Genomic DNA, 57,671 nt, shown 5'->3' with positions numbered 1-57,671 from the left:
GCGCAGCATTTTCGACCGCGGGTTCTTTGGGTTGAATTCGCTGACAATGCGAGCCCACAGCAGACGAGCGGCGCGCAGTTTCGCGATTTCCATGTAGAAGTTCATGCCGATGCCCCAGAAGAAGGACAGGCGGCCCGCGAACTTATCGATATCCAGACCGGCAGCCAGTGCGGTACGGATGTACTCTTTACCGTCAGCCAAGGTGTAGGCCAACTCCAGCGCCGCATCGGCACCGGCTTCCTGAATATGGTAGCCAGAGATGGAGATGGTGTTGAACTTCGGCATGTGATCCGACGCATAGGCAATGATGTCGCCGATGATTTTCATCGACGGCTGCGGCGGATAAATGTAGGTGTTGCGCACCATAAACTCTTTCAGAATGTCATTCTGAATGGTGCCGGACAGTTGCTCCTGCGAAACGCCCTGCTCTTCCGCCGCTACGATATAACCCGCCAGTACCGGCAGTACCGCGCCGTTCATGGTCATAGAGACAGAGACTTTATCCAGCGGAATACCGTCGAACAGCACTTTCATGTCTTCAACGGAATCAATCGCCACACCGGCTTTACCCACATCACCGGTTACCCGCGGATGATCCGAGTCATAGCCGCGGTGAGTTGCCAGATCGAAGGCCACGGATACACCCTGACCACCAGCGGCCAGCGCCTTGCGGTAAAAGGCGTTGGATTCTTCCGCCGTAGAGAAACCCGCGTACTGGCGAATCGTCCAAGGACGACCGGCGTACATGGTCGGCTGCGGGCCGCGAATAAAAGGCTCCATGCCGGGCATGGTGTCGGTGTACTCGAGGTTCTCGATGTCTTTCTTGCTGTACAGCGGATTGACGTCGATGCCTTCCGGGGTGTGCCACACCAGATCATCCAGGCTCTTGCCGCCCTTGCTCATCTGCTTGTTGGCCATCTCTTCCCACGCGTCGCGAGACGCCTCGGGTGCTTTGTAGTCTTTGTCTGCCATGTGCTGTTACCTGTCAGTGTGCTGCTTGCGTCAGTGATCGTCGCCGGGCTGGTTAATTTCTACCAGCACGCCGTCGCAGCTTTTCGGGTGAATAAAGATCACCTTGGAGTTGTGGGCACCGGGGCTCGGCTCATCAGAAAGAAACTGATAACCCTTGGCTTTCAGGCGGGCAACATCTTCTTCGATGTTGTCGCTGCGAAAGCAGATGTGGTGCAGGCCACCCGGCTTTTTCTCCAGGTATTTGGCGATCGGGCCTTCACCGTTCAGGGGGTGAACCAGCTCGATGCTGGTGGGCGGTACCGGAAAGAAGGCAGTGGATGTCTTCGCATCCTGAACGTCTTCAGTCCCTTCAAAATTCAGCTGAAAATCTTCCTTGAAACGCGCAATGGCCTTTTCCAGTTCGGGAACGGCAATGGCGATATGGTCAAGTGCGGTAATCATAGGGTCACCCTGTGTACAACAGTCGTTTGAGGTGTAAATCCGGCGGGCACCTGAACACAGGCGCCCGCCTTAGATCAGCCGATGGCGTTCAGAAAATCAGCGGTTTTCGCCTGACGGCGTTTGGCGATATCTTCCGGCGTTTCAATAACGATTTTCTCGTCCGGCGTCACCTTGAACAGCGGCTGACCTTTCTTGATGATCACACCGTCACCGTCGATCAGGCACTTGTCGATGGTGCCGGAGAATGGCGCCACGACCTTGTTGAACATCTTCATAACTTCAACAATGTAGAGCACGTCGCCCGCCTCGAAGTGATCGCCCTCGTTCACGAATACATCCATGCCCGGCGCTTCGCGCGGGTAGAACATACCGCCGCTGGCGGCGAGGATTTCGTCGGACTTGGCGGCCGGCGGCGGCACCAGTACCTTGGCCATGCGATCCTGCAGTTCTTTCTCGGTCAGACGATCCGGGATGGTGATGCTCAGGTCCGCATTGACTTTCAGGTCGTGGAACTTGGTCTTGCGCGCCACATAACTCAGCACAGACAAGAGTTCGGTGCCCGCCTGATAGCCCGCGTGCGCCTGTTGAACTTCGGCCCACTGCTTCTTGGTGATGCCTTTCGGCGCCTTGTCGGAAGCCAGCGCTTTCTGGATTTCCGCGAAGTCTTCGGTGCCCAGTTTTTCCTTCAGGCTGGCGTAGAAGCTCAATGCAGCCTGCAGCACTTCATTGTCGTGATCCCAGATCATGTAACGGGCCGGTTTACCGGGCTCGTAATCCATGTTCAGGAAGTGATACAGCTCAGCCAGCAGTTCAATCGGGTTAACTGACCACTCCACCGATTTCTTGCTGATCTTGACCACGTCTTTGTGTGTGCTCAACCAACCAGACAGGTAGTGCGGCTCACTGAAAAGACGCTCCAGCGGGCGTGTAATCAGCAGTTGCTTCATATCCAGCGCCGTAGCCCAGGCCTTGGCGGTTTTGGCATCGGCGTCGGCAAGGTACTTCTGCTTGATCTGACCATAAGCAAAGTCCAGATCGATCTGAGACGTCGCTTCTTTCAGCTCACCCACCGCAGTCAGGTAAGGCACGATAAAGCGCGTGCTGGGACGGGCATTGATGCCGTTGCCTAGGAACCAGTAAACCAGACCGTAATGGAACTGCAGGTTGGTCGCCAGATCCTTGCCGCGCAATTCAGTGCGACGCAGGATTTCAGCCAACTTGGTGTAGCTGTCCAGACGGTTCTGACCGGTGGTCAGCAGCAGCGCAATGTTGGAGTCGTAGGCGCCAGCCAGGTGGTACTTCATGAACACATCCGTATCCGGGTTGTGCATGGAGATACCCTGATCGTCGCGAATCTCACCTTCCAGCGCGTCGGACCAGTATTCAATAATGCCGCCGGCGTGAGGCTGCAAAGCCTGGTTGGTGGCGTTCATACGAGCTTCGACAGATGCCGGCTCGCGTACCAGTCGCTCAGGCTTGGGCAGACGCTTGCCGTGACGGGCGATCAGCGCCATAACCTCAACCAGACTTTCCGCGATAAAGTAATCGTTCGGGTTGTCGGGGTTGGTGAACTTCAGCTTGTAGCACAGCTCGGTAACGCGGTGTTCAACCTGAATCCGGGTGTTCATTTCCATGAAGTAGTGAGCTTCACCGTCGACGATACACTCGAAGGTTCCGACAGAATCCAGCTTCACCGCTTCGCCGAAAATTGCACCCTCTTCTTCCATCTTGTTCAGGATTTCGAGGTCTTTCTTCAGCTGAGTGACTTCGGCACGGCGACCCGCAGCGCTGGCTTCTTCAATTGCCGCTTCCAGCTCTTCGACAGTGACAGAGACTTCCAGCAGTTTCTGCTCGTGCATCTGCAGGGAGCAGTCACGACCACCCATGGTCATGCACCATTCGCCGTTACCCACCACCTGAATTTCCTGGTGACGAGTGGTATCGATGTTCATTTCGATCAGGACGTTTTTGTTGTCGCCCACACCGTTGGTTTTCAGCTCGATCAGACATTCCAGGACCAGCGAAGGTACTTTCGCCGCAGCCTGCTCAACGCGCTCTTCCAGGGTCTTGCCCTTGTAAGAGTTGGCTGATTGCAGGATACGCTGACCTTTACCACCGCCACCGGCGATAGCTTTCAGACGGAAGCGGTTGTTGGGCTTTTCAGCCAGCATGCGCTTGGCTTCAACTTTCAGCGCTTCGCCGATGTCTTTGGCATCAATGATGTCGATACCCGCATCGTAGGAAGCGTGCAGCAGGGCCAGAGCCTTGTCTTCGTCATCGGCACACTTGCTGAAATCCACTTTCAGCTTGTGATCCTTGGCGCATTTTTCCAGACCGTCTTTGCCGTATTTGGCAAACAAAGCCAGGCTGGTCGCGTTATTCACACCGGGAGTTACCGATACGCCAGTGGCCAGTGCGGTGCGCTTGGCCTGATCCTTCATGCCCGCCGCTTTCTGGGTGTAGGAGCAAGGGCCGATAAAGTTGAGCCCGGCCTCTTCCATGGCTTCAACCATTTCCGCGTCTTCCGACATAAAGCCGTAGCCCGCAAAGATGGAGTTGTAGCCGTTGTCTTTGGCGATGCGGACAATCTGCTGAATGCGCTTGGTCCGCTCTTCCTTGTTGGCACCCGTGTAGTCAGGTACACGGTGAACGCGGTCCGGGTCGGTCAGCTTGCGCAGTTCCGGCGCCAGTGCGTTGGTGTAGGTAATGGAGTCTTTTTCCGACAGCAGAATGCCGTAACCGTTGATACCCATTTCATCAAACACATCCATGGCTTCCTTACGGATCGGACCACGGCAGATGATAAGTGGCTTCAGGTCTTCGCAGGAAAAGCTGCGCACCCACTCAGACGAGGAGTTGGACAGCTTGCGATCCGCGTGAATCCACGGGTTGTTCAGATAGTAGTTGTTGCTTTGCACGAGTGTGTTCCCCTTGTAATCCGGTTTGTCTTAACAGCGACGTCAGTGGAATTCGCGTTGCGGTCCGCCCATGGCTTCGGGCTTGTAGCTCGCCATATGCAGCTGCAGCTGCTCGGCGATGACCTGTCGCAGATCCGACGGCATGACAATCTGTGAAATGGAGCCGAGGCTCAGGGCCTCGTTGGGGTTCATCAGCTCGCGCTCGTAGCGCTGAGCCAGCTGGGCTTCTTCGGCTTTCTGCCAGGCAGCCACTTCGGCCTTGGCATCTTTCTCTGAGAGACCCTGTTTCATGGCCTTGGCCACGCGATCTTTCAATGTACCGCGAATGGCGCGCAGCTCATCCTTGTACACGTACTCAACACCGGCCGGGCCCATAACCGCAAGGCGGGTGGTCGGCAGCGCGCAGACAAAGTCAGCGCCCGTTGGGTAGTTGTTAAAGGAGGCGTAGGCACCGCCAAAGGCGTTACGGATAATAATCAGGAAGCGCGGGGTGCGCAGATCGACGATGGAGTCGAGCATGGCGCGACCGGCCTGCACAATACCGCCCTCTTCCTGCTCGCGGCCCGGCAGAAAGCCGGTGGTGTCTTCCATAAACATCACAGGGATGTTGTAGACGTTACAGAAGCGGATAAAGCGGGCGTTTTTGTAAGCCGCTGCAATATCAATCTGACCGGAGGCCACCGCCGAGTTGTTCGCCACAAAGCCAACCACGTTGCCGCCTATACGGCCGAAGGCAGTAATAGTGTTGCGGGCACGCTCGGGTTGCACTTCGAAATAGTCACCGTGATCACACAGCTGCTGGATGATAATGCTGATATCAAACGGCGTGTTGAAACCGGTGGGGCTGTTGAAGGATTTTTTCAACAGCAGGTCGATGTCCCAAGTTTTACGGCTGATCGGGTCAGAGGTCGGCTGGAACGGCGCCTGCGAGGCATTGTTGTTCGGCAGGTAGTTCAGCAGCTGCTTGACCTTGTTCAGGGCCGCCACTTCGTCGGGGACCACAAAGTCGGTCACGCCAGACTGGGAGTGAACCGAGGGGCCGCCCAGCTCGTCAGCGGTAACGTCTTCACCCAGAACCGACTTAACAACACCGGGGCCGGTCAGACCGAAGAAGGTATCGTTGGGCTGAACCACAAAAGAGCCCTGACGCGGCAGGTAGGCACCGCCACCGGCGTTATAGCCGAACATGCACATAATTGACGGTACAACACCGTTAATACGACGCAGCGCAGTAAAGGCTTCGGCGTAGCCGTCCAGACCACCCACACCGGCGGGGATATAGGCACCGGCCGAGTCGTTCATGCCGACCAGCGGAATACCCAGCTTGCCAGCCAGCTCAAACAGGCGAGCCAGTTTGCTGCCGTTAGTGGCGTCCATGGAGCCGGCGCGCACGGTGAAATCGTGACCGTAGATCGCCACATCGCGACCGTTAACCTTAATGATGCCGGTAACCAGCGAGGCACCGTCGAGGTTTTTACCCCAGTTCTGATACAGGATCTTGGGCTCGGAATCCGGGTCTTTCAGCACCTGAATGCGTTCCCAAACGGTCATGCGCTTTTTCTGGTGCTGTTTCTGGACGCTTTTTACGCCAGCGGCCTTATAAGGGAGCTGTAACAACTCGTGACCCATCATCAGGGTCGTTTCGTAAAGGCCGGGGTCGTAATCGAGCTGGCCGGGGACGGTGAATTCCACGTCCTTGGACTGCTCAAACGGGTTTGTCAGTGTCGGGGCGATCTGCGATTTTTTTGTCATGCTTCCTGTCTCAGCAACTAAAGTTGAGGCGTGTTTAAGCAACTGACGATGACGGCGGGTTGGATTCAGATAAGCAGAGCTCACTTATCTGCCGCTGTATTGGTGCGCAGCGGCCCACTCTTTTGAATCGAAAGTTGACAAAGAACACTTTGCATTCAAGGGCTTAAGCCCGTGTTCTTCGGCTTCAGGCGGGCGACAACATTAATTGCATAGGGGGTCAGTGTCAATGTACAAAGCGGACACTAAATGTTGTCTAATACGTTAATCCCGCTGGATTTCAACAACTTGCGCTCGATACAATATCGCCCCGCAACTCAACAGAGCTGTCCCTTTTCACTATGGCGCCATTCACGGTCCGCGAACTGACCTATCAGTCCGACAGCAGCCAGCTCTTTGAGCGCGTGCGCGACCTGCCCTGCCCGGTCTTTCTCGACAGCGCCTGGCCGTACTCGGAACGCGGCCGCTATGACATTATCAGTGCAGCCCCGATAGGAACGCTTTTTCTATCAAAAACAGACACTAGTAGCAATTTCAAAGAATCTTTCGAGAAGATTTCAACGCTCTTGAAAGGGCTAAACCCGGCAACGCTCACTATTGACCTGCCCTTTTCCGCCGGCCTGATCACCAGCCTCGGCTATGACGGAGGCCGCTATCTGGCCAACGTCGGCAACCAGCAGAGCAGTTATCGGCTACCCGATTTCTACGCCGGGCTCTACAGTTGGGCTTTTGTAGTCGATCACCATAAAAAACGTCGCTGGCTGGTTAGCCACCCTGACACGCCAAGCGAATTATTGCAGGACATCGAAGCGCGCCTAGCAGAGGACGAGAAGGCTCGCTCCACCACGCCTTTTAGACTGAAATCTGAATTTGAAACCAATTTAAATTCAATTGATTACAATACACTTTTCAAGCATGTTAAAAGCTATATTCGGGCGGGTGACAGCTATCAAATCAACCTAGCCCGCCGTTTTCAGGCCACTTGCGAAGGGGACGCCTGGCAGGCCTATCACCAGCTGAGGATGGTCGCGGCTGCGCCCTGGTCTGCATTTCTGGAACTGCCCGAGAGCCAAATCCTGTGCCTGTCACCGGAACGCTTTATTCAGGTTCAGAATGGGCAGGTCAGTACCGCCCCCATCAAAGGCACCGCGCCCCGCTCGCCCATCCCGGATAAAGATCGGGCTCTCGCTGAGCAGCTCGCCCACAGCGAAAAAGATCGTGCCGAGAATTTGATGATTGTCGACCTGCTGCGCAACGATCTGGGACGCTGCTGTGAACCGGGCAGTATTCGAGTGGACAAACTGTTCGAACTACAGAGCTTTCAGACGGTTCACCACCTCGTCAGCACCATTAGCGGCAAATTAAAAGCAGGTAAAACCGCACTGGATTTGCTCGCGGCCAGTTTCCCCGGCGGCTCGATTACCGGTGCGCCCAAGCGTCGTGCCATGGAAATTATCCATGAGCTGGAACCCCACGATCGCTCAATCTACTGCGGATCTATCGCCTATCTGGATATTAACGGCTCGATGGATAGCAATATCGCGATTCGCACCCTGCTTTGCGAGGCGGGCAAGATCTATTGCTGGTCGGGCGGCGGGATTGTGGAGGACTCCGAAGCGGAAGCGGAGTTTGAAGAGACCTGGAACAAAGTCGGGGCCCTGCTTGAGAGTTTGCGGGTGATGGGTTGAGCCCCATCACCCTGCTCGACCACTTACAGCGACAGTTCGCGGTTTGAGGCTTTCAGAAACTCTTTCTTGAGATCTTCATAGGTGTGCACCGCCGGGTATTGCGGGAACTCGGCAATTACATTGTCCGGCGCATGAAACAGAATGCCCGCATCGGCTTCGGCCAGCATGGTCGTGTCATTGTAGGAATCACCGGCGGCAATGGTGCGGTAGTACATGCTCTTGAAACCGACAATGGCCTGACGCTTGGGATTGGCCTGACGCAGCTTGTAGTCGGTAATGCGTCCGCTGTCGGCATCCACTTCCAAATTGTGGCAAAGCAGCGTCGGGTAACCCAGCTGGGCCATCAGCGGCTTGGCAAACTGATAGAAGGTATCGGACAGAATCACCACCTGAAAACGCTCACGCAGCCAGTTGGTAAACTCGGCAGCGCCTTCCAGCGGTTTCATGGTGGAGATCACTTCCTGAATCTCGTTCAGACCCAGCTTGTGCTCGTCCAGCAGGCGCAGGCGCTGTTTCATCAGCACATCGTAGTCGGGAATATCGCGGGTGGTGGCCTTAAGCTCTTCAATGCCGGTGCGCTCGGCAAAGTCGATCCAGATTTCCGGTACCAGTACCCCTTCAAGATCAAGACAGGCTATTTCCACGTCGATAGTCCCCTAGCTGAAAAGGCCTGCACTCTACCCAGTTCGCCGGGTGAAAGCAACGCAGAAGCGGGACTCAGCGCCCGCGCTAGTAGACGGGTAGCTCGATATGGGAAAACAGCTCTTCGATTTCTGACTTGCTATGGCGGCGATAGGCTTCGTCCACCAGATCGCGGGTCAGATGCGGCGCGAACAGCTCGATAAACTCATACATAAAGCCGCGCAAGAAGGTGCCGCGCCGAAAACCGATCTTGGTGACTGAGGCATCGAACAAATGGCTGACGTCCAGCGGCACCAAATCACTATCCAGCTCCGGGTCGTAAGCCATCTTGGCGACAATTCCGATCCCCAGCCCCAAACGGACGTAGGTTTTGATGACATCCGCATCCGCCGCTGTGAATACCACCTTGGGCGACAGACCTTCTTCAATAAACGCCTCATCCAGCTTCGAGCGACCGGTAAACCCGAATACATAGGTCACGATCGGAAACTCCGCCACATCACTCAGCTTGAGACGGGATATCTGGGTCAGCGGGTGATTTCGCGGCACCAGCACCGTACGGTTCCAGCGATAACACGGCATCATAATCAGGTCACTGAACAGCTCCAGCGCCTCCGTGGCTATCGCAAAATCCACAGTACCGTCAGCCGCCAGCTCGGAAATTTGCAGCGGTGTGCCCTGATGCATATGCAGGGACACATCGGGATAGCTGGCCATAAACTCGCGAATCACTGGCGGCAGCGCATAGCGCGCTTGGGTATGGGTGGTGGCAATCGACAGCGCCCCTTTGCGCTCGTCGCTGAATTCCTGCGCAACCTGCTTGATGCCTTCAACCTTGCGCAGCACCTCGCCCGCTGTCTTGATGATGGCTTCACCCGCCGGAGTGATATGGGTCAGGTGCTTACCGCTGCGGGCAAAAATTTCGACGCCCAGCTCGTCTTCGAGCAGGCGAATCTGCTTGCTGATACCGGGTTGAGAGGTATAGAGACTCTGCGCTGTCGCAGAGACGTTTAAATCGTGGTGGGCAACTTCCCAGATATAGCGCAATTGCTGGAGTTTCATAGGGTCTCGATATAGATGACGTCTCGATTATTCTGAACTCACAACCTGATGGCAGTTTAGTACAGGTATAACACGCTTGCCGCTTATAACCTTAGAAAAGTTTTTATCGCTCCGGCTTATTACCGAAAGAAAGCTCAATCATTGGCGACACCGTGGGGAACATGGCCTGTCGCCACGTGCTGGCTGGCTGACTGGCAATGCGAGGCCTGATCGTCGAAAAAGACGTCGGCCCCATAGGCCTGCAGAAAGTCGCCCTTGTCCAGTCCGCCGAGAAACAGGGATTCATCAATGCGGATATTCCAGTCCCTCAGCGTCAGAATCACGCGCTGGTGGGCTGGCGCGGATCGGGCAGTAACTAGGGCGGTACGAATCGGCGCCTGATCTGGTGGAAAGCTGCTCTGCAAGCGGTTCAATGCAGCGAGAAAAGGCTTAAAGGGTCCACCGGAAAGCGGGGTTTTCGCCGCAGCGCGCTCACTGGCAGCAAAAGCCTCCAGCCCCCGCTCCTTGAAAATACGCTCAGCCTCATCGGAAAACAGCACCGCATCGCCGTCAAAGGCAAAGCGTAGCTGATCCGATTCCTCCACTGCCCGCTTGCTCCGCGGCAGCAAAGTCGCAGCAGCCACCCCATTATTCAGTGCGTGACGCACATCATCCGCGTGGGTCGACAAAAACAGGTGGCAACCAAAGGCAGCGATATAGCGATAAGGGCTGTCGCCACCGCAGAAGGCTGCACGGGATATTTTCAGACCGTAGTGCTCGATGGAGTTAAAGACCCGCAATCCGGTATCCGCCGAATTGCGCGATAGCAGAATCACTTCAACGCGTTCTTCGCCAAGCCGCTCATTGATCTTCAATAATTTCTGAACCAGGGGGTAGGCCTCACCGGGCTCGAGAATCTGCTCTTCGTGATCAATCTGGTATTGCTGATAGGCCTGAAGACCGGACTCCTCAAAAACCCGATGACTCTCATCCAGGTCGAACAGTGCTCTGGACGAAATAGAAATAACCAGCTTTTCTTCAAAACCCTTTGGCATGATCGACCGCCCAAATAGTGGTATTTTTTCCCGTTAAAACGCTAGCATAGCTATTTTATCTCCCACTTTAAATGAATCTCGACGGTGGTGCTTGCAGTCCCCTGTCGCGCAGGGTAATTTGCCGAGGCAGTTATAGCGCGGATGCACAGCTTCATGGACTACACGGCTTGGGCCGACATTGATCTTTCTGCCCTGTCTCACAACCTCTCTCAAGTGCGTCGATGCGCCCCCCATTCCCGCGTAGTGACCATGATCAAGGCTAATGCTTACGGTCATGGGCTAGCTGAGGTCGCCCGGCATTTAGACGGCCTCGCAGACAAACTCGGCATCGCCCGGTTTAGCGAGGCTCAACACCTTCGACAACAGGGTATAGCAACGCCTTTATTGCTGATGGGCACTCTGCTCTCTGCCGAAGCCCTGCGCTATTGCGCCGGGAATCAGATTGCCGTCGCCGTACACACGCTTGATCAGGCGCGCTTGATCGCTGGGCTCGATACGCCTATGGAGCTCTGGCTTAAAATCGATACGGGAATGAACCGGCTCGGCCTATCACCTGAGGAAGCTCTAGAGGCCTACCACCTGCTCGCGCATCCGGATCAAGGGCACCAACTTCTGCTGATGACCCATTTTAGCAGTGCCGATGAACACACTCCCGCCACTGCCAGCCAGATTCACAGCTTTGACCATGTCGCTCAGCAAGTGGCTGACCTTCCCGCCAGCCTCGCGAATTCTGCAGCGATCATCACCCAGCCGAAAAGCCACCGCGACTGGGTACGCCCCGGCATTATGCTCTATGGCTCCAATCCAACAGACCAGCCTATCGACCTGAAGCCCGTGATGACGCTTAAGGCCAAAATTCTCGCCATCAAAGAGGTAGGAGCTGGCAATAGTGTGGGCTACAACCGGAGCTGGACTGCGAAAGAGAACAGTACGATAGCCGCACTGGGCATCGGCTATGGTGACGGATACCCACGACAGCTACCAAATGGCACGCCGGTGCTGGTCAATGGGCAGCGTTTTCCCATTGTCGGGCGCATTTCCATGGACATCTGCAGCATTGACATTTCAAGCGCTACATTACAAATTGCGGTAGGTGATCACGCAACACTTTGGGGAGAAGGGCTATCGGCTGACGAGATTGCTAGCAGAGCCGGCACCATAAGCTATCATCTATTTACCGGCGTCACGCCTCGCGTACCCCGGCATTATCGCTGACAAACAACCGGATCATTATGGATCTCAAGCAGTTCTTCCCGCATTACCAGCCGATCGTCGATATCTATACCGGGCAGATTGGTGGTTATGAAGCGCTGGCACGCTGTAAAACCAAAGACGGAAGCATCATCAGCGCATGGCCGTTCTTCAACGATGAAGGCATCAATGCCGACGACAAACTCACCGTAGACCGTCATATTCGTGCCACCGCACTGGCGACCTTCGCAACGCGAACCGGCGGTGAGTTTATCAGCGTGAATATCTCACCCTCCTTTATGAAACCCGGACGCACCGACCTCGGTGAAAACACGCTGGCCTTACTGGATCGCCTCGAGTTGCCGCCCTACAAGGTGGTGACAGAAATCATGGAGTCGCCGGGGAAACGGAAGTCAGTGCATGTACTGGCGAAGCGCTTTCGCGAAGCGGGCTTGCAGGTGGCAATAGACGACTTTGGTGCAGGCTACTCGCACATGGAGCGATTGTTTGACCTGCGCCCCGATTATCTGAAAATCGATATGAATCTGTTCCGCCTCGCATCCAAAGGCGGTGTGCGTGCGGACTATCTCCAAGCCTTGCGCTACGTAACCGAACGCAACAACATCAAAGTTGTTTGCGAAGGCGTCGAAACCGAAGACGAGTTTATGTTCGCCGTCGATTGCGGCGCCCGTTACATTCAGGGTTTTCTCTTTTCCGGAGCCGAGCCGAATATTCTGCCTGCTGATAAGTTCACGGACGACGTCAGCGCGCTGCGCCAGCGCTATCTGGCGCAGAAGTCAGAAAGCCGCAAGCGCGCGGCCTTGCATCAGGCGGAAGTTAACGATGCGATTCTGGCGCTCAAAGAACTGATCTTGGCGGAAGACCTTAGCAAAGTTGAAGTCAATCGATTGCGCAGCTTGGGGATATTGCGATTCTTCGTCTGCCGCGCCAATGGTGAACAGGTGTCATCGAACTACAACGTGCTGGATCGCTTGACTATCGACCGGGCATTTTGTGGTTTTAACTGGAGCACCCGACCCTATTTCCCAGAATTGATTGCCCGTCGTGACGCAGGCACACCGGACGACTACATTATCCACTCATCGACTTACAAGGATCAGGAACGGCAGGAATTGTGCCGCACCTATGGCATCAATCTGAGCGCCAACCACCTGTTACTCGTCGACGTCAGTGAGAGCGACCTCGTATCCTACGTTAAGTAACGGTAGAACCGAGCTCAGCGCGCTGCCCGGTATTCCCGGGTCAGCCTGAACACCACCGGGCTCAATAGCAGCAGCGCCACCAGATTCGGCAATGCCATCATGGCATTCAAGGTATCGGCCACCAGCCAGATCATTTCCAGATTCGCCAGCGCACCGAATGGCACCGCACTCACCCACAATATGCGAAACGGCAGTTCGGCTTTCACCCCAAACAGGTAAACCACGCAGCGTTCGCAGTAGTAGCTCCAGCCAAGAATGGTGGTAAAGGCGAAAAGCACCAGACCAATCGACACCACATATTCACCGCCCGGCAGTAATTGATCAAAAGCCATTGCCGACAGCGCGGCGCCATTTTCGCCGCTCGTCCACGCGCCGCTCAGCAAGATAACAAAACCTGTGATACTGCAAACGATCAAGGTATCGATAAAGGTACCGAGCATGGCAATCATGCCCTGCCCTACGGCACTGTCCGTTTTGGCAGCCGCATGAGCGATAGGCGCACTGCCCAGCCCCGCTTCGTTACTGAAAATACCCCGGGCCACACCAAAGCGAATCGCAGCCCAAACCGCTGCGCCGGCAAATCCACCGGTGGCCGCCGTGCCCGTAAACGCCGATTCAAATACCAGAGCGATTACTCCCGGCAGCTCGCCCAATGAAGAAATAACGATGATCAGTCCAGCCAACAGATACAGGGCCGCCATCAAAGGCACCAATACACCGGCAACCTCAGCAATACGCTTTACGCCACCCAGTACAACCGCCGCAACGGCTATAAACAGACAGATGCCCGTTATCCGCGCGTCGATGCCAAAACTGCTGTCCAGTGCGTCGGCTACCGAGTTGGCCTGCACGCCATTGCCGATGCCGAAACCCGCCACCGCACCAAACAGGGCAAATGCAACCGCCAGCCAGCGCCAGTTTTCAGACAGGCCGTTTTTGATGTAGTACATCGGCCCGCCACTGAAATTGCCATTGGCATCACGTTCGCGGTAATGCACAGCGCAAACCGCCTCTGCATATTTTGTCGCCATGCCAACCAGCGCGGTGCACCACATCCAGAACAAGGCACCCGGCCCACCCAAAGCGATAGCGGTTGCAACGCCCGCAATATTCCCGGTGCCGATGGTGGCTGACAGTGAAGTCATCAAGGCCTGAAAAGACGAGATATTGCCGTCGCTATCCGTATCTTTTTTGTCGAATAGCATACGAAAACCGCGACCAATGTTGCGCAGCGGCATAAAGCGGAGCCCCAGCATCAGGTACAGGCCGGTGCCCAATATCAGCGCCAGCATGGGCACACCCCACACCCAGCCGTTAATTGTGGCTACCAAGCCTTCCAGTGTCTGCAGCATGAGGTTTCCTGTTGTTATGGATTATTGATTTTCAGCGCTGGCGCGAGCTGGTCACGCTGGGGGAATAAGCCGAAGGTGCCGCCGGTATGAACAAATACAATGTGTTTGCCCTGCAAACGGCCGGCACGGTGCTCTGCAATCATGCCGTGAAAGGCCTTGCCCGTGTAGACAGGGTCCAATACCAGGCCTTCCATGCGCGCGAGCAGGCTGATGGTTTCGAAGATCGCTGCGTCTGCGATGGCATAACCCGCGCCAACATAGCCGTCGATCACGCGGGTATTGAGGCGAGCGGGATCAAAGTCCGGCTGGTAGCGCTGGCTCCAATCACTCACATCCTGATTTACCTTGTTCAGGAACCAGGCCTCATCATCGCAAACATTGACGCCCCAAACCTGAGACTTCAAACCGAGCAAATGAGCGCCCAGCGTTAGGCCTGCCTGGGTGCCACCGGAACCCGTGGCACAGACAATGTGCTCGGGCGCAATGCCAAGCCGCTCAAAATCATTCTGCAATTCCCGTGCGGCTAGCAGATAGCCCCACACACCAATGCCGTCTGACGCGCCGGTTGGAATAATAAAAGCGGGATGACCGGAATCGCTGCTGCGCTGTCTGGCAGATTCCAGCAGGGAGTCGAGATTTTGCTGGTAGTGACGGGCCGGGTGAAATTCGATACTGGCACCGGCCAACTGATCCAGTAACAGATTACCGTCGGCAACCTCGGGTTCAGTGCCGCGCAATACCAGATGGCAGCGCAGACCCAGCTGCGCGCACAGAAGCGCCGTGGCACGGCAGTGGTTAGATTGCACCCCGCCACAGGTAATGATGGTATCGCAACCCTCTTCCATAGCCTGCGCCAGCGTGAATTCGAGCTTGCGAACCTTATTGCCGCTGAGCACGCTGCCAGTCAGGTCGTCGCGCTTGACCCAGATTCGCGTGCCGCCCCCCAACCACTCGCTCAGGCGATTAAGAGGCTGGAGGGGCGTTGGCAGTTGAGCCAGGGCAAGCCTGGGTGGCAGCGGCGGCAACGACACGATCAGATCGCTTTAATCGTGCCCTTGGGGAGAACGGCGCTGATCATAACGCGCTGAAACTTGAGCTCCATATTGTCGGCCACTTGCAAGACAACGTAGCTGTCATCGAGGCGCACGACTTTGCCCAAAATACCGCCGCTGGTGACCACCTCATCGCCCTTACCCAAAGCAGCGACCATTTCCGCGTGTTCTTTCTGACGTTTGCGCTGAGGACGGATAGCCAGGAAATAAAACAGCACAAACAGCAGCACCAAAAAGCCCAACTGAAACATTTCGCCACCGGGAGGTGGCGGTGAACCGGCGCTTTGCGCATGGGCCTGGGAGATAAAAAAACTCATCGCTAATCCTTAAAAATCAATAGGTTGTTGATCACTCTTTAGGAGCCATCTGATTGTAATTCAAACGAGTCCGTCATTGTAATCCATATTGAGCGGAAAGCGAGACTAGCCGGCACTGACCCCGCCATCCAGCGGCAGCGCCACCCCGTTGAGATGCCTGGCATCATTCGACGCCAGAAACAGCACCGAATTAGCCACATCTTCGGCTTCTGCCATTTCGGTCAGCGGCATATAGCGCGCCATCAAATTGAAATCCACGTCTTCCGGCGCGGAAAAGTTTTTCACCAGATCCGTCTGCACGCCACCCGGACAGATGGCATTGCAGCGCACACCTTGCTTGGCATATTCCAGTGCGATGGATTTGGTCAGCATCACCACGGCGCTTTTCGTGGCGCAATAGGCGGTAGTATAGGCCTGCCCCATCAAGCCCGCGATCGAGGCCATATTGATGATGTTGCCCTTTTGCTCAATCAGGTGAGGCATCGCCGCACGCGACAGGTAGACCACACTGGATATATTCACGCCGACAATCTTGTCCCACTGCTCGTCAGTAAGTTCGTGGAAGTGATGGGTCATGGCAATTCCTGCGATATTGCAGAGCACGTCCAGTTGCCCAAACGCTTCGACCGCCTCTGCTACCGCCGCCCGACAATCCGCTGATGAAGTAACATCCAGCAAGCGGGTTGCCACCTTGCCCGGCAAGTCTTTGCCAACAGCTTCCAGCCCCTGACCATTGATATCACAGAGAAACAGGTTTGCGCCCTCTGCCGCAAAGGACTGCGCAGCTGCCCGACCAATGCCTGAAGCCGCACCGGTAATGAATACTGTTTTGCCGGAAAATCGTCCCATGGAAAACCCTCTCTTATATAAAGTCGCACCCTAGCACGCGGCGAGCACCGCACCATCCGCTATTTGGATCAGATGCTCTAGTTACAGAATTGATTGATCGCTGCCAGCACCTTGTCATCCCCCGGCAGATCACCAGAATCCCGCTGGGCGTAGCGATAGAGAACCTTGAGGTCCGATGATAGTAGAACGACACCCCCCAGCTGCCTGACGTCCTTTCCGGGGCGGCGCACATCGCTCATCCGCCGCACAGCCTTAAGTGGATGACGCAACATTGGGCCGAGCGTTACCTGCCACCAGGAACCTCGCGGCAGTGATAACTCCCGATATAGCGACGCATCGGGGTTGGCATACACCGGAAAGCTGAGCTCCAGTTCCTGCTCCAGCGAGAGCGCATCCCCCCCTTCTCCCTGGCAAATACCAACAACCTTGCAACGGCCAGCCGGGATCTCGTTCAGCATGCCCTCGGTCACGACCAAATGCTCTCTACAAAGGGGGCAGCCACTGTGCCGCAGCAACACCAATAGTGTCGGTTCTCCTCCTGTGGCTTCCCGAAGCGCTGTTTTGACATCACCCCGAAACAGGGCAATACCGTCTAAACTCATAAAGCTATTCCTCTTGGTAAGCCACTAAAGTGGGCATAACTCTCAACAATCAGTAGCATGCCTCAACAAACTCAGCGCCAGTGCTAAAATTAAAGTAATAAAAACGCGGTTCTCATTAAAAAGACAAAAAACCGCATTCTGACGCCTCTAACAGGGACCTTGTATGAATCGCAGTATCTGTTGTCGCTTGATCGCACTCGCTATGTTGATCTTTGACCCATTTGCTATAGCGGATCATGAAGACAATCTGATCAGCGTCCATGATGACAACATTACGCTGGTCAATGACCTCATAGTGATTGGCGGTCAATCCGGAAATGGCCGCTGCGGGCAGGCGGACTGCCCCAGCATTGCATCACTGAGTTCGGTTGGCAAAGGCACCAGCAAAGCCGTTGGCGCGCTCGGAGGACGCATCGATCAGGCGCGCGGCTCGAGCAACAAACAATTTTCTATCATTTCACGCTTACCTAAAAAAGGTGGTTCTGCAGGTGCCGATTCAGGCGATTTCAGCCCTTGGTCGCCCTTTCTGGTGGCTGACACCAGCGATACCGACCACCGCCAGACGGAGCGAACGCAAGCCTATAATCAAGATACCCATATCGGAATGCTCGGCATGGATTTTCGCGCAAGACGAAACCTGATCATTGGAGCAACCGTCAACCACATGCGATCGGAAACGGTTATTGCCGAACAAGGTGGAAGCGCCGATAGCGATACCAATATTTTGGGTATCCACACATCAAGTTACTGGGGCAACACCTTCGTCGACGGTTTAATTACCCATGGTGAAATCGATATAGATTTGGTTCGAAACTCGAGCACAGGCAGTTATGCCACTGAAACAGAGGGCAAATTCCACTCAGCGGAAGTCACAGTAGGTCATTTTTTTGGCAGTGAGCAAGTCACGCTCACGCCATCTCTCAGGGCATTCCATATACGAGGTGAACTGGACGATTTCGAGGAGACCGCGCTGATCGGCGGTGGCGGTGCATTGGCTTATAACACCCAGCATTTCGAGTCCTTAAACCTGCGCGCTGCCCTGCAATTCGACTATGTATTTCTCACTGATTTCGGAACGGTGACGCCCAGACTATACGTCGCTTACTACCACGAATTCAGCGACGCCCAAGCCGCCGGCACCAAGTCCGGATTGAAGCAATTCAGTGACAAGCCGGAACAAAACTATGGCGCAGCCCGTTTTAGCCTTGCACTGCAACTCCCACGAGGGGTTGCTGCCTTTGTCAGCCTCGAGCGCGCTTTTGAGCACTATCAGATGGATCAGGAAAGCCTCGCGCTGGGTTGCCGTGTCGAGTTGTAAGACATCTTTTCAAAACAGCGTGACGGTAACCGCTCTTGATACCTCTGCGGATATGGACCAATATTTAACCAGTCGGTGTGTATATTTCCTCACCGCGGCAACCAAACTAAAACGAAAATAGGTGGCGCCATGAAGCTGAACCATTTTGGCATACGCAGCCTCGCAACCGGGTGTTTGGCAAGATGGAGTGCCGCAGGATTCGCCGGCCTGCTGCTAAGTGCCTGCACCGCAACCAATCCTCAAACCGGCTCGGCGCCTTCACAGGAAGAACTCATCTCGGGAATGCATGTGGTGGATTGCCTGTTGCCGGGCCAGGTACGCAGTCTAGGTAACCAAACCTACCTCACCGCCCGCCGCCCCATCAAAACCACCGCCTCTGATTGCAATATCCGCGGTGGCGAATACGTCGCCTATGACCGAGCCGACTACAAATCCGCCCTCCGCGTCTGGATGCCCGCCGCCAAGGCCGGCGATGCCGAGGCTCAGGTCAATGTTGGGGAGATTTTTGAAAAGGGTCTAGGCACCGAGCCCAATTATGAAGCCGCCGCCATCTGGTATCAGAAAGCGGCCGATCAGGGCAATGAGCGTGGGCTTTTTAATCTGGGCACGCTCTATGAACAGGGTCTCGGGGTTGAGGCAAATAAGCTGAAAGCGCTTAACCTTTACCGTCAGGCCTGGGGTCTGCCCGAAGACAGCGTGATCTTTCAGGAAACTGCCCGCCAGGAGCAGGAAGCCCTGCGCGCCAGTTTACAGCAGGAGCTGAGCGCCAAAGAAACCCAGGTTCGATTGCTGAAAAAGCAAATTGACAGTTTGCAGCAAAAACTCAAGAGTGCGGGCAATCAGGCATCTTCGGAATCCACGGCCCAGCGCGATTTGAGAGTCGAGCTTGAATCACTGCAGCAATTGGTGGCCAGTTTGCAAAGCTCGCAGCAGGAAGTGGCCACCCAGCTCGCCGCGATTCCCGAAGGGCCGAAACTGAGAACGGCCACCGCCACGCGCCCCTCTGCGATGGTGGCTACCAAATCCTCCACCACAGAAGCCGTTACCCCGCTGATGATTGGCGATCTGAATTTCGGCCGCTACTACGCGCTGATTATTGGCAACCGTCAGTACCAGTCCCTCACCAACCTCGACACGCCCTGGAATGACGCCAGGGAGTTGGGCCGCATACTCAAGGATATGTACGGCTTTCAGGTAGAAATGCTGCTGGATGCGGATCGCTTTTCCATCATGAAATCGATCAACGATCTGCACGAGAAACTAGGCCCCAACGATAATCTGCTGATTTATTACGCGGGCCACGGCAACCTGATCGATGTGGGCGATCGCAACACCGGCTACTGGCTACCAGTCAATGCGGACCCGCCGCCCAACGATGCCTTCTGGGTGCCCAATGAGTTTGTAACCAACCATCTGGGCCGGCTGGAAGCCAAACGCGTATTGGTGGTGGCTGATTCCTGCTACGGTGGATTGCTCTCCAACTCACCCGGCCACCTGTTCTTCGGCAACAGCGCCAAAACCAATAAGCTGGAATACATCCGCTATAAGCTGCCCCGCAAATCGCGCTTGCTGCTCTCCTCCGGCGGTGACAAACCGGTTATCGACAGCGGCGGTCAAGGGCACTCTGTGTTTGCCCGCGAACTGATCGAGACACTGCGCAATAACACGGAGGTGCTATCAGCACCGGATTTGTTCTCGGCAATCAAACAGCCCGTGGCCAGCCGGGCTCTAGCCAATAACTTTAAGCAGGAGCCGGTGTATAAGAGCATTAAAGGGGCCGGGCACGAAGTTGGTGATTTTTTCTTCGTGCCGAGGGCCCAATAAGGGAATTGATTTTTTTACATGGGGAAACTGTCTATTTGGGCAGCTTAGGGGAATCAGATGAAAAAGCTATTAAAAATGAGCGCAACGGCCAGCTGTGCACTGCTGCTTGCCGGGCAGGGCTTTGCTGATCACAAGGAATGCGGTACCAGCGGTGAGTATGTTGGTCCCAACGAACCAAATAATCAGGAGTTCACAACTGAACAGGATGTTGCGACTGCACGCGTCAGCGAGGAGCCGCAATTTGTCGAACGCACCGAGTGCGCAGACCAGACCGGCAGCTCAACCCGCGAACAAACCACCGATTTTGTCGGTAGTTTGAATGACCGTATCACTCAGGCCCGGGGCAGTTTTGGCAGCAAACGCAACCGCACCGCATCACTCGGCCAGCCCAAAGGCGGCGCTGCCAGTGCCGACGGAATCGGTGATGACGGCCGCTGGTCGCCTTTTGTGGTGTTGGATAGCAGTGATTCTGACCGCCGCGCGACCACCATCAGTCGCGCTTATGAACAGGACGCCGACATACTGGTGCTAGGCGCCGACTATCGCTGGACGGACGATATCATTGCCGGCGCAACATTGAGCTACCTAAGTTCTGAAACCGACTATGATGACCAATCGGGCGAAGTCGAATCTGAGAGTATTATTTTGGGCTTTCACGCTTCTAAATACTGGGGTGAGACTTACCTCGACGCCCTGCTAAGCTACGGCCAGCTTGATCTGGATATCGAACGCTCTTCCGGGTTTAGTGAGTTCGACAGCTCCACCGACGGAGCCTTTCATTCGGCCGAAGTGGCCTTTGGGCATATGTTCAGCCATCGAAGCTGGACCATCACCCCCAGCGTTCGCCTGCTGAACGTTCGCGGTGAAATCGATGGCTATACGGAAGATGTCGTCAGTGGCAGCGGCGCCATCACCTATGAAGACCAGAAATTCGATTCCCTGAATGCCCGCGCGGCAATCCAGGCCGACTATGTGCTTCTGGCAGACTGGGGTGTTCTGATTCCAAGCCTGTACTTCGCCTTTCACCATGAATTCGCTGAAGCCGATGCCGTGGTCACCAATAACGGGCTGCGCCAATTCGGTGATGATCCCGTCAGCAACTACCGGGCTGGTCGCATAAATCTCGCCGCTCAGTTCAAGCGAGGCTTCTCGGGTTTTATCACTTACGAGCGACTGATCGACCATGAACTGCTTGATCGCGACACAGTGGTAATCGGTGCCCGCGTCGAGCTATAAAACTCTTCTGATACTGGCTGCCACACTGTTGGCAGCCTGCACTTCTCTGACCGATCAGGCCAAGGGATTCGCTCGCGAACACGGGATGCGCAGCGACGCCATTGCCGGTGAACCTTTCACCCATCAGACATTCTATAAAACCGGCAAAGCTGTCGATCGACTTCATATTTATATTGAAGGTGACGGCAGGCCCTGGCTGCGCGGCCACTTGATCGCCGACGATCCGACCCCCAAGACACCGCTCGCGCTGGAGCTGATGGCCCGCTCTCCCTACACCTCGCTCTATCTGGGCCGGCCCTGCTATTTTGGCTACGCAAAGCAGCCCCCCTGCGAACCGCGTTATTGGACGTCCGCGCGCTATAGTGAGGCAGTTGTAAACAGTCTTGCGGTTGCAATACAGCAGATTCGGGAACCGAATCAAAAACTGCTATTAATCGGCTACAGCGGTGGCGGCACACTGGCCACCCTGCTCGCACAGCGTCTTACCGGCGATATAAAGGTTGTAACCATCGCGGCCAATCTAGACACGCTGGAATGGTCTGAACTCCACGGCTATTGGCCCTTATCAGAGTCACTGAACCCGATGGTTCAAGCCACGCCGCCCCAACTCGTCCACACGCATCTGGCGGGCGGACACGACAGTGTCGTGCCGCTGGCGATCATTCGCCGCTTCAGCAAGCAACACGGTGGCACCTTAAGAGAATTCGAAGACTACGATCATGTTTGCTGCTGGCGTGAAAACTGGCCCGACATATTGAACAACGTGCTGTAACGATCCGGAGAACGCATGAACGACAAAGATAAAACCGAGTTGGCAAAGACCGAAGTTTCTTCGGCCGAGGACAAAACCGAGGTCGCCGGCGGCGCGCCGACTCAACTATCTGCAGATACTACGGAGGTCAGCACCAACCCGGCAAAAACCCACCTGAGTCCTATTGCCCCCCAAGATGAAAGCGATGTCGCCACCGACACCCTGGCCAAGATGCAGCCGGGTTTTACGCTGAAGGAACGGTTTCAGTTAGGCCAGAAACTCGGCCAGGGTGGGATGGGCGCGGTATTTCGTGCCAAAGACTTGCGCCGGGTAGAAGCCGGTCACAGCGACCCAACAGTGGCGATCAAGGTGATTACCGGCGACTTCGCCAAGGATTCGCGCGCCTTCATCGCCCTTCAGCGCGAGACAGACAAATCACAGACACTCGCCCATCCCAATATCATCACTGTTTACGACTTTGACCGAGACGATGCCATCTTCTTTATGACGATGGAATCGCTGACCGGGTGCACGCTGGATCAGTACGTTATCAGCGATGCGGAGCGCGCCGAGCGTGTTGCCTACATTACGGATCTCGCGAACGCGATTGCCTACGCCCACAAGCGCAATATCGTTCATTCGGATCTCAAACCTGCCAATATCTTCATTACTGACAACAACACGCTAAAAGTGCTCGACTTCGGTATCGCGCGCGCCTATTCCGCGATTGAAGGTGACAAAACCCAGGCAGACCCGGACGAAATCTCGGGCCTGACCCCCACCTACGCCAGCTATGAGATGTTTGAGCGGCAACCACCTCACCCCGCCGACGATGTTTACGCACTGGGGCTGATCGCTTACGAAATGCTCACCGGCAAGCACCCCTTTGACCGCAAGAGTGCGCCGCGGGCGGAATCTACCGGCCTGAAGCCCCAGCGCATCAAAGGGCTCCCCGGTTACCAATGGAAAGCCATTGCCAAAGCGCTGGAGTTTCGTCGGGAAGACCGCTGGCAGGATGCGGGAGAATTCCTGCGGCAATTCAAAGGCGCCGGACGTCGTGTCAAACAACTGTCACTGACTCTGCTTGTGGCGATTGTCGGGTTTTCTACCTATCTGCTGTTTTTTCAACCCGAAGCCGGCCCTGATGTCCCCTTTGAAGCGCTGCCTCCCGCGACTCAGGAACAGGTGCTGCGCAACCTGAATGACGGGCGCCAGGCAATGTCCTTTGGCGACTACAACGGCGCCCTGTTCTACCTTGATAAGGCCTATGAGCTTCATCCGCGTAACCCCGACGTGATGGAGGCCATAACCGCCATGCTCGAGGAAATTCTCGCGAATATGCCATCCTCTGATGACCCAGAAGAGAGGGCCTTTTACCGACAGCAGCTCAACGAATTGCTCAAATACCCCTCATTGAGCCAGAACCCGCAATTGCTCGAGCTGCAAAAATCCCTGTCAGACTCGACCTGAAGGATCGGGGGTAAGCCATTCGAATGAGCCACCCCCTTCCACCCTAGACCCGAGGCAGGCAATCCCGATACCATCGGTAAATTGCCTGTTTTAAATCAATTTTCAGCCTCAGGACACCTCGCAATGACGGATATTGTTGCCCGCCTTAACGAATGCGCCAGCCAACTGATGCAGCCCGGCTCTCCCTTTGAAATCGGCCAGCAGACGATCAACGGCACCGAATTTACGGTCTACAAAAACGCGCCAACAACAGTCAAGGACATGCTCGACGCCGGCCGTGCTCACGGCGACGCTGTTTTTATCGTTTACGAAGGTGAGCAGCTTAGTTTCAACGAGTTTTTCCGTCAGGCCGACGCCCTCGCTCACCAGCTGGTAGACCGCCACGGGATTGAAAAAGGTGACCGCGTCGCGATTGCCATGCGCAACTACCCGGAGTGGATGATCGCCTTTACCGCCGTGGTATCGCTGGGCGCGATCGTGGTTCCCTTGAACTCGTGGGGTCAGCGAGCTGAACTGGAATACGGACTGAGCGATTCCGGCGCCCGGGTAGTGGTCTGCGACGAACAGCGCTATCGCTTTATTGACGATCTGCTGCCAACCATGAACGTGCAAGCGGTGGTTGCCCGAGCCACGGGCGACCTTGGCAGCAATGCAGTGCATTATGCGGATTTTATCGCAGGCGGCCTGGGCAAGCCCTGCCCGGTCTTCTCCTGTGAAGCCGAAGACCCGGTCATGATCATGTATACCTCCGGGACCACCGGAAAACCCAAAGGTGTCCTCAGCAACCATCGCAATATTGTGCAGGCTCTAACCAACTTTGAATTTCACGCGGCCTGCTCCGCCATGGCCAATCCCAAAGCCATCGAGCATATGATGACCTGCGGCCACGCACCGAAATCGCTGCTCGCGGTCCCCCTCTTCCACGTCTCCGGCTGCCACGCCCAATTTCTGCTGACGCTGCGCGGCGGGCGCTGCATTGTCATGATGTACAAGTGGGATCCAGGCGAAGCACTGAGACTGATTGAGAAAGAAAAAATCACCATATTCAGTGGCGCACCGTCCATGGTGATGGATCTATTGGAGCATCCGGACTTTGATAAAACCGACACCTCCAGCCTCTATACACTCAGTGGCGGTGGCGCGGCTTCCCCGCCTAAACTGAACCGGCTGCTGGAAGAAAAAGTCACCAATTTCTACGCTGGTGCCGGTTACGGCATGACCGAATCCAACGCCACCTGCTCCAACTGCACGGGCGAAGCCTTTCTCTACAAACCTCGCAGCTCCGGCACAATTTCGCCCATAGTTGAGCTCAAGACCGTCGACGAAAACGGCAAGGATCTGCCCCGAGGAGAAAAAGGTGAAATCTGGCTGAAATCGCCCACCAATGTCAGCGAATACTGGGAGAAGCCCGAAGCTACTGCCGAGACTTTCCACCAAGGCTGGATTGCTACTGGAGACATCGGTTACATCGACGACGAAAATTTTGTCTTTATCGTCGATCGCGCCAAAGACATGATTATTCGCGGTGGCGAAAATATCGCTGCAGGAGAAATCGAAGCCTGCCTGTTGGAAATGGCCGAAGTCCATGAAGTCGCAGCCTTTGGTGTACCCCACGAAAAGCTCGGAGAAGAACTGGCAGTAGCCATTACACCGCAACCCGGTGCGACCGTGAGCGAACAGGCCGTTCAAGCTTATGTGAAATCCAAGCTGGCCGGCTTCAAAGTACCCACCTATGTGTGGGTGCGTGAAGAAGAACTGCCGCGCAATGCCACCGGCAAGATTCTGAAAAAACAGTTGCAAGCTGACTATCTGAAACAGCATGGCTGATAAGCAAATCCCCGCAGACTGGGCTGAACTGCTGGCGGATTTTCACCGTCGGCAGACAGCCGGTCGCGCCATGGGCAGCCCGGAAAAACTCGCTGCCCGCAAAGAGTCCGGCCGTTTAAACGTTCGCGAAATCATCGATGAACTGCTTGATCAAGACAGCTTCTTCGAACTGGGCACGCTGGTCGGCGGCGTTAGCTATCACGGTGAAACGCCCTTGCCCAGCGATGGCATCGTCGGCGGATTAGGCCGAATAGACGGTCGTCCGGTGGTGGTGGCCTGCGAGGATTTCACCATCAAAGGCGGGTCTATCGGTCACAGCGGCAATGCCAGGCGAGTACGCTATGCTCGCCTCGCCGCGCAGGAAAAGATTCCCTATATCCTGCTGTTGGACGGCGCCGGCGCTCGGGCGACCAATGCCTTGGAGCGCCATCCCTACGCTCCCAATGACATGATTGAAATCGCCCGGCTCAATGCCATCGCGCCCACCATTGCCGGTGTAATCGGCTCCAGTGCCGGGCACGGTGCTATTAGCGGCCTGCTGATGGACTTTGTGTTGATGACCCGCCAATCAACCTTGTTTGCGGCCGGGCCACCGCTGGTTGCCGCCGCGACCGGCGAGAAGGTCACCAAGGAAGAGCTCGGCCCCGCTGAGATGCACACCTCCGTCAGTGGCAACGCCCATAATCTCGTCGAAAACGATCAGGATCTGTGCGCTCAGATACGGCGCATTTTGTCTTACCTGCCAGCCAATAGCGGTGAAGCGGCACCGATCTCAGCGTCAGATGAAAATGACGACCTCGGACCGCGCCGCCTTGACGACATTCTCCGCGTCATTCCACGCAATACCCAAACACCCTATGACGTGCGCAAGGTCATCCACGCGGTCTGCGACCATGACTCCTTCTTCGAAATTCAGCCGAACTATGGTCGCTCCATGGTGACCGGGCTGGCCCGCCTCGGCGGCAAGCCTCTACTGGTCGTCGCCAATCAACCCAATGTACTGGCGGGAACCATTACCGCCGAGGGTGCCAATAAAGCCGCGCATTTAATTGATATGGCCGATCGCTTCAATCTGCCCGCCCTGTTTCTGGCGGACAACCCCGGAGTTATGTCCGGCACCCAGGCAGAGCGCGCCGGCACGCTACGCAGCGCTGCCGCCATGTTTCGGGCCCAGACCCGCTTCCGCCATCCCAAACTGCACGTGACCCTGCGCAAGGCGTTTGGTTTTGGCAGCTCGCTGATGGCCATGAATCCCTTCGATGGCCAGACACTCAGTATTGGCCTGCCCGGCGTGATGCTGGGCGGTATGCCCACGCGAGGCGGCGATCAGGCAGCGCGTATGGACGAAGAGACTGCCCGCAAAATGCAGGCGTTGGAAGCCAATGCCTCATGGAGTGTCGCCGACAATATGGCCTTTGATGAAATCATCGACCCGCGAGACTTGCGCAATGCCCTGTTAACAGGCTTGAATAGCGCCAGAAAACCGCAGCTCTGATTTCATTCATAAGGATTGCTCATGACAATGATCGGCACGCCCTTCTCGGACACGGCCACACGGGTACTGATGCTTGGCTCCGGTGAGTTGGGCAAGGAAGTGGTACTTGAACTGCAACGCCTGGGCTGCGAGGTTATCGCCGCCGATCGCTACGACAATGCACCCGCCATGCAGGTAGCCGACCGCTCCTACACCCTCTCCATGCTGGACGGGGATGCACTGGAAGCCGTCGTGCGCAAGGAATCCCCCCACCTGATCGTGCCCGAAATTGAAGCCATCGCCACCGATCGACTGGTGAAGTTGGAAGAGGAAGGTTTTACCGTCATCCCTTCTGCCCGCGCTGCCCAATTGACCATGAACCGCGAAGGCATTCGCCGTCTTGCAGCTGAAGAGCTCGGCCTGGCGACCTCGCCGTTCCGCTTTGCTGATAATGAAAGTGACTATAAGGCTGCGATTGAAGCTGTCGGATTGCCCTGCGTGGTAAAACCCATCATGAGTTCCTCGGGCAAAGGGCAATCACTGGTGCGAAAGGCCGAGGATATTGATCACGCTTGGAAATACGCCCAGGAAGGCGGACGCGCCGGTGCCGGCCGTGTGATCGTGGAAGGCTTTGTCGATTTTGATTATGAAATCACGTTACTCACCGTGCGTCATAGTGGCGGCGTCAGTTTCTGTGAGCCCATTGGCCACCGGCAGGAAGATGGAGACTATCAGGAATCCTGGCAACCGCAGGCCATGTCGGCGACGGCGCTGGAAAAAAGTCAGGAGATGGCGGCCAAGGTGACCGAAGCGCTTGGCGGCTGGGGCATCTTTGGGGTTGAACTCTTTATCAAAGGTGACGATGTCTTCTTTAGCGAAGTTTCACCGCGCCCCCACGACACCGGAATGGTCACGCTGATTTCTCAGGATTTATCCGAGTTTGCGCTGCACGCCCGCGCCATTCTCGGCCTGCCGATTCCCGTCATACGCCAGCGTGGTGCGTCTGCATCTGCTGTGCTGTTGGTCGAGGGCGATTCACAGCGCACACGTTTTGGTAACCTGAATCACGCCCTGCAGGCCCCGGATACGGATCTGCGTTTGTTTGGCAAGCCGGAAGTCAAAGGCAAACGACGCATGGGTGTGGCACTGGCCCGCGCTGAAACCACGGATACTGCCCGCGAAAAGGCCGCTGCAGTTATCGAGGCCATTACCGTCGAGTTGTAAACAGGGGAGACGTCAGCGTATGTCTAAAAAACGACTGGAACAGGATGCCGCCAAGGTTGAAAAAGCAGACGTCACCCGCCTTCTGTCACGTTGGCCAGCACTTCAGGAAAGGATTAAGTCCAGCGACAGGCTGCGGCCCTTTCTGGATGACATGGACACGGCCTACTCGCTGTTGCGCGATTACTCCACCCGCCGCTACCGGGAAATCCCCTGGGCCAGCATAGCGGCCATCGTCGCCGCCCTGCTCTACGTACTGAACCCACTGGATATGATTCCAGACCTGTTGCCGATCTTCGGTTTTATCGACGATGCCAGTATTCTGGCTTTGTGCTGGAGCATGGTACGCACTGATCTCGATAAATATCGGGCTTTTCTGCGCCAGCAATCAGAATCCTCAAGCAGCGAATCCTCCGCTACTGATTAACCACCAGCTTTTTCTGGCTATCGTCGTCTACCGAAACTTTTTCAAAGCGCTGATCCCGCTTTAGCAGGGTCAACAGGAAGGGTTTACGAAGCACCAGAAAAGCAGCCGGCACAAAATAGAGCGACAGAATCGTCGCCAGAACCGTGCCACCCGCCAGCACGATCGCAAAGGGTGGCCAGAAGCCCCCGCCCCCGAGAATCAGCGGTAACAAACCGGCAACAGTCGTGATCGTGGTCGAGGTGATATGGCGGGTACACTCACCCACCGAAGCAATAATCGCTTCGCGGTCTGCGGCCATGGCACGTGGGTTGGCCTTCAACTCCGTCAGAATAATAATCGCCGCGTTCACGGCCAGACCGATCAGGCCCATTAAGCCAACAATGGATGTAAAACCAAAGGGGAAGCCACTGAAAGACAGGCTCAGCATACCCAGCCCTGCCGCCTGGCCCGCCACAATAAAGATGACCAGCGTAAAGCGCAGTGAATTGAAGGCCATCAGCACTGCAACCACCATCAGCACCACAATCAGACTGACACTGGAAAGCAGCTTGGACAGCGCCTTGTCACGGTTTTCGCTTTCACCCCCGATCTGCATTTGCACACCGGCAGGCAACTCAAAGCCTTCGCGGTCCAGCGCCGCGCGAACGCGCCCAAGAACCACCGAGGGCAATACGCCATCGCGGATATAGATCTCCACTTTATTGACGCGCTGACCATCGCGCCGTGTTATCTGGGCCTGAGCTGGCCTCAATTCACTATCGGCAATGGCCATTAGCGGGCGCGGTCCCTTCGCCAGATTGATCGGCAACAGATCCAACTCATCAACGGCCACAGTAGAAATGCCAGCAACCCTGACGCGTACCGGCAACTGCTCGGTCGCCTCTAGCAGAGAACCCCGCTGAATACCGTTCAAGTCGGCCTGAAGTTTTGCGGAAAGATCGGTAGGAGCCGAACCACCCACCCGCGTTTTAACCGGGTCAACCTCCAACCAGACCTTGGGTACAACCTCTCCCAAGGAATCGCGAACATGGATAACGTCCTCGGTGCCAAGGGCAATGCGCCGAACTTCCTCGGCCACATCCTTGAGCTGTTCTATACGTGAACCCATCAGCCGCAGCTCAACCGGCGCATCCGCCGGCGGGCCCTGTTCGAGCCGGCGAACCAATACCTGATACTCTGGGAAACGGCGATCAATATCGCGCTGCAGGATTTTTACCAGACGATTCGCTGCGCGATAGTCAGTTGTCGTAATCATGGCCTGGGCGTAGTGCTGTGCGCCGTCCTTGCCCTGCTTCAGGTTGTAATAGAACGACGGTGCACTACTGCCGACAAACCAATTCAGCCCAATAATATCCTCGTGCGACCCCATCAACTCTGAGAGCCGTCTGGTCGCCTCCAGTGTCGATTCAATACCGGCAGAAGCAGGCAGAAACAGCTCCATATTCAACATGTCGCGGTCAGACACGGGAAAGAACTGCTCGGGCAATTTGCCCGCCTGAATAAAACCGAACAATGGCAGCAAGAAAATCAGCACCATGGTCAGCCGTGGCCTGCGCAGCGCATAGCCAAGCGTTCGATTAAACCACTGCCCGAGTTTCGGCGACTCCAGACCATGACTCTGTTTCGGCGACAACCAACGCCCCGCCAAAGGCGCGATAATAAACAGGGATATCAGCCACGAGCCGATAAGCGAGCCGATCACCGCCAGTGAAATACCGCCGATAAATTCACCCGCCGGCCCGGGCATCAACACCATGGGCATAAAGGCCAATACTGTGGTCAGCGTCGACCCCAGAAGCGGCACCCACAGATGGCGAAAGGTACGGCCGGCAGCCTGAACAACGCTGTAACCTTCCCGGCGATAACGCATCACCGTATCGGTCACTACAATGGCATTATCGACCATTATCCCAAGCGCAACGATCAAACCTGTCACCGACATTTGGTGAATCGGCAGGTCAATCAAACGCATGCAAGCCAGAGAGAACAAGGTCGTGAGAGGCAAGGCGGCGGCGACAATAATGGCCGAGCGCCAGCCCAGAGTGATCCACAGCACGCCCAAAATCAGCAGAAAGCCGATCGTGATGCTTTCCATAAGGTCGCCCAGGCGCATTTCATTGTAACGTTCCTGAACAAACAGCTCGTTGAGCGACACCTCTTTCGGAAGTCCGGCTCGAAAGTTGTCGGCCAGTTCGCGAATTTCTTCGGTCCAATAGTCACCGCGCACATCAAACAGCATCCGCACGGCAACAACCACCGCACGCTCGCCATCTACAAACGCATAGCTTCGCGCCGGATCAACTTCGTGCCGATAGACCTTGGCCACATCGCCCAGCTGCAGGGAAATACCGGTGTCTTCCGTCACCAGCGGCAGACGCCTAATATCGTCGATGCGAGTAAATGCGCCCGTGACTTCCAGCGACATCCGGTGGGATTCGTTGTGCAGTTCGCCGGAAGCGACCTTGGCATCCACTTCGGCAATACGGCGACTGACCGCATTGGCATCCAGCCCCAGTGACGCGATTTTCACCGGATCAATATCGACCCGCACTTCCTCCTGCGGCTGGCCGAAGATCTTGACCTGCGCAGTGCCGTGGGTGTTTACCATGCGGGAGGCCAGCTCACTGGCATGACGATTGAGCTGATCGATATCAATCTCATCGCCTTCCCACTGAAGGGCCGCAATCCAGGTAAAAGGATAGGACCGGTCATTATCGAGAACGGGGTCGGAAACCCCGTCCGGCAGCTGGCTGCGGGCCTGACGGATCTTGTCCCGGGCTTCAGACCACAACGCGTCAGACTCGTCACTGCTGACTGCGTCCTGAAGTTCAATCACCAGTGAAGCCACCCCTGCGCGGGCGGTGGCGGTCAAATGCTCGATCTCCGGAATTTCCCGCAATGCCTTTTCCAGAGGCTCAATCACCAAGGCCTCTACCCGTTCGGCGCTCGCACCGGGAAACTGCACCAGCACGGTTGCGTGGCGGTTGGTCATAAAGGGGTCTTCAATTCGCGGCAGATTCTGCAGCGCACCGAGTCCGGCCACCAATACCAGCGCAATCGCCAGACAGACGATGCGCGGATTGCCCAGTATTTTTTCCAGTCGCGTACTCATTGTTCAGCAACCTGCACTATCTGGCCTGCGGCGTAACGGTGTACCCCGTTGATCACAACCTGACTGCCGTCATCCAGTTCGCCCTCGACAAACACCCGGCCGCCCTCCTGATACAAGGGGCTGACGCTGCGCTTCTCGAGGGTGTTGTCCTGGTTAAGTGCAAATACCGACCAGGTGCCTCGATAGCCTTCCAGCAGCGAAGACAGCGGCAACCAAAAACCACGCTGATTGATCGTCTGATCGACCAGCATGTACACAATGCTGCCGTCAGCAATCGCAACGTCGGCGGGAAAGCGGATACGAACGGAATGCGTCAGGGTATTGGGGTTCACGGTTTGCGACACGGACACCACCGTCGCCTGGGTCTCACCGAAAAAGCCGCGGACAGTCACTTCGTCTACATTGCTTACCGCGCTGTACAAGACTTCCGGAATACCTATAACTGCTTCGGTGTCACCGATTTCAACTATTTCAAGGGCGGGCTGCCCCTCCTTGACCGTCACGCCGACATCGACTGATTTGGCGACAACTTCACCACTAAAGGGCGCTTTGAGGACGGATTTCTCCAGCCTCAATTCTACTGCACGGCGCTGAGCTTCGAGACGTTCTCGCTGGGCACGTAAAACCTTTCCCTGAGCGGTCAGGTCATCAATCGCCTGTTGCGCGGAGTAGCCCTTGGTTTTCAGGCTGCGTTGTCGTTCCAGATCACGGATGTTCTTGTTCAGGCTGGCGCGGTTTTCCACCAGAGCCGCATCGACCTCGGCGGCCTGGGCCTGTAGCAGACGGCTATCGAGACTGACCAGCACATCACCGGCAGCGACTTGCTGACCACTTTCAACCTCAACCGCCTCGACAGTGCCCGGCAATTCAAAAGCCAACGCCGAACGCTGAGCCGCCACGGCGCGGCCAGAAAAGCGGCGCTTGGCGATATAGCTGTCCTGATAGGCGATCTCGGCCACATTGACCGGGTGACGGTGGGCGGGTGCTGATTCAGCATTTGCCATTACCTGAGTGCACGATAGCCCCGCGCTCACCACTAGTGCCACCATGGCCGCTTTCAACACGATACATCCCCTGATCTGATCAATATTCAAGTGTGTATTTAACCTAGACTGGACGGTCTAGTCTAGTTACATTAGAGTTAATTGACGAACAATCTACGCACAAGGCTTCTGCATGGCATTTACCGATACAGCGGTTGAGCGAAAAAGCGCAAGCCGTAAAGATGAAGATAAAGGAAATCAAATACTTGAAGCTGCTGGTTCACTCTTTTTATCAGAAGGATTCAGCGCAGTAAGCATGGCGCAGATTGCCCGTGAAGCGGGCGTATCAAAGCAGACGGTGTACAGTCATTACGGCAGCAAGGAGACGCTGCTATCGGCTGCGATTGAGAAAAAGTGTGCGGACTACGAAGTCAGTATTCGCCCAGAAGATTACGATCGCTCCGTGCGCGAATTTCTGCGGGAGTTCATTTTCCACTTCAACGCACTGGTCATCTCCGACGCAGGCACCGGCATGCACCGCCTGTGCATTGCCGACAGCAAGGCCGCCAGCCTGTTCTGGGAAGCGGGCCCCGTCCCGATTCACCTGCGTCTGGTGGATTATCTGAACGCGCAAACCGCCCGCGGCACCCTGAAAATTGATAACCCGGATTTTGCCGCAGACCAGCTCCTGCAAATGACCAAATCCAGCGTCCATATGCGCGGCGTACTCGGCCTGCCAAGCGAGGACGAAAGAGCGACATTAACGGAGTATCTTGAGAGCTGCCTTGAGGTATTTATGCGCGCCTACGGCCAAGATGCTTGAGACTCCAGCGTCGCGTGGGCCCTTCCCTCTCCAAACGTTTTAATTCGGACAATGACTGACTGAAAGCCTCTGAACCGATGGGCTGGTAGCTGGCGCGACTAAACACTGCCGTCACGCCATGGAACCAGTCTGCCCATTCCGGCATCTCACGTTCCACGCGACACGCAAAATCACCGGGCGCCTCACCCCTGCTTCGAACGATACCGCATCGCTCCAAACGCGCGCAGCAGCGCTCATAGAGTCTGACCTCGGGTGCTTGCCTGTGCCCGCGCCGCCATGAAATGGTTAGCAGCGCCGATAGCAATAAAGGGAAGGCCAGCGCGATCAGCAACAACAAGGCCAGCTTCCGGTTATCCGGATTATCAAATAGCCGTGTGAGAATATCCCATTGGCGCTCGCTGTCGAAATTGACGATCCAGCGAACCCACTGATACTCCACCCGATCCATTAACAAACGCAGTTGTGCAATCGCGGTAAAGCCGCTGAATCTGCGCAGGGACACCAGATTGTCGGCGAGAAAGTTTGCCTCGCCGGCCAAGGCGACATCCGCGCCCAGCTCAATCCGGTCGGGCGCTACCCAGGCCGTCGGATCTACCCGCACCCAGCCCTGCCCCTCCAACCAGACCTCACTCCACGCGTGGGCGTCAGACTGATGGACCAAAAGATAATTGCCGGCTTCATTGCGCTCGCCCCCCTGATAACCGACGACTACCCGGGCCGGTACGCCGGCTGCGCGCATCAGACCGACGAAACTGGACGCATAGTGTTCGCAAAAGCCACGACGACTGCCGAACAGAAAATCATCCATGCTGTGCGTGCCAAGCTTGGGCGGCTCAAGCGTATACACAAAGGGCTGACTGCGGAAATAACGCTCTGCGGCAGCCACCCGGGCAGCAGGCTCTTCAAGCTTTTCCCAGTCAGCAGCCAGCGCGCGCATTCGCGGGTTATAGCCCTGCGGTAACTTACGATTCTTGGCCAAGTTATAAGGGTTAGCTTGCGTCAGCGGCGCACCGGGGTAGGACACCACCTCATAACGCACCCGCCCGGATAAGGCCGAACGCGTGAGCCATTGGTAGTTGGTGTCCTGATAGGCTCCGCGCCGTTCGATCTCCGCCGGGGCAATCGCCAGCAACCAATCGTGGACTCCATGCTCCAGAATCACCTCGTAGCGCACTGGATCCGCACCGCCTCGCTCTATTCCAGCATTAAGTGGCGGCCGAATAAAAATCCGGTCTCGGCCCCAGCTACGACCGTCAAAGTGTTCCAGCACCAGACCGCGCCAGTAAAGATCCGGCTGAGCGGGTATTGGGCCGTCAAAACTTGCGCGAAACGCCAATTCTGAAGACCGGCTCAATCGGGATACATCCCCCGGCGCCATCGAATCGCTCATACCGGTTTTAGCGGACTCTCCCGGCAAGGGCACAGACCAGAGCGGTCCAAAGCGCGGGAACACCACAAACAGCACCAGCATCAGTGGAATCGACTGAGCAAAGACCCTTAAGGTCTGGCGCATCATTGGCCGCACAGCCAATTGCGGTCGGAACAGAGATTGCTGGGCGAGAAGCAGAATAATCAGCTGGCCCAGCGCAATAACAACCGCGCCGATCGATGTGCTGAAGATAAAACTGCAAGCCACCAGAAAATAGGCAAGCATCAACAGCAGCCAGTGATCGCGCAGGGTTTTCAGTTCCAGCAATTTAAGAATAAAGGCGGTCACCAGCAGAGCCACCTGCGGCTCAAGTTCCAGCGCCGTGCGGTATTCCACCGCCACGCCAACCACTGCGATCAGCGACAGGCCCCAGGTCATGGCCCGGCCCGGAAAGTGCCAGTCACCGCGATAGATTTTCCAATACCACAGGGCTACCAGCCCCCAGACCAACGCCGTCCAGAAAGGCAGTATGGGCAAATGCGGGGCAATCACGGCAAGTTGCGCGGCAAACAGCCAAAGCAGCGCATGGCGGGTAATCCTGACCTCAGCCATACACCCGCCCCCGCTCTGAAGCCCCGGTATCACACAGAGCCAGCGCTTTCAAACACGCGGCGCGGTGCCGATCACCGCGCGACGGCGGAAACTCTGCGCCGGGCAGCCTCAAACCGTAGGGCAAAGCCTGTTCTTCGCAGTGTAATACCCAGGCACAGAGGCCACTGAGCCGCGCCTCCGGCCCTAGATGAGACAGGGAATCCCAATCCAGCCAGATATCGCTTTCGACAGATTGGGCGTGCTCCATAATCAGCAACGGCAAGCCCTTGGCATAGGCCCGCCAGTAGGCGCGGCGCAGAGAATCACCGGGCTGATAGGGATGAAATCCGGCAAAGTCGTCACCCCAGGGTTCTGCAGAAACCGCCGCCCCCTCATGCTCGCCGCTGGTCTTTGGAATCTCGCCGGGCCATACCGGTTTCGGATAAACCAGTACCCGCCAATCCAGTTGCACCCAGCTCCAGGTCCGCAGCAGCGCCAGCGGATAATGCGATTCCAATCGCAGCCTCGGCGGCCGATAGTAGCCCCGCTGCTCGGCCACATGCCGAAGGATCAGACTCTTTTCTTCGCCCTGTTCCAGCCATACTGTTTGAAGCCCTGTCGCAGGCCAACCTATCTGAATAGCGACACGTTCACGCTGGTGGGCACGCAGAAAAAGCGAACATTCAGTTATGTCTCCGGCAAAAACCGCCTGTGTACTGCCGGCCTGCAGTTCGAGGCCGGCAAAGTTAGCGTAGGTATGAAAAATCACCACCAACAGCAGGCTGAACAGCCAGAAAGTAATACCGAAGATAAGGTTGTTCTGGTAGTTGATGGCCATAACCAGCAACAACAGCAGCAAGAGCAGGAAGCCCAGCCCCGTGCGAGACAGAAAAATAAAAATGCGGTTCTGCTGCAGGGTAAGCTGATTGACCGGCTTGATCCGCAGTGTCAGCCAGCGCTCCCAGCGTTCACGCAGTCGCTGGATCATCACACCACTACCGGTACGTCTTCCAGCAGGTGATCGATGAGCGAGCGGGCATCGCCCCCACTTTGGGACTCACGCAATCGATGCCCGGCAACAGGCTCCAATACTGCCTGCACATCTTCCGGCACGACGTAATCGCGATTGTGAATCAATGCCCAGGCTTTGGCGCAGTGCAGCAGCGCCAGCGCGCCCCGGGTAGACAAACCATAGGCGAAATGGGAATCCGTGCGGGTAAAGGCAATCAAACGCTGCAGATAGTCCAGCACACTATCGCGTGCAACCACGGCATCAACTTGGGTTTGCAGCTCGGCCAGTCCCTGTGGGGTAACAACGGCTTTCAGTGACTGCAGCAACTGACGGGGATCGGTTCCGGTCAGCAACTGACGCTCGGACTGAGGGTCGGGATAGCCCAGAGAGATCCTCATCAGGAAGCGGTCGAGTTGGGACTCAGGCAGCGGAAAGGTGCCCGACTGGAATAAGGGGTTCTGGGTTGCGATAACAAAAAACGGATTGGGCAGCGGGCGCGTTTTACCCTCTACCGTTACCTGATATTCCGCCATCGCTTCCAGCAACGCACTTTGCGTTTTCGGGCTGGCGCGGTTGATCTCGTCGACCAATAAAAGCTGGGTAAAAATCGGCCCCTCGTGAAACTGAAAACCACCCTCTTTGCGATCAAAGATCGATACGCCCAACACATCTGCAGGTAGAAGATCGCTGGTGAACTGAATGCGCTGATAGTCCAGCCCGGTCACCCGCATCAGCGCTTGTGCCAGCGTGGTTTTACCCACACCGGGGAGATCTTCTATCAAAAGGTGGCCCCGCGCTAACAGACAGCAAATGGCGAGGCGAATTTGTTGTTCTTTGCCCAGCAGAATATGGCCTACCTGCTGAATCAAGGCGTCGATTGTCATCTTATTGTTGATCGCTTTTATGTGGCGTATTTTTACAGGCTGCCCGCGCTTACAGTGCAGCCAGCCCGCGGCTCAGATCAGCCTTGAGGTCATTAACGTCTTCCAGACCGACGGCGATCCGAATCAGGTTGTCGGTAATGCCGGCAGCGTCCCGCTCCTCCTGACTCAGCCGGCCATGCGTCGTCGTGGCCGGGTGAACGATCGTGGTCTTGGCATCACCGAGATTGGCGGTAATCGACATCAAGCGCGTCGCATCGATAAATCGCCACGCGGCTTCCCGGTCACCGCTGACCCGAAACGACAGCACACCACCAAAAGCCCGCTGCTGTTTGGCGGCAAGTTCATGGCCGGGATGCTCTGGCAGGCCGGAATAAAAAACCTTGTCGATGCCGGTTTGCTGCTGGAGCCAAGTCGCTAACGTGAGTGCGCTCGCCGAGTGAGCTTCCATACGCAAACGCAACGTTTCCAGACCTTTCAGAAAAACCCAGGCGTTGAAGGCGCTCATGGTCGGCCCTGCCGAGCGCACGAAACCCAGCACCTCAGCCATTTCTTCCTTGCGCCCAACTACCGCGCCACCGACACATCGGCCCTGTCCATCCAGATATTTGGTGGCCGAATGAATAACGATATCCGCACCCAGCGCCAGCGGTTGTTGCAGGGCCGGCGTACAGAAGCAATTGTCGACCACGAGGTAACTATTGTAGCTACGTGCTACGTCGGCGATGGCGCCGATATCGGCGATTTCTGCCAGCGGGTTGGACGGTGTTTCCAGAAACAGCATGCGTGTATTGGGTTTTACCGCCGCCTTCCATTCTTCGATACGCGTCGGCGAAACAAAGGTCGTTTCAACGCCAAATTTGCCGAGATACTTGGTTAGCATCACGGTGGTGGTACCGAAGACGGAACGGGAACAAATCAAGTGATCACCGGCCTTCAGCAATGCCATACAGGTGGTCAGAATTGCCGCCATTCCGGACGAAGTCGCAACGCCCTGCTCTGCCCCTTCCAGGGCGGCAATACGCTCTTCGAAGGTGCGCACCGTGGGATTGGTATAGCGCGAGTAAACGTTGCCGGGCTGGTCACCGGAAAATCGCGCCGCCGCCTCTGAAGCATTCGCAAACACATAACTGGAGGTCGCGAAAATCGGCTCCGCATGTTCACCTTCGTGCGTACGCACCTGACCGGCGCGCACAGCGCGGGTATCCAGCTCAGCTTCGGCGAGAATAGCCCGCCGTTCTTGATCGATGTCAGTCAATTACAGCCCCGTCTTCAAGACATATCGTTGTGCAGACCGATCAGCGCGCCCTCGCTTGTCAGCATTTTGTCACGCTTCTGTTTGACCGCATCACTGCGTTCTTGCGCAAGGCGATCCAGATAGGCCTGATCCACGTCCATGGTAGCGTATTCGCCGGTGAACACTGAACAGTCAAAACCCTTGATCGCTTTGTTGCCTTCTGCAGAGCTTGCCACCAGATCCTCGAGATCCTGATAGACCAGCCAATCGGCGCCGATCAACTCGGCCACTTCCTGTTCAGTGCGACCGTGGGCGATCAGCTCATTGGCCGAAGGCATATCGATCCCATAAACGTTCGGGTAACGTACCGGCGGCGCAGCCGAGGCGAAGTAGACCTTCGCCGCGCCCGCGTCGCGGGCCATTTCGATGATCTGCTCACAGGTAGTGCCGCGCACGATGGAATCATCCACCAGCATCACGTTTTTACCTTTGAATTCCAGACCGATGGCATTCAGTTTCTGTTTTACCGATTTCTTGCGAACGCTTTGGCCCGGCATGATAAAGGTGCGGCCGATGTAGCGGTTCTTCACCAGACCTTCGCGGAATTTCACACCCAACTTGGCCGCCAGTGACTGACCGGCAATACGACTGGAATCCGGAATCGGTATAACCACATCAATGTCATGATCCGGGCGCTCGCGCAGAATCTTGTCCGCCAGACGTTCACCCTGACGCAGGCGCGCCTTGTACACCGACACGCCATCCATAATGGAATCCGGACGTGCAAAGTAAACGTGCTCGAAAATGCAGGGCTTGAGGTGAGTTTCCGTAGCGCACTGACGCAACTCGATATTGCCGTCTACATCGATAAAAACGGCTTCACCCGGCGCCAGATCGCGAACCACCTTAAACCCAAGCGCGTCGAGTGCAACACTCTCGGAGGCAATCATATATTCGGCGCCCTTTTCAGTTTCGCGGCGACCGTAAACAATAGGGCGAATACCGTTCGGGTCACGGAAACCGATGATGCCGTAGCCGGCCAGCATGGCAACGGCGGCATAACCACCCTTGCAGCGCTCGTGCACGCCACTCACGGCCTGAAAAATATCCTCGGCGGTAGGCACCAGCTTACCGAGCTTTTGCAACTCGTGAGCAAAAATGTTCAGCAAGACTTCTGAATCGGATTCGGTATTCAGGTGGCGCAGATCAGACTGATACAGCTCCATCGACAGAAGGTCGGAATTGGTCAGGTTGCCGTTATGAGCCAGCGAAATCCCGTAGGGAGAGTTCACATAGAAGGGCTGAGCCAGTGCGGGGCTGGAGCTACCGGCTGTAGGGTAGCGAACGTGGCCAATACCAATACTTCCCTGCAGCTGAGCCATATGGCTGGCGCGGAAGACGTCGCGCACCAGACCATTGGCCTTGCGCTGATTTAGCTTGCCCTTATGGCAAGTCACGATGCCGGCTGCATCCTGCCCCCGGTGTTGCAGAACGGTCAGGGCATCATAGATATCCTGATTGACGGGAGACTTGGAAACAATGCCCACTATGCCACACATGGCTATACCTCACTTATGCCCGGTGCTCAGCCACAAGGCTGGAAATCCAGGCGCTTACATCATTGAAACTTTGCTCTGACCAGTCTTTCAGCAGCATGAAATGAGGAATCAGTTGCGACTCCCGCCACCAGCTGTCCTGATCGATATCGGTCAGCAGTTTAGGGGCGATGACTAGCAGAGCCACCACCACAATGACGCCGCGGGCGGCGCCGAAAATCATACCGAGCAGACGGTCAGTTCCGCCGAGACCGGTCTTTTTGACAAACTCACTGAGTAGATAAGTCGTCATCGCGCCCACCAGCAAGGTGCCGGCAAAGAGGCTGACATAGGCGACCAGCTCGCGCAGATAAACGCGTTCAATTGCGTTTTCCAACAGCTGCATCATCTGCGAATGAAAAGTCATGGATACAACGAAGGCGACAGCCCAAAAGGCCAGGGAAAGAGCCTCTTTTACAAAACCGCGAATCAGGCTGATGATGGCTGAAACTGACAATATGCCTAATATTGCCCAGTCCACCCATAGAAAGTCAGATAGCACTACAAAGTCCCGCCCCGTCGAGAAGCGGGAATTCTACCAAGGTATCGGCTGCGCGCCCAGTCAGGGTTCAAACTCATGCAACAAAGCTTTGAGCTTGAAGGCCTCCTCGATTTCCTTTTTTTGGCGCTCGGCAACCGCTTTTTTTAGCTCGGGCCCGACGAATACCCGCTGCAGCACCTTGCCGCTCTTGGTGGGTGCGGCCTTGACGTAAGCCTTATAGCCTTTTGCCTGCAAGCGTTCTTTGAGCTTTTTAGCATTGCTTTCATTGCTAAAGCTGGCGACCTGAACAATCCAGGCATTAGCTACGCCGGTGCTGTCGTTTACAATCGGGGCCTTGGCAGCAGGCTGAGGTGGCTCTTCAGCCTTCGGTTCGGGCTCCGGTGCCGGTTCTTCAGGCTCACCCACCGAAGCTGCTGCAATATCGGGGACTGGAGGTTCCGGCAAAGGTTTCTCGGGCTCAACCTCCGCAATATGCGATGGTCGCTGTGGCGCAACCGGGGCAGGTTCTTCCATTTCCGGTGCCGGTGGAATCTGCGTGTTGCGATCTACCTTATAAGCCGCGGGCCCGGTAAAGAGAATCGACCACAACACAACCCCACCGCTGACCAGCACTAGCGCTCCGACCAGTCGCTGCTTCATTCAGATCTCCCCTTCCAACTCCTGGCGCGACAGTTTCTGGGCCAGAATCGTTTTAATGGCGGCAACGGTAAACACCGAGCCAAACACGACCAGTCGGTGACCGGGCTCCAGCAGAGACATGGCTCGGGCAAAGGTCTGCCGCATATTTTTACTGACACTGATCATAGTGATCCCCTGCGCATGTAGCAACGGCGCAAGGTCACGGGCGGGCTTGGCGCGCTCATTACCGGTGAGGTCACCGAGAAACCAGGCATCAAAAGAGTCCTTCAGCGCACTGACCATGCTGTCGATTTCCTTATCAGCCATTACAGCAAACAGCGCACAGCAACGATCAACCGGCGCCTGCTGCTGCAAATGCTGAGCCAGCGCTTCACAGGCAGCCGGATTATGAGAAACGTCGAGAATGATCTCCACACCGCCATAAACCAAATGCTCTTGTCGCCCCGGCACCGTCGAGCTCAAGGCCGACCAGTCTGGCGGTGCGTCATCTTTTAGCAGCCAGTAAGCCTGAAGCGCTGTCGCGATATTCACAGGAAGCAGCTTAAGCGCACCGCGGTAGTGAACCTCACGCCGGGAACCGCCCCGAGAGACACCGCTCCAGACCGCGCCGTTTTCTGCATCAGACTTCAATTCAAACTCTTTGCCGATACCGTACCAGGGGCTTTGCAGGTTTTGCGCCTGCTCGATAACACTGGAAGGTGGATCCACATCGCCACAAACCACTGGAACACTGGGTCGGAAAATACCGGCTTTTTCAGCACCGATCTTTTCCCGATCACTGCCCAACCAGGCTTCGTGATCCAGCGCGACCGAGGTCAGTACGCACAGATCCGGATCAACAATATTGACCGCATCAAGCCGCCCGCCCAAGCCAACTTCCAGAACCAGATAATCCAGGTCGGCCTGAGCGAAGTTATGCAGCGCCGCAAGCGTGGAGAACTCGAAATAGGTCAGTGAAATACCATCACGACAGGCTTCAACCGCCTCAAGCCCGGCCACCAGCGTATCGTCATCCAGCTCCACGCCGTTGATACGCACGCGCTCGTTATAGCGAATCAGATGAGGCGAGGTATAAAGCCCTACCCGGTGGCCGGCGCTCAATAACAGATTCTGGAGCAACTCGACGACTGAACCCTTGCCATTGGTACCGGCAACAGTCACCACAGTGGTTTTTGAAAAGTCGGGATTGAGTTTTTGAAAGACGGGAGAGATTCGATCCAGACCCAGCGCCATAGGCGCCGGGTGTAGGGTTTCCAGCCGTTGCAGCCAGTCAGAGAGTGCGGTCATTCCTGATAGAAAGTCATATTGCCCAGCAGGCGGCTCAGGGTATCGCGAACATCCTTGCGGTGAACGATCATATCGATCGCCCCGTGCTCCAGCAGAAATTCGCTGCGCTGAAAGCCCGGTGGCAATTTCTGACGAATAGTCTGCTCGATGATATTCGGGCCTGCAAAACCGGCACGGGCACCCGGCTCGGCAATATTGATATCGCCCAGCAGCGCCAACGAGGCAGAAACGCCCCCGTAAATCGGGTCAGTCATAAAGGAAATATAGGGGATGCCTTCCTGCTTCATGCGTTCCAGCACGGCGCTGGTCTTGGCCATCTGCATCAACGAAATCAGGGCCTCTTGCATGCGAGCACCACCGGAAGCGGAAAAGCACACCAGCGGTACGCGCTCTTCCAGGGCAACGTTAGCGGCCTGAGTGAATTTCTCACCCACCGCGTAACCCATAGAGCCGCCGTGGAAGTTAAATTCGAATGCAACAGCGACCAAAGGTAATTGTTTCAAGGTACCCTTGTAGGCTACCAGTGCATCTTTTTCACCCGTAGATTTCTGGGCTGCCGTCAGGCGATCCTTGTACTTGCGCTTGTCTTTAAACTTGAGGCGATCAATCGGCTCGATATTGGCAAGGATCTCATCGCGACCTTCCTCGTCCAGAAAAATATCCAGTCGACGACGCGCACCGATGCGATGGTGGTGATCACACTTGGGACAGACATCCAGATTGGATTCCAGCTCGGGGCGGTACAGAACCGCGTCGCACTTGACGCATTTCTTCCAAAGACCTTCCGGTATGGCACTGCCGCGACCGTTTTCATCGCGACGGTCTACCGGATTTTCCCGCCGCACAATAGACGGAACAATTTTATCGACCCAGCTCATGACGTTTCCTGTTTTTGTCCTGAATAAGCAAACTCAAATCGCTAGGTATTCTAACCACTTATGGCATCAAGTGCATGACGGATATCGCGAATTAATGTTGTCGCCTCCAACACGTCAGCCCCGTTTTTATGGGCATTTGCGACCGATTCAACCAGTGCGCTGCCCACTACAACACCGTCACAGCAAATGGCCACACGAGTAGCCGTTTCAGCATTTTTAATCCCGAAACCCACCGTCACAGGTAAGTCAGTGTGCGCCTTGATTCGGTTCATCAAGGTCTGCACCTGATCCACGTCGATATTGCCCGCACCGGTAACGCCTTTCAGCGACACGCAGTAGAGATAACCACCCGCAAGGCCCGCCACCTTGGCAATGCGCTCATCGGTAGTCGTCGGTGCCAGCAGGAAAATATTATCGAGCTGGTGCTTAGCCAGAGACTCATTCAGCGGTTCAGCTTCTTCCGGCGGCATATCGACAATCAAGACACCATCAATGCCCGCCTTGCCTGCGCGTTCGGCAAACTGATCGTAGCCCATGCGCTCGACCGGGTTGGCATAGCCCATCAACACCACGGGCGTATCCTGATCTTTAGTGCGGAATTCAGCCACCAACTCAAGAATACCGTTCAAGCTGACCGCATGGACCAAAGCCCGCTCGTGAGCCAGCTGAATGACCGGCCCTTCCGCCATCGGGTCAGAGAAAGGTACGCCAATTTCAAGAATATCAGCGCCCTGCTCCACCAACTTGTGCATCAGCGGCAGCGTGCTCGCCACATCCGGATCACCTGCGACGATATAGGGAACCAAAGCCTTGCGGCTGTCGGCGCGCAGGGCATCAAACTTTGCGGTTAAACGACTCAAGGGTATTTCCTTAACTATTCGGCTTAACGTTTTGGACGTCAGGTTAACTGGATGCCATCGATCTGGGCGACGGTGTGAATATCTTTGTCACCGCGACCCGACAGATTGATGATGATTGACTTGCCTTTACCCAGCTCCACAGCGAGCTTCTTCGCATAGGCCAAGGCGTGACTGGACTCCAGCGCAGGCATAATGCCCTCTACCAGTGTCAGCTCACGGAAGGCATCCAGCGCTTCATCATCATTCACGCTCACATACTTGGCGCGACCAATATCTTTTAGCCAGGAATGCTCAGGGCCGACGCCCGGATAATCCAGCCCCGCCGAAACAGAGTGCGTGTGAATAATCTGGCCGTTATCATCCTGCATGAGATAGGTACGGTTGCCGTGCAGTACGCCCGGTGTACCAGCACTCAGTGGCGCCGCATGCTGGCCGGTTTCAACGCCATGTCCACCGGCTTCAACACCGTACATTTCTACGGATTCATCATTCAGGAAGGGATGAAACAAGCCGATAGCATTTGAGCCGCCACCCACACAGGCAACGAGAGCGTCCGGCAGGCGACCGGTCTGATCCAGACACTGGGCACGCGCTTCCCGGCCGATAATGGACTGAAAATCGCGAACCAGCTGCGGATAAGGATGTGGCCCGGCCACGGTACCGATAATGTAGAAGGTATCATCTACGTTGGTAACCCAATCGCGCATGGCTTCGTTCATTGCATCTTTCAAAGTCCGTGATCCGGATTTCACCGGAATCACCTCAGCGCCGAGCAACTTCATGCGATACACATTCAGCGCCTGACGGTGTACATCTTCCTCGCCCATAAATACATGGCAGCTCATGCCCAGGCGCGCAGCAACCGTCGCTGAAGCAACACCATGCTGGCCGGCTCCTGTTTCGGCAATGATCCGCTTTTTGCCCATGTACTTAGCCAATAGCGCCTGACCGATGGTGTTGTTTACCTTGTGAGCACCAGTGTGATTCAGGTCTTCACGCTTGAGGTAAATATCGGCGCCGCCGGTTTCACGGGTCCAGCGCTCGGCAAAATACAGTGGCGAGGGCCTGCCCACGTATTGGGCCAGATCCTGATCAAATTCGGCCTGAAAATCCTTGTCATTTTTCAGGCGTTCGTAGGCGGCTTCCAGTTCGTCCAGAGCGCACATCAACGTCTCGGAAACAAACCGTCCACCATAAGGGCCAAAGTGGCCGCGCTTGTCCGGAAAGCTTGCGTAATCTACCGCTTTACTCACGATTTACTGCCTCTATAAAAGCTCGAATTCTGTCTTCTGACTTGATGCCCGGCGCGGATTCCACCCCGCCGCTGACATCCACTGCCGCCGGTCGAACCTGCTGGATCGCCGCCGCCACGTTGTCTGGGTTTAATCCGCCCGCCAGGATAATACTGCTGCGCAGAGACTCCGGAATCAGCGACCAGTCAAAGGTCTCCCCTGTGCCCCCGGCTACACCCGGTTTGTAGCTGTCCAGCAAGATGCCACAGGCCGAGGAGTAGTCCGCGGCCAGCGCCGCCAAGTCAGCCCCGGGACGCGTGCGCAAGGCTTTAAGGTATGGAATCCCAAATTGCCGGCAGAAGTCTTCCGACTCGTCACCATGAAACTGCAGACGATCCAGCCGGACACTGGCGAGCACACGCTCAACCTCAGCGGGCTCCGGGTTCACGAACAATCCCACCGTGGTGGTAAACGCACCCAGTACGGCCGCAATTTCTGCAGCGGGCTCCGGGACGACATTGCGTGAACTGGGCGGATAGAACACCAGACCGATGGCATCGGCACCCGCACGTTCGGCGGCGATAGCGTCATCGACTCGCGTTATTCCACAGATTTTTACGCGAACTCGCGCCATCTGGATTCTGCCATCTAGCTGTTGCAAGGCCCGGGATTCTAGCAGACTGCAGCGCTGAATGCTGCCTTAAGACGGCAGCCAGGGCGTGACAAAAGCCGGACCGAGGACGGTCGCGGGAAGCGAGAAACTGTCCGGGTAGTGAACGTCAATCAAATACAGACCATTAGGCGCCGCCGTGGGTGCCGCCGCGCAGCGATCCCGGCCCGCCAGCAGCTCGCCAATCCAGCTAGCATCCTGCTCACCGCGACCGACCAAACGCAGCGAACCCGCGATATTGCGCACCATATGATGGAGGAAGGCATTGGCTTGAATATCCAGCACGGTGAACGCGCCACTCTGAACTACGCGCGCATGGTGGACGTTGCGCATCGGCGTGCGCGATTGACAACCCGCCGCACGAAATGCACTGAAATCCTGCTCCCCCAACAAGGCTTGAGCGGCCGTATTCATCGCCCCAGCATTCAAAGATTCAGGTATCCAGGTGACCGCTCGGCGGGCAATCGCCGGCCGCGTCGACGCGCTGTAGAAGACGTAGCGGTAACGTCGGGCCGTGGCAGAGAAGCGCGCGTTGAAACTTTCATCGACCGGACAGGCCCAGTGCACCGCAATATCGTCCGGCAGATTGGAGTTTACCCCCATCACCCAGGCCGCTTCGGGGCGCGCAACCGGGCTGTCAAAATGAACTACCTGATGCGATGCGTGCACGCCACTGTCAGTGCGACCGGCACACTGCACGGTAATCGCTTCGTTCGCCACCCGACTCAGCGCTTTTTCAAGTTCGTCCTGCACGCTAGGCATTGACGGTGAGTGTTGCTGCTGCCAGCCATTGTAGGCCGTACCATCATACGACAGCGCCAGCGCCACGCGGCCACCGGCAGGAAAAACATGACTTCGGGAGAAACGTTCAGTCACGAGGGCTTCTAAACAGAGGCAATTGAGGAATTCAGGAGCGCCCGTTGCAGGCGCTCCTGTCTAGGATCACAGGCGTGAAAGCAGCTCGTTGGCGTCCTGCTTCTGCTCGTCATTACCTTCTTCCATGACTTCCTGCAGCATTTCACGGGCGCCATCAGCATCGCCCATATCGATGTAGGCACGGGCGAGGTCGAGCTTGGTAGCGACTTCGTCACTGTCGCCGAGCAGACCGAGGTCATCGCTCATATCGCCTTCATCAAGATTGTCGAGATCCGCCGCAGCCTCTTCATCAAAATTGAAGTCATCCAGATCCAGATCATCAAAGCTGTCCGCCGGTTTAACAGGCTCTGGTGCAGGCGTTGGTTCTGGCTCAGATTCAGGCGCAGTCGGCTCGGCCTGACCTTCCGTCGAGTGTGGCGTCAGTATCAGCGTATCGCTGTCATCGTTCTCTGATGAAAGTTCATCATCACCACCACCCAGATCCAAGTCGTCATCGAGATCGCCCAGTGACAGATCGCCCACAGTATCCTGCTCGTCATCACTTCCCAAGCTTTCAATCGTGGAGCTATCGAGGGCATTTCCTTCGTCTGCATCGAGATCGCCGAAATCAAGGTCGTCGTCCAGATCCAGATCGAAAGAGAGATCGTCATCCCCTGCAGGCTCGGCGACCGGTGCCTCATCCTCATCAGACAAATCAAGTGCCGGCGCTTCCTCGGGTTTGCGCTCGGCAGTGTCTCCCAGCGACAGATCATCATCGTTCGCATCCAGATCAAGATCATCCAAATCGAAGGACGACGCATCTAGATCATCAGCATCCGCAGACGGCGCTTCGGTTGCCGGCTCAACAACAGCATCCGGTTCACGAATCAGAGTTTCACCAACGTCCTCTTCGTCGCTGTCGTCCAGATCAAAGTCGAGATCCAGATCGTCCAAGGTGTCATCTACCGGAGCTGACTCAGGTGCCTTCGGAGCGGATTCCGCTGCACCACCGTCACGCAACCAGTCGCTGACACCTTCAACAGCCGACATGGACTCCTTGACCTCGGCAATCGCCTCATGGTCGCCCATGGCCTCCAGCTCACGGAAAGCCGGTATGAATTTATCCTGGTCACGGGTTTCCAGATAAACGCCGAGCAGTTTCACGCGGAGATCGGTGCGCTCAGGCTCCTTGGCAATGGCGGTGCTCAGCATCTGCGCCGCTTGGTCGTAGCGTCCGTAGGCCACATAAATTTCAGCTTCTGCCAGCGCGTCGTCGGTTTCTGCTTCTACCTGAGACGGGCTCATGCTGATGGTGCCGATGTCATCCTGATCGTCAGACTCATTGTCATCAATCAGGGCGTCAAAATCGTCAAAGTTATCGTCTGCTTCCGCAGCAGGCTCAGCGTCACGGGTCGGCTCAATGATTAAGGTGGTGTGGCCTGCATCATCCTCGCCCTCGTCTTGTTCTGCAGCAGGCGCGTCGAAATCATTACGCATCGGCGGCATATTATCGTCATCACCGCCCAATCCAACGTTGTCGCCAAAGTCGGCTTCGGTTTTCTTCTGGCCAAAGCGACGCAACAGCAATAGGATCAAAGCCAGTAGCGCCGCGCCAAAGGCACCGTAACGCAGCATCGGATCGTCGAGCAGACTGGGTTCCGCGACAGGCTGCGGCTGCGGTGCCGGTTTGGCGGGCTCAGCTTCCTGCTCGGCGGGCTCAGTCTGCTCAGCTTGTTCAGCTGTCTCCGCTACCTGGTCAACCGATGATTCTTCAGTTGAAACCTCAGATTCTGCCTGCTCGGGCACGGCGCCCATCTGTTGCTGCAAGGTAGCCAACTGATCATCTTTCAGCTCCAGCAGGCGCTGCAGCGTTGCGAGCTGACGCTCTAGGTCGCCGAGTCGGGAGTTCAGCTCAGCATTCTCGCGCTGGACCTTGTCCAGATTTTCCTGATTAGCGGCCAGCTCGTCTTGGAGCTGCTGTACTTCGCCATCACTTCCCTCGCTGGCTGACTCACCGGGAGTCGCAATGGATAGACGTGCTTCGGATTTCGGGCTGGCCGTCTCTTCGGCTGCGGCGTCTTCACGCGCTGTCGCGTCGAGTTGGGGCGCACTCTGCAGGTCGCCGTCAGAAGGTAGTGCCTCACCTCGCCAGATGGCGTTCTGACGGCGGATTTCCTTTACCGCCGAATCCTGCGACAGCTCGCGCGCCTCGTCTGCGGTTGGCAAACGCAGTACGTAACCGGATTTCAGGCGGTTGATATTGTCGCCAATAAAGGCGCGGGGATTTTTGCGTAGTAGCGCCAGCATGGTCTGCTGGACCGTTACGCCATCGGGCTTGTAGGCGGTGGCGATTTCCCAAAGCACATCGTTGTGCTGGACCCGATATTCGGTCGGGCGCTCAGCTCTGGGCAAGGCGGTACGGTCATCGCGGGCTTTAGGCCCGGTCCGGGTTTCTTCCTGGGTTACCGTTTCCTCCAGCATAACCACTTCTTCCCGGGTGGCGGGAGTCTGAGCTGCGGCCTGGGCTGCGGCACCGCCGGAAGCGGCTTGTACCGAAGAGGTACGGGCATCGCTGACGACCGGCAGATCCAGTAACGCGGTGTATTCCCGCAGCATGCGGCCGGCGGGCCAGCGGGCCTCTACCAGAAAGTTAAGAAATGGCTCAACGATCGGTTCACGGGATTTGATCAGCACCACACCGTTACCGTCGCCATCGACGGTCACTTCAAATTGAAGTTTTGACAAAAGGTAGCTGTAATCGACGCCGGATTTTTCAAAGTCCTCAACAGAAGCCAGCTTCACGGTAATCTGGTCATCGCTCAAATTACCCGTGTCTCGCAGCACAATACGCGCTTCAAGCGGCTGATTCAGTGCCGAGTTGAGGCGTAGATCCCCCATACTCAGCGCGTGGCTCCATGAAGTGGCCCCGAGGCCAACTATCAGCGCTGCGCCTGCCAGCGATCTCTTCAACATAAGGACTTCCTGTTTTTCACTTTTGCCCCGCTATTCTTGTGGTATTCGCAGGGTAGTTATGTGTTGTGGAGGCCAAATTGAGGCCAAATTGAGGCCAAAGCTAGAAAAACTCTCCACACCTTGTCGTAAATATTAGCTATATGGAACTTTTTATCAAGATTTCAATCAATCGCGTTGTGTTAACAACCGCACTCTTTCGGACATTATCCGCAATGATCCAGGCGCGCAGTGAGTGCTCCCCCTTTCGCCCAGCCTGTATCTTGCTCACATGAATACGGTCGTCTTCAGCCAGTGTCACCGTTGAAAAATTCTTTTTATTTTCAACAATATGAACACCAAGCTCACGCCAACTCTCAACGCAGGCGTCCAGCATTACGGGTTGCGCCAAGGTCGCTGTCAGATGGATGCCCTGACCGTAAAATAGCGGCAATTGCACTGAATCCAGTCGACAGACAGAAAGATCAATACCCAGCAGATCCTGCAGCCCCTGCTCCAGTCGCTCGGCATTTTCCAGCATGCCTGGCAGCAGGTTGAAGGCCATTTGGGGGCCATCGCCCTCGAGACCTTGGCCATTCAGGAGCCGCGCCGTTTCGGCCGCGAGCTGGCGAGTGCCCTGCTCGCCTTGTGCAGATGCCGACTCGCAAATCAAGGCACTGACTGACAGCAACTCGTTGCCAGCCAGCAGGCCATCCAGAACCGGTGCCAGCGCGCTGAGCGCCGGATTGGGCAGCGCCCAGAAAACCGGATAGTCGACGCGCTCGTCCTGCATCAGCTCCGGCACAACCCAACGCCCTGTGGTAGCCGCCAGCGATGCGTCGATCAGATGACAACCCAGGGAATTTGCGCGATCCGCCAGCTCCTCAAGCTCGGGATGCGCCTCTACCATTACCAGCACATCGAGTTCGGAGAATTCCAGGTCACTCAGCGCCAGCACCGGCAGCGTGCGACCTTCAAAACGAACACTGGCACCTTCCGCAGGTGCCAGTGAAAAAACGCTGAGCGAGGTGAGGCCGAGTTCAGACTCGGCCAGCTGCTCCAACAATCCATCGGCGATCGCTCCCTCGACGCCACAAAGCCCGATTCTCACTAATCAGCGCTCCTGAATGATGCGCAGCATGCGACGCAGCGGCTCCGCCGCACCCCACAACAGCTGGTCACCGACAGTAAATGCAGACAGGTACTGAGAGCCCATGTTCAGCTTGCGTACCCGGCCAACAGGAATGTGCAATGAACCGGTAACCGCTGTCGGCGTCAGCTCTTTCAACGTCACTTCGCGATCGTTCGGCACCAGCTTCACCCAGTCGTTGGCGCTGCCAATGATGGACTCAACCTCTTTAATATCCACATCTTTGTTCAGCTTGATAGTCAAAGCCTGACTGTGACAGCGCATGGCGCCGATGCGCACGCAGGTGCCATCCACCGGAATCGGAGCACCGCTGCGGCCGAGAATCTTGTTGGTTTCAGCCTGGGCTTTCCACTCTTCGCGGCTTTGACCGTTTTCCAGCTGGGTGTCGATCCAGGGCAACAGGGAGCCCGCCAGCGGGTGGCCAAAGTTATCTGTGGGAAAATCGCCGCCGCGCATGGCTTGAGCCACCGCGCTGTCGATATCCAAAATATTTGAACGCGGGTCCGCCAACAGGTCACTCACAGTGCTGTTGATGGTACCCATCTGAGCAATCAGCTCGCGCATGTTTTGTGCGCCGGCGCCGCTGGCTGCCTGATAGGTCTGGGCACTGACCCACTCCACCAGACCTTCACGGAACAGGCCACCGATACCCATCAGCATCAGGCTGACGGTGCAGTTGCCGCCGATAAAATTCTTAACGCCCTTATCCAGCGCGTCACTGATTACGTCGCCGTTGACCGGATCGAGAATAATGACCGCGTCGTCGCTCATGCGCAGGGCCGAGGCAGCATCAATCCAGTAGCCATCCCAGCCCACCTCGCGCAGTTTCGGGAAAACGGCCTTGGTGTAATCGCCACCCTGACAGGAAATGATCACGTCCATTTCCTTGAGCGAATCAATGTTCTCGGCGTCCTGCAATACGCCGGCACCCTTGCCTACGTCCGGGGCTTCACCGCCGGCGTTAGAGGTGCTGTAGAAAGTGGGTTCAATGTTGGCAAAATCATTCTCGTCGCGCATGCGGCCCATCAGCACCGAGCCGACCATGCCACGCCATCCAACCAATCCTGTTTTCAACATAATGTAATCCTTCGCTGTCAAAGTCTGACTGCAAAACGTTGTTGTTCAGGCGCCTTATTGCGCCCGCAGGGCCGCGATCACCGCGTCACCCATTCCGGCTGTACCTACCAGCTTGCAGCCTTCCGAGTAGATATCACCGGTTCTTATTCCCTGATCCAATACGCTGCTGACCGCTGCATCGATGTCATTCGCCGGCTGCTCAAGCCCGAGCGAGTAACGCAGCATCATCGCCACTGACATAATGGTCGCCAGCGGATTGGCTTTGTCCTGGCCCGCGATATCAGGAGCCGAGCCGTGACAGGGCTCGTACATACCGCGGTTGTTAATATCGAGAGAGGCCGAGGGCAGCATGCCGATAGAGCCGGTTAACATGGCCGCTGCATCGGACAGAATGTCACCGAACATATTGCCGGTCACCATCACGTCAAACTGCTTGGGCGCGCGCACCAATTGCATGGCGGCGTTATCCACATACATGTGGCTCAGTTCGACTTCCGGATAATCTGCGGCCATGGACTGCACTACTTCGCGCCAGAGCATGGTCACCTCCAGTACGTTGGCCTTGTCGACCGAGCACAAACGCTTGCCACGTTTCATCGCCGCCTCAAAGGCCACTTTGGCGATGCGGCGAATTTCAGATTCTGAGTAAACGTAGGTGTTGTAACCCTGACGCTCACCGTTCTCCAACTCGCGAATACCGCGCGGCTCACCAAAATAGATACCGCCTGTCAGCTCGCGCACGATCAGGATGTCCAGACCGGACACCACCTCGGGCTTGAGGCTGGAAGCACCCGCCAATTGCGGATACAGAATCGCTGGGCGCAGGTTGCCGAACAGTTGCAGCTCACTGCGCAGACGCAGCAAACCGCCCTTTTCCGGGCGATCTGCCGGCGGCAGTTTGTCCCACTTGGGGCCACCGACGGCGCCCAGCAGAATGGCATCTGCTTTTTTGGCTAGCTCAAAGGTATTGTCAGGCAAGGCTTTGCCGGTAGCGTCGATCGCCGCGCCACCCAGCAGGGCTTCTTCAAGGTTCAGGCCCAGGCTGTACTTATCGTTTAGGAAGTCCAGCACCTTGACCGCCTCGGCCATAATTTCCGTGCCGATACCGTCACCGGGCAATACCAGAATGTTCTTTGTCACGCGTTCACTACTCCAGAAACAACAAACCCCGAGGTCACGGGGCAGGCGCGGATTTTAACAAAGCGCGCCGTGAAAAGCGCGCACCTTGCTCCGTCTGTTAACTATTTACGCCGAGCGGGAAAACAACCAGGGCGCTTCTTTACGGCGCTTTGCCTCGTACTCGCGAATGGCATCCGCCTGCTGCAGGGTAATGCCGATATCATCGAGACCATTGAGCAGACAGTGCTTGCGGCCACTTTCTACTTCAAAAGGAATCACTTCACCGGAAGGCGTGGTCACCGTTTGCGCTTCGAGATCAACATCCAGCTGATAGCCCTCGGTGGCATACATTTCCTGAAACAGGCGATCGACTATCTCGGCGCCCAGCGCGATGGGCAGAACGCCATTCTTGAAGCAGTTGTTGAAGAAGATGTCGGCATAGCTCGGCGCAATAATGCAGCGAAAGCCGTAGTCTTCCAGCGCCCACGGCGCATGCTCACGACTGGAACCACAACCGAAGTTCTCGCGAGCCAGTAATACCGAGGCGCCCTGATAGCGCGGGAAATTCAGCGGAAAATCTTTGTTCAACGGGCGATTGCTGCAGTCCTGACCGGGCTGCCCTTCGTCCAGGTAACGCAACTCGTCAAACAAATTAGGACCAAAGCCGCTGCGCTTGATGGATTTCAAAAACTGCTTGGGAATGATCATGTCTGTATCGACATTGGCGCGATCCATTGGCGCCACCAAACCTTTCAATTGGGTAAAGGGCTTCATGACTGCGCTCCTTCCAGAATTTCGTTCACATCGACAAAGTGACCCGCAACGGCAGCGGCTGCTGCCATGGCCGGGCTGACCAGATGGGTGCGACCACCAAAGCCCTGACGGCCTTCGAAGTTGCGGTTTGAGGTAGAGGCGCAATGTTCACCCGCACCCAATTTGTCGGAGTTCATAGCCAGACACATGGAGCAGCTCGGCTCGCGCCATTTCATACCCGCTTCCACAAAAATTTTGTCCAAGCCTTCGGCTTCAGCCTGACGCTTGACCAGACCGGAACCGGGCACTACCAGTGCCTCTTTGATAGTGGCGGCAATTTTGCGGCCTTTCACTACATCGGCGGCGGCGCGCAGGTCTTCAATACGCGAGTTGGTGCAGGAGCCGATAAACACGCGATCCAGCTTGATATCGCGAATCTTTTGGCCGGCCTTCAAGCCCATATATTGCAGGGCGCGCTCACAGGCAGACTTCTTAACCGGCTCAGAAAAATCATCGGGGCCCGGTACATTGTCGTTAATACTGGCAACCATTTCCGGCGAAGTTCCCCAGGTTACCTGCGGCAGAATGTCTTCTGCCTTAAGTTCAACCACTTTGTCGAACACTGCGTCGTCGTCGCTGTGCAGCGTTTTCCAATAGGCGACGGCCTTGTCCCAATCTTCGCCTTTCGGTGCGTAGGGGCGGCCTTCCACATACTTGAGAGTGGTCTCATCCACCGCCACCATGCCGACACGAGCACCGGCTTCGATGGCCATGTTGCAGATGGTCATGCGACCTTCCATCGAAAGATTGCGGATGGTGCTGCCGCCAAACTCAATTGCGCAACCGTTGCCACCGGCGGTGCCGATTTTGCCGATCACCGCGAGCACAATGTCTTTAGCCGTCACGCCGGGGCGCAGATCGCCGTCGACCTTGACGAGCATGTTCTTCATTTTGCGCTGGCGCAAACACTGGGTTGCCAGCACGTGTTCCACTTCAGAGGTACCGATACCGTGGGCAATCGCACCCAGCGCGCCGTGGGTCGCGGTGTGGGAATCACCACATACCACGGTCATGCCGGGCAAGGTTGCACCCTGCTCCGGGCCCACTACGTGGACAATACCTTGGCGCTCATCGTTGATCTTGAATTCCTCAATGCCGAATTCATCGCAGTTCTCGTCAAGCGTAACCACCTGCAGCTTGGAGACCGGATCAACAATGCCATCCACACCGTGAACCCGCTCTTCAACCGCCGACGGCACGTTGTGGTCGGGAGTCGCCAGATTGGCATCAATCCGCCAGGGCTTGCGGCCAGCCAGACGCAGACCTTCGAAAGCCTGTGGTGAAGTCACTTCGTGCACCAGATGACGATCGATATACAGCAAGGCATCGCCGTCATCGGTGATGGCGACGAGGTGATCGTCCCAGAGTTTGTCGTAGAGGGTTTTTCCGGCCATGGTCTGCTCCCGTTGGCGCCACATTATTCAACGCTGCACAGTCTACGCAGCAGCATACAATAAAACAAATTCATATTTTTTATATTTCTGATAACCTATTTTCATCTAAAGACCACCGCAAATCCGAGATCAGATTATGGATACCCAGAGCCTACGCGCCTTTGTAACCGTTGCCGAATGCCAGTCCTTTACCGAGGCTGGGGAGCTGCTGCACCTGACCCAGCCCGCCATCAGCAAGCGCCTTGGCAATCTGGAACAGCAACTGGAGCATCGTTTATTTGACCGCATCGGCCGCCGGGTTACGCTCACGGAAGCGGGTGAAGCCCTCCTCCCACAGGCGCGGGCGATACTGCTGGCCATGGCGAATGCCGAGCGTAGTGTTCGGGATCTGGATGGCAGCGTCGGCGGCAAACTGTCGATGGGCATTTCCCACCATATCGGCTTGCATCGCCTGCCGCCGGTACTGCGCTACTTTACGCGCACTTTCCCGGAGGTCAGGCTGGATATCGACTTTATGGATTCCGAGCAGGCCCATGACATGATCCTGCACGGGGAATTGGATCTCGCGGTGATCACCCTTTCGCCGGAGCAGGAGCCTAATCTCGAGTCCTTTGCAGTCTGGGAAGACCCTTTAACGGTGGCTACCGCGCTTGACCATCCATTGGCAAAACAAAAGACCGTTAGCTTGCAGGAATTACAGCAGCACACCGCCATCCCCCCCGGCCTGAATACCTACACCGGGCAGATTATCAAACGACTGTTTGATGAGGCGGGCCTGAAGATGGATATTGCGATGTCGACCAACTATATGGAGACCATCAAGGTTATGGTTTCCATTGGTCTCGGCTGGAGTATTCTGCCCGCCACCCTGATCGATGACAGTGTGAAAGCTCTGGAGCTAAAAGGTCAACGACTGAGCCGCACCTTGGGCTGCGTACACCACCGCAATCGCAGCCTGTCGAATGCCGCCGAAGCCTTTATTCGGGTGCTGAAAGAGCACCCTGATCAATAAGCTGCTGCAGTGCCTCCGGGGTGTCGATATCACAACAGATACCGCGGTCTGATACAGGTATCAGCTCCAGCGCCGAGTGATGCTCCTGCAAAACCGATTGCGCCCCGCCCTCACCATTTAGCGCCGCAAGCTCATCAAAGTAATCCCGACCAAAGACCACCGGGTGCCCCGACTGCCCCCGATAAGTCGGGCGACGCAAAGTGTTGGTCGATACACCCGCTGCCAGCTGTTTCAGTGTATCGCTGCACAGCAAGGGCAGATCCACAGGCAAAATCATTAACGCGTCGAAATCGTCACGCGTGCAGGCAACGGCCTCGGCAATACTGCCACCCATACCTTCAGCAGCGCGATCAAGCTCCAGAGCATAATTGAGTATTAGTGCGTCACCTCGTCGAACCGTAACGCGATAGGGAATTTGCGAGCGCTCGACCACTTCAAGCATATGCTCCAGCAAGGTCATCCCCGAAGGCAATTTCGCCAGCCGCTTATCGGAGCCAAAGCGGCGACTGGCACCGGAGGCCAGCAGCAGAACCCCAACCGTCCTCTTCACAATTTTCTCTGGGCCTTGAGTTGGACCAGCTCAGCTATGATGGCCACGGCAATTTCCATCGCGGATTTACTGCCAATCGGCAATCCTACCGGGGCATGCAGGCGAGCGATTTCTGATTCGGTCAGCTCCAGCATCAGCAAGCGTTCGCGGCGCTTGGCCGATGTGCGCTCGGAACCCAACGCCCCCACATAACTGGCCTGAGACCTGAGCGCTTCCATCAAGGCCATATCATCAATACGTGGATCGTGGGTCAGGGTGATAACAATGCTGTGAGGGTCATCCGCCCGCTCTCGGACCACGTCGTCCGGCATGGCGCAAACAGTCTCGACACCAACGACCGCAAACTGATCAATGCGATCCTGCCTTGGATCACACACGGTTACAGCGTAATCCATGGCGGTCGCCAGCTCAGAAATACAGCGCGCCAGCTCATTGGCTCCC

At 56.2% G+C, this 57,671-nt stretch carries 49 protein-coding genes (2 of these 49 running past the window's edge); 14 read left to right on the top strand and 35 right to left on the bottom strand.

Annotated elements, in window-relative coordinates; all coding sequences use genetic code 11:
- The 4 genes from scpA to FHR99_RS02600 form a co-directional block, all read right to left on the bottom strand.
- Positions 1–972, bottom strand: partial view of a methylmalonyl-CoA mutase gene (gene scpA / locus FHR99_RS02615; protein WP_183408995.1) — the beginning only. It extends 1,194 nt beyond the left edge of the window; the window shows 972 of its 2,166 coding nt (coding positions 1–972); its start codon is at positions 970–972; its stop codon lies off the left edge, out of view.
- 30 nt (positions 973–1,002) lie between these two features.
- Complete coding sequence (gene mce / locus FHR99_RS02610; protein ID WP_183408994.1) at positions 1,003–1,413, bottom strand: methylmalonyl-CoA epimerase; 411 nt, start codon at positions 1,411–1,413, stop codon at positions 1,003–1,005.
- 74 nt (positions 1,414–1,487) lie between these two features.
- Positions 1,488–4,331: an ATP-binding protein gene (locus FHR99_RS02605; protein ID WP_343067342.1), complete on the bottom strand. Its 2,844-nt coding sequence runs from the start codon at positions 4,329–4,331 to the stop codon at positions 1,488–1,490.
- Positions 4,332–4,373: 42 nt separating this feature from the next.
- Positions 4,374–6,083, bottom strand: a complete 1,710-nt coding sequence (locus tag FHR99_RS02600; RefSeq protein ID WP_183408993.1) for an acyl-CoA carboxylase subunit beta — start codon at positions 6,081–6,083, stop codon at positions 4,374–4,376.
- A gap of 338 nt (positions 6,084–6,421) precedes the next feature.
- Between FHR99_RS02600 and pabB the strand changes: the two genes are divergently transcribed.
- Entirely contained in the window at positions 6,422–7,768 is a 1,347-nt protein-coding gene (gene pabB / locus FHR99_RS02595) for an aminodeoxychorismate synthase component I (RefSeq protein WP_183408992.1), read from the top strand.
- Between the two features lie 23 nt (positions 7,769–7,791).
- Here the strand turns inward: pabB and thrH are convergent, their stop codons facing one another.
- The 3 genes from thrH to FHR99_RS02580 form a co-directional block, all read right to left on the bottom strand.
- Positions 7,792–8,412: a bifunctional phosphoserine phosphatase/homoserine phosphotransferase ThrH gene (gene thrH / locus FHR99_RS02590; RefSeq protein ID WP_183408991.1), complete on the bottom strand. Its 621-nt coding sequence runs from the start codon at positions 8,410–8,412 to the stop codon at positions 7,792–7,794.
- 85 nt (positions 8,413–8,497) lie between these two features.
- The gene (gene cysB, locus FHR99_RS02585; RefSeq protein ID WP_183408990.1) at positions 8,498–9,472 is read right to left on the bottom strand and encodes an HTH-type transcriptional regulator CysB; all 975 of its coding nucleotides are present in this window, start codon (positions 9,470–9,472) and stop codon (positions 8,498–8,500) included.
- Between the two features lie 134 nt (positions 9,473–9,606).
- On the bottom strand, positions 9,607–10,506 hold the full coding sequence (locus tag FHR99_RS02580; RefSeq protein WP_183408989.1) for a 5'-nucleotidase: 900 nt from the start codon (positions 10,504–10,506) through the stop codon (positions 9,607–9,609).
- 153 nt (positions 10,507–10,659) lie between these two features.
- Between FHR99_RS02580 and alr the strand changes: the two genes are divergently transcribed.
- Both alr and FHR99_RS02570 read left to right on the top strand, forming a co-directional pair.
- Positions 10,660–11,721, top strand: a complete 1,062-nt coding sequence (alr, locus tag FHR99_RS02575; RefSeq protein ID WP_183408988.1) for an alanine racemase — start codon at positions 10,660–10,662, stop codon at positions 11,719–11,721.
- 17 nt (positions 11,722–11,738) lie between these two features.
- Complete coding sequence (locus tag FHR99_RS02570) at positions 11,739–12,920, top strand: EAL domain-containing protein (protein ID WP_183408987.1); 1,182 nt, start codon at positions 11,739–11,741, stop codon at positions 12,918–12,920.
- A gap of 14 nt (positions 12,921–12,934) precedes the next feature.
- Here the strand turns inward: FHR99_RS02570 and FHR99_RS02565 are convergent, their stop codons facing one another.
- The 5 genes from FHR99_RS02565 to FHR99_RS02545 form a co-directional block, all read right to left on the bottom strand.
- The gene (locus FHR99_RS02565; RefSeq protein ID WP_425488612.1) at positions 12,935–14,269 is read right to left on the bottom strand and encodes an alanine/glycine:cation symporter family protein; all 1,335 of its coding nucleotides are present in this window, start codon (positions 14,267–14,269) and stop codon (positions 12,935–12,937) included.
- A 17-nt stretch (positions 14,270–14,286) separates the two neighbouring features.
- Entirely contained in the window at positions 14,287–15,303 is a 1,017-nt protein-coding gene (locus FHR99_RS02560; protein ID WP_183408985.1) for a pyridoxal-phosphate dependent enzyme, read from the bottom strand.
- A 2-nt stretch (positions 15,304–15,305) separates the two neighbouring features.
- Complete coding sequence (gene yajC, locus FHR99_RS02555; protein WP_183408984.1) at positions 15,306–15,641, bottom strand: preprotein translocase subunit YajC; 336 nt, start codon at positions 15,639–15,641, stop codon at positions 15,306–15,308.
- Positions 15,642–15,746: 105 nt separating this feature from the next.
- Complete coding sequence (locus FHR99_RS02550) at positions 15,747–16,490, bottom strand: SDR family NAD(P)-dependent oxidoreductase (RefSeq protein WP_183408983.1); 744 nt, start codon at positions 16,488–16,490, stop codon at positions 15,747–15,749.
- A 77-nt stretch (positions 16,491–16,567) separates the two neighbouring features.
- Positions 16,568–17,092: an AhpC/TSA family protein gene (locus FHR99_RS02545; RefSeq protein ID WP_183408982.1), complete on the bottom strand. Its 525-nt coding sequence runs from the start codon at positions 17,090–17,092 to the stop codon at positions 16,568–16,570.
- Between the two features lie 163 nt (positions 17,093–17,255).
- On the opposite strand from FHR99_RS02545, the gene FHR99_RS02540 reads away from it, so the two are divergent.
- The 9 genes from FHR99_RS02540 (at position 17,256) to FHR99_RS02500 (ending at position 28,640) form a co-directional block, all read left to right on the top strand.
- Positions 17,256–18,410 carry an autotransporter outer membrane beta-barrel domain-containing protein gene (locus FHR99_RS02540; protein ID WP_183408981.1) on the top strand — a complete coding sequence of 385 codons (1,155 nt, stop codon included), beginning with the start codon at positions 17,256–17,258 and terminating at the stop codon, positions 18,408–18,410.
- Positions 18,411–18,539: 129 nt separating this feature from the next.
- Complete coding sequence (locus tag FHR99_RS02535; protein ID WP_183408980.1) at positions 18,540–20,234, top strand: caspase family protein; 1,695 nt, start codon at positions 18,540–18,542, stop codon at positions 20,232–20,234.
- Between the two features lie 57 nt (positions 20,235–20,291).
- Positions 20,292–21,470, top strand: coding sequence for an autotransporter outer membrane beta-barrel domain-containing protein (locus tag FHR99_RS02530; protein WP_183408978.1), 1,179 nt, complete (start codon positions 20,292–20,294; stop codon positions 21,468–21,470).
- The gene (locus FHR99_RS02525; RefSeq protein ID WP_183408976.1) at positions 21,451–22,242 is read left to right on the top strand and encodes an alpha/beta hydrolase; all 792 of its coding nucleotides are present in this window, start codon (positions 21,451–21,453) and stop codon (positions 22,240–22,242) included. The genes FHR99_RS02530 and FHR99_RS02525 overlap by 20 nt, the downstream gene beginning before the upstream one ends.
- Before the next feature lie 15 nt (positions 22,243–22,257).
- The gene (locus tag FHR99_RS02520; RefSeq protein ID WP_183408974.1) at positions 22,258–23,691 is read left to right on the top strand and encodes a serine/threonine-protein kinase; all 1,434 of its coding nucleotides are present in this window, start codon (positions 22,258–22,260) and stop codon (positions 23,689–23,691) included.
- 123 nt (positions 23,692–23,814) lie between these two features.
- The gene (locus FHR99_RS02515; RefSeq protein ID WP_183408972.1) at positions 23,815–25,518 is read left to right on the top strand and encodes a class I adenylate-forming enzyme family protein; all 1,704 of its coding nucleotides are present in this window, start codon (positions 23,815–23,817) and stop codon (positions 25,516–25,518) included.
- Positions 25,511–27,013: an acyl-CoA carboxylase subunit beta gene (locus tag FHR99_RS02510; protein WP_246386443.1), complete on the top strand. Its 1,503-nt coding sequence runs from the start codon at positions 25,511–25,513 to the stop codon at positions 27,011–27,013. The genes FHR99_RS02515 and FHR99_RS02510 overlap by 8 nt, the downstream gene beginning before the upstream one ends.
- Positions 27,014–27,034: 21 nt before the next feature.
- Positions 27,035–28,216 (top strand): formate-dependent phosphoribosylglycinamide formyltransferase, encoded by a 1,182-nt coding sequence (gene purT / locus FHR99_RS02505; protein ID WP_183408970.1) that lies wholly within the window; start codon positions 27,035–27,037, stop codon positions 28,214–28,216.
- Positions 28,217–28,235: 19 nt separating this feature from the next.
- Positions 28,236–28,640 carry a YkvA family protein gene (locus tag FHR99_RS02500; protein ID WP_183408968.1) on the top strand — a complete coding sequence of 135 codons (405 nt, stop codon included), beginning with the start codon at positions 28,236–28,238 and terminating at the stop codon, positions 28,638–28,640.
- Here FHR99_RS02500 and FHR99_RS02495 read toward each other — a convergent pair.
- Together FHR99_RS02495 and FHR99_RS02490 are read right to left on the bottom strand one after the other, a co-directional pair.
- Positions 28,630–31,752 carry an efflux RND transporter permease subunit gene (locus FHR99_RS02495; RefSeq protein ID WP_183408966.1) on the bottom strand — a complete coding sequence of 1,041 codons (3,123 nt, stop codon included), beginning with the start codon at positions 31,750–31,752 and terminating at the stop codon, positions 28,630–28,632. The genes FHR99_RS02500 and FHR99_RS02495 overlap by 11 nt on opposite strands.
- Positions 31,749–32,816 (bottom strand): efflux RND transporter periplasmic adaptor subunit, encoded by a 1,068-nt coding sequence (locus FHR99_RS02490; protein ID WP_183408965.1) that lies wholly within the window; start codon positions 32,814–32,816, stop codon positions 31,749–31,751. Before FHR99_RS02490 ends, FHR99_RS02495 begins: the two co-directional genes overlap by 4 nt.
- Before the next feature lie 112 nt (positions 32,817–32,928).
- Between FHR99_RS02490 and FHR99_RS02485 the strand changes: the two genes are divergently transcribed.
- Positions 32,929–33,558 carry a TetR/AcrR family transcriptional regulator gene (locus FHR99_RS02485; protein WP_183408963.1) on the top strand — a complete coding sequence of 210 codons (630 nt, stop codon included), beginning with the start codon at positions 32,929–32,931 and terminating at the stop codon, positions 33,556–33,558.
- On the opposite strand, the gene FHR99_RS02480 is transcribed toward FHR99_RS02485, so the two are convergent.
- From FHR99_RS02480 to leuC, 19 genes are all read right to left on the bottom strand, one after another.
- Positions 33,530–35,539 (bottom strand): transglutaminase TgpA family protein, encoded by a 2,010-nt coding sequence (locus FHR99_RS02480; protein WP_183408961.1) that lies wholly within the window; start codon positions 35,537–35,539, stop codon positions 33,530–33,532. The genes FHR99_RS02485 and FHR99_RS02480 overlap by 29 nt on opposite strands.
- Positions 35,532–36,506 (bottom strand): DUF58 domain-containing protein, encoded by a 975-nt coding sequence (locus FHR99_RS02475; RefSeq protein ID WP_183408959.1) that lies wholly within the window; start codon positions 36,504–36,506, stop codon positions 35,532–35,534. Before FHR99_RS02475 ends, FHR99_RS02480 begins: the two co-directional genes overlap by 8 nt.
- Complete coding sequence (locus FHR99_RS02470; RefSeq protein ID WP_183408957.1) at positions 36,506–37,414, bottom strand: AAA family ATPase; 909 nt, start codon at positions 37,412–37,414, stop codon at positions 36,506–36,508. The genes FHR99_RS02475 and FHR99_RS02470 overlap by 1 nt, the downstream gene beginning before the upstream one ends.
- A 49-nt stretch (positions 37,415–37,463) precedes the next feature.
- The gene (locus FHR99_RS02465) at positions 37,464–38,669 is read right to left on the bottom strand and encodes an O-succinylhomoserine sulfhydrylase (protein WP_183408955.1); all 1,206 of its coding nucleotides are present in this window, start codon (positions 38,667–38,669) and stop codon (positions 37,464–37,466) included.
- A 14-nt stretch (positions 38,670–38,683) separates the two neighbouring features.
- Positions 38,684–40,207, bottom strand: coding sequence for an amidophosphoribosyltransferase (gene purF, locus FHR99_RS02460; RefSeq protein ID WP_183408953.1), 1,524 nt, complete (start codon positions 40,205–40,207; stop codon positions 38,684–38,686).
- A gap of 13 nt (positions 40,208–40,220) precedes the next feature.
- Complete coding sequence (locus FHR99_RS02455; protein WP_343067471.1) at positions 40,221–40,724, bottom strand: CvpA family protein; 504 nt, start codon at positions 40,722–40,724, stop codon at positions 40,221–40,223.
- A gap of 81 nt (positions 40,725–40,805) precedes the next feature.
- Entirely contained in the window at positions 40,806–41,384 is a 579-nt protein-coding gene (locus FHR99_RS02450; RefSeq protein ID WP_183408950.1) for an SPOR domain-containing protein, read from the bottom strand.
- Entirely contained in the window at positions 41,385–42,671 is a 1,287-nt protein-coding gene (locus FHR99_RS02445) for a bifunctional folylpolyglutamate synthase/dihydrofolate synthase (RefSeq protein WP_183408949.1), read from the bottom strand. It lies immediately after the preceding gene.
- Positions 42,668–43,549, bottom strand: a complete 882-nt coding sequence (accD, locus tag FHR99_RS02440) for an acetyl-CoA carboxylase, carboxyltransferase subunit beta (RefSeq protein ID WP_183408948.1) — start codon at positions 43,547–43,549, stop codon at positions 42,668–42,670. The genes FHR99_RS02445 and accD overlap by 4 nt, the downstream gene beginning before the upstream one ends.
- A 50-nt stretch (positions 43,550–43,599) precedes the next feature.
- Entirely contained in the window at positions 43,600–44,409 is an 810-nt protein-coding gene (gene trpA, locus FHR99_RS02435; RefSeq protein ID WP_183408947.1) for a tryptophan synthase subunit alpha, read from the bottom strand.
- Positions 44,410–44,447: 38 nt separating this feature from the next.
- A complete protein-coding gene (gene trpB, locus FHR99_RS02430) occupies positions 44,448–45,662 on the bottom strand; it encodes a tryptophan synthase subunit beta (protein WP_425488592.1) in 1,215 nt (404 codons plus the stop codon).
- The gene (locus FHR99_RS02425; protein WP_183408946.1) at positions 45,655–46,275 is read right to left on the bottom strand and encodes a phosphoribosylanthranilate isomerase; all 621 of its coding nucleotides are present in this window, start codon (positions 46,273–46,275) and stop codon (positions 45,655–45,657) included. The genes trpB and FHR99_RS02425 overlap by 8 nt, the downstream gene beginning before the upstream one ends.
- 66 nt (positions 46,276–46,341) lie before the next feature.
- The gene (gene truA / locus FHR99_RS02420) at positions 46,342–47,187 is read right to left on the bottom strand and encodes a tRNA pseudouridine(38-40) synthase TruA (protein ID WP_183408945.1); all 846 of its coding nucleotides are present in this window, start codon (positions 47,185–47,187) and stop codon (positions 46,342–46,344) included.
- Between the two features lie 66 nt (positions 47,188–47,253).
- Positions 47,254–50,139 (bottom strand): motility hub landmark protein FimV, encoded by a 2,886-nt coding sequence (locus FHR99_RS02415; protein WP_183408944.1) that lies wholly within the window; start codon positions 50,137–50,139, stop codon positions 47,254–47,256.
- A 136-nt stretch (positions 50,140–50,275) separates the two neighbouring features.
- The gene (locus FHR99_RS02410; RefSeq protein WP_183408943.1) at positions 50,276–51,226 is read right to left on the bottom strand and encodes an Asd/ArgC dimerization domain-containing protein; all 951 of its coding nucleotides are present in this window, start codon (positions 51,224–51,226) and stop codon (positions 50,276–50,278) included.
- Between the two features lie 3 nt (positions 51,227–51,229).
- The gene (gene asd, locus FHR99_RS02405) at positions 51,230–52,342 is read right to left on the bottom strand and encodes an aspartate-semialdehyde dehydrogenase (protein WP_183408942.1); all 1,113 of its coding nucleotides are present in this window, start codon (positions 52,340–52,342) and stop codon (positions 51,230–51,232) included.
- Positions 52,343–52,396: 54 nt separating this feature from the next.
- Positions 52,397–53,482: a 3-isopropylmalate dehydrogenase gene (leuB, locus tag FHR99_RS02400; RefSeq protein WP_183408941.1), complete on the bottom strand. Its 1,086-nt coding sequence runs from the start codon at positions 53,480–53,482 to the stop codon at positions 52,397–52,399.
- A gap of 105 nt (positions 53,483–53,587) precedes the next feature.
- Entirely contained in the window at positions 53,588–54,235 is a 648-nt protein-coding gene (gene leuD, locus FHR99_RS02395) for a 3-isopropylmalate dehydratase small subunit (RefSeq protein ID WP_183408940.1), read from the bottom strand.
- Positions 54,232–55,668: a 3-isopropylmalate dehydratase large subunit gene (leuC, locus tag FHR99_RS02390; protein WP_183408939.1), complete on the bottom strand. Its 1,437-nt coding sequence runs from the start codon at positions 55,666–55,668 to the stop codon at positions 54,232–54,234. The genes leuD and leuC overlap by 4 nt, the downstream gene beginning before the upstream one ends.
- Before the next feature lie 136 nt (positions 55,669–55,804).
- Here leuC and FHR99_RS02385 point away from each other — a divergent pair, with 136 nt between their 5' ends.
- Positions 55,805–56,680, top strand: coding sequence for a LysR family transcriptional regulator (locus FHR99_RS02385; RefSeq protein ID WP_183408938.1), 876 nt, complete (start codon positions 55,805–55,807; stop codon positions 56,678–56,680).
- Here the strand turns inward: FHR99_RS02385 and FHR99_RS02380 are convergent.
- The gene (locus FHR99_RS02380; RefSeq protein ID WP_183408937.1) at positions 56,646–57,230 is read right to left on the bottom strand and encodes an NTP transferase domain-containing protein; all 585 of its coding nucleotides are present in this window, start codon (positions 57,228–57,230) and stop codon (positions 56,646–56,648) included. The genes FHR99_RS02385 and FHR99_RS02380 overlap by 35 nt on opposite strands.
- Positions 57,227–57,671, bottom strand: partial view of an XdhC family protein gene (locus FHR99_RS02375; RefSeq protein WP_183408936.1) — the 3' portion only. Its footprint extends 509 nt past the window's final position; the window shows 445 of its 954 coding nt (coding positions 510–954); its start codon lies beyond the right edge, outside the window; the stop codon is at positions 57,227–57,229. Before FHR99_RS02375 ends, FHR99_RS02380 begins: the two co-directional genes overlap by 4 nt.

Source organism: Litorivivens lipolytica, assembly GCF_014191715.1.
Lineage (GTDB): Bacteria > Pseudomonadota > Gammaproteobacteria > Pseudomonadales > Spongiibacteraceae > Litorivivens > Litorivivens lipolytica.
This window is presented reverse-complemented; position numbering and strand designations above follow the sequence as displayed.

What these genes read in the sequence shown, in the direction of transcription:
- mce (WP_183408994.1), bottom strand. Translation starts at nt 1,413, where the DNA reads ATGATTACCGCACTTGACCATATCGCCATTGCCGTTCCCGAACTGGAA.
- FHR99_RS02600 (WP_183408993.1), bottom strand. Translation starts at nt 6,083, where the DNA reads ATGACAAAAAAATCGCAGATCGCCCCGACACTGACAAACCCGTTTGAG.
- pabB (WP_183408992.1), top strand. Translation starts at nt 6,422, where the DNA reads ATGGCGCCATTCACGGTCCGCGAACTGACCTATCAGTCCGACAGCAGC.
- cysB (WP_183408990.1), bottom strand. Translation starts at nt 9,472, where the DNA reads ATGAAACTCCAGCAATTGCGCTATATCTGGGAAGTTGCCCACCACGAT.
- FHR99_RS02580 (WP_183408989.1), bottom strand. Translation starts at nt 10,506, where the DNA reads ATGCCAAAGGGTTTTGAAGAAAAGCTGGTTATTTCTATTTCGTCCAGA.
- alr (WP_183408988.1), top strand. Translation starts at nt 10,660, where the DNA reads ATGGACTACACGGCTTGGGCCGACATTGATCTTTCTGCCCTGTCTCAC.
- FHR99_RS02570 (WP_183408987.1), top strand. Translation starts at nt 11,739, where the DNA reads ATGGATCTCAAGCAGTTCTTCCCGCATTACCAGCCGATCGTCGATATC.
- yajC (WP_183408984.1), bottom strand. Translation starts at nt 15,641, where the DNA reads ATGAGTTTTTTTATCTCCCAGGCCCATGCGCAAAGCGCCGGTTCACCG.
- FHR99_RS02550 (WP_183408983.1), bottom strand. Translation starts at nt 16,490, where the DNA reads ATGGGACGATTTTCCGGCAAAACAGTATTCATTACCGGTGCGGCTTCA.
- FHR99_RS02545 (WP_183408982.1), bottom strand. Translation starts at nt 17,092, where the DNA reads ATGAGTTTAGACGGTATTGCCCTGTTTCGGGGTGATGTCAAAACAGCG.
- FHR99_RS02540 (WP_183408981.1), top strand. Translation starts at nt 17,256, where the DNA reads ATGAATCGCAGTATCTGTTGTCGCTTGATCGCACTCGCTATGTTGATC.
- FHR99_RS02535 (WP_183408980.1), top strand. Translation starts at nt 18,540, where the DNA reads ATGAAGCTGAACCATTTTGGCATACGCAGCCTCGCAACCGGGTGTTTG.
- FHR99_RS02530 (WP_183408978.1), top strand. Translation starts at nt 20,292, where the DNA reads ATGAAAAAGCTATTAAAAATGAGCGCAACGGCCAGCTGTGCACTGCTG.
- FHR99_RS02520 (WP_183408974.1), top strand. Translation starts at nt 22,258, where the DNA reads ATGAACGACAAAGATAAAACCGAGTTGGCAAAGACCGAAGTTTCTTCG.
- FHR99_RS02515 (WP_183408972.1), top strand. Translation starts at nt 23,815, where the DNA reads ATGACGGATATTGTTGCCCGCCTTAACGAATGCGCCAGCCAACTGATG.
- FHR99_RS02510 (WP_246386443.1), top strand. Translation starts at nt 25,511, where the DNA reads ATGGCTGATAAGCAAATCCCCGCAGACTGGGCTGAACTGCTGGCGGAT.
- purT (WP_183408970.1), top strand. Translation starts at nt 27,035, where the DNA reads ATGACAATGATCGGCACGCCCTTCTCGGACACGGCCACACGGGTACTG.
- FHR99_RS02500 (WP_183408968.1), top strand. Translation starts at nt 28,236, where the DNA reads ATGTCTAAAAAACGACTGGAACAGGATGCCGCCAAGGTTGAAAAAGCA.
- FHR99_RS02495 (WP_183408966.1), bottom strand. Translation starts at nt 31,752, where the DNA reads ATGAGTACGCGACTGGAAAAAATACTGGGCAATCCGCGCATCGTCTGT.
- FHR99_RS02485 (WP_183408963.1), top strand. Translation starts at nt 32,929, where the DNA reads ATGGCATTTACCGATACAGCGGTTGAGCGAAAAAGCGCAAGCCGTAAA.
- FHR99_RS02480 (WP_183408961.1), bottom strand. Translation starts at nt 35,539, where the DNA reads ATGGCTGAGGTCAGGATTACCCGCCATGCGCTGCTTTGGCTGTTTGCC.
- FHR99_RS02475 (WP_183408959.1), bottom strand. Translation starts at nt 36,506, where the DNA reads ATGATCCAGCGACTGCGTGAACGCTGGGAGCGCTGGCTGACACTGCGG.
- FHR99_RS02470 (WP_183408957.1), bottom strand. Translation starts at nt 37,414, where the DNA reads ATGACAATCGACGCCTTGATTCAGCAGGTAGGCCATATTCTGCTGGGC.
- purF (WP_183408953.1), bottom strand. Translation starts at nt 40,207, where the DNA reads ATGTGTGGCATAGTGGGCATTGTTTCCAAGTCTCCCGTCAATCAGGAT.
- FHR99_RS02450 (WP_183408950.1), bottom strand. Translation starts at nt 41,384, where the DNA reads ATGAAGCAGCGACTGGTCGGAGCGCTAGTGCTGGTCAGCGGTGGGGTT.
- FHR99_RS02445 (WP_183408949.1), bottom strand. Translation starts at nt 42,671, where the DNA reads ATGACCGCACTCTCTGACTGGCTGCAACGGCTGGAAACCCTACACCCG.
- accD (WP_183408948.1), bottom strand. Translation starts at nt 43,549, where the DNA reads ATGAGCTGGGTCGATAAAATTGTTCCGTCTATTGTGCGGCGGGAAAAT.
- FHR99_RS02425 (WP_183408946.1), bottom strand. Translation starts at nt 46,275, where the DNA reads ATGGCGCGAGTTCGCGTAAAAATCTGTGGAATAACGCGAGTCGATGAC.
- FHR99_RS02415 (WP_183408944.1), bottom strand. Translation starts at nt 50,139, where the DNA reads ATGTTGAAGAGATCGCTGGCAGGCGCAGCGCTGATAGTTGGCCTCGGG.
- asd (WP_183408942.1), bottom strand. Translation starts at nt 52,342, where the DNA reads ATGTTGAAAACAGGATTGGTTGGATGGCGTGGCATGGTCGGCTCGGTG.
- leuD (WP_183408940.1), bottom strand. Translation starts at nt 54,235, where the DNA reads ATGAAGCCCTTTACCCAATTGAAAGGTTTGGTGGCGCCAATGGATCGC.
- leuC (WP_183408939.1), bottom strand. Translation starts at nt 55,668, where the DNA reads ATGGCCGGAAAAACCCTCTACGACAAACTCTGGGACGATCACCTCGTC.
- FHR99_RS02385 (WP_183408938.1), top strand. Translation starts at nt 55,805, where the DNA reads ATGGATACCCAGAGCCTACGCGCCTTTGTAACCGTTGCCGAATGCCAG.